Below are 52,315 nucleotides of genomic sequence, written 5' to 3'. Positions count from 1 at the left end.
TCCTGAATTGCGGCCTCAACCTCTGAATCGAGCGCGCTCGTGGCCTCGTCCAGCACCAGAACCGGGGCGTCCTTGAGGAAGGCGCGGGCAAGGGCGATGCGCTGGCGCTGGCCGCCCGACAGTTTCACGCCGCGTTCGCCAAGATAGGCGTCATAGCCGGTACGGCCCATATGGTCCTGAAGCCCCAGAATGAACTCATGCGCTTCGGCCCGTTTGGCGGCGTTCACCATCTCCTCCTCGGTCGCGCCGGGGCGGCCATAGAGGATGTTGTCGCGCGCAGATCGGTTGAACATCGCGGTTTCCTGCGTGACCATCGCAATCTGGCGGCGCAGGCTTTCCTGCGTCAGGTCGCGCACATCGCAGCCGTCGAGCAGCACCCGACCCTCTTCGGCGTCGTAGAGCCGCAGAAGCAGGGCGACCAGCGTGGATTTGCCCGCGCCCGAGGCCCCGACGATCCCCAGTTTCTCACCCGGATGCACGTCGAGGGACAGGCCGGTCACGCCACCCTCTTCGCGGCCATAGGCGAAGCTGACATCGCTGAATTGCAGATGGCCGTCGGCGCGTTCCACCTCCAGCGCGGTGTCGCGGTCGGTCAGCGTGTGCGGGGGCGAAAGCGTGTTCATCCCGTCCTCGACCTCGCCCAGATTGGAATAGATCGCCATCAGGACGAAGCTGACCCAGCCGGTCATTTGCGCGATGCGGATCGACACGGCGCCAGTGGCGGCAATGTCCCCGGTCGAGGCGACGCCCTGCGTCCATAGCCAGACCGTACCACCAATGAGGATCACCGGCAGCGCGCCCGCGACGGTCATCAGGGCCAGCCGGAACCCTGCGGAAATGCGCCCGAAGCCGATGGCCTTCTGGCGGAATTTCTCCATGGCGTTCAGGGCCGAGCGGTCCTCGAACGCATGATGGGCGAAGAGTTTGACGGTCTTGATATTGGTGATCGTGTCGACGACCTGCCCCGACACGGCAGCCCGCGCGCCCGCCCGCGCCTTCGACAGTTTGCGCACGCGCGGCAGGAAGAAGCTGATCGTCGCGAAATAGGCGATGAGCCAGACAAACAGCGCAAGAGCCATGCGCCCGTCGATGGTGACCAGCAACAGAAGCGAGCCGATGAGCGAGGCCAGCGCGAAGGCCACGACGTTCACGAATTCGGTCACCACATTGGTCACGGCGCTGGCGGTCTGCATCTGTTTCTGTGCGATGCGGCCCGCGAAATCATCGTCAAAGAAGGTGACGGACTGGCCGAGCGTGTGGCGGTTCAGCCGTTGCAGCACCAGCACGTTGACGGCGGGCCCGACGACAAGGGTGCTGGCGGCGGAGGACGCGGCGAAGGCCAGCGGGCGCAGGACAAGGAAAAAGGCGATCCCGGCCAGCAGCAGCGGCCAGTGGGTTTCGATCATGGTGGCGGGGGCGGTGGTGCTGGCCGCGTCGATGACAAGGCCAAGGACGAGGGCCGAGCCGACCTCGAACATGCCCGCGAGGCCGGATATCAGCGCGGCCCCGATCAGGACGGGCCACGCGCCGCGCAGGCACCAGTTGAAGAAGGCGAGCAAGCGGTTTGGCGGCGGGCCTTTCGCGGGGCGGAAGGCGTCAATGAGGTTGGCGAGGCGGTTCATCATTTGGCGGCGTCCTCTGTCCCGATGAACCCGCCCGACTGGCGCGCCCAGAAGCCGGCATATAGGCCGTTCAGCGCCAAAAGCTCCTCATGCGTTCCGTTTTCGACGATATGGCCATCGTCCAGCACAACGATCCGGTCCATATGGGCGATGGTGGACAGCCGGTGCGCAATGGCGATCACGGTCTTGCCCTCCATCACGCCGTAAAGCGTGTCCTGGATCGCGGCCTCGACCTCTGAATCGAGCGCGCTGGTGGCCTCGTCCAGCACCAGAATGGGCGCGTCCTTCAGGATCACGCGGGCGAGCGACACCCGCTGACGCTGGCCGCCTGACAGTTTCACGCCGCGTTCGCCCACATGGGCGTCATAGCCCTTGCGGCCCTGCGGGTCCTCCAGATCGAGGATGAACTCATGCGCCTCGGCCCGCTTGGCGGCTTGCAGCATGTCCGCTTCACTGGCATCGGGGCGACCATAGAGGATGTTGTCGCGCACCGACCGGTGCAGCAGCGAGCTGTCTTGCTGGACCATGCCGATATGACACCGCAGGCTGTCCTGCGTCACTTCGGTGATGTCCTGCCCGTCGATCAGAACCTGTCCGCCCTCGGGGTCGTAGAAGCGGAGCAGCAGCTTGACGAGCGTCGATTTCCCGGCGCCGGAGCGGCCTACCAGACCGACCTTTTCGCCGGGCTGAATGGTCAGGGTCACGTCCTGCAAACCGCCCGAGCCGCGCCCGTAATGGTGGCTGAGATGATCCAGCCGCACCTCTCCGCGTGTCAATTCCAGCGGTTTGGCGTTTGGCGCATCGGTCAGGGTGATGGGCTGCGCGATGGTTTCCATCCCTTCCGACACCACGCCGAGCGAGCGGAAGAAGGTGCTGAGCGCCCACATGATCCAGCCGGTCATGGCATTCAATCGCAGGGTCAGCGCCGTGGCCGCTGCGACGATCCCCACCGACGCGGTGCCCTGCATCCACAGCCAGACGGCCCAGCCCACGACCGCCACCACAAGGAAGCCATTCAGCGCCGTCAGCATCACGTCCATCATCGTGTAGATGCGCATTTCGGCGGCGAAGGTGCGGCGGGTGTGCTCGATTGCCTCTTTCGCATAGCTGATTTCGCTGTCGTGATGGGCGAAGAGCTTGACCGAGTGGATGTTGGTATAGCTGTCGACGACGCGGCCCGTGGTCATGCTGCGCGCATCGGAACTGGCCTTGGAAGCCGGGCCCACGCGCTTCATCGTCCAGCGCACGAGCAGCCCGTAAAGGACGAACCAGACCAAGAGCGGCAGGACGAGGCGGATATCGGCCTCGGCCAGCAGAACGGCGGCGCCGACAAGGTAGGCCAGCGAAAAGGTGATCGCGTCGAAGACCTGAAAAACGGCATCCCCGGCAGCGGGCGGGGCCTGCATGATGCGGTTGGCGATGCGGCCTGCGAAGTCGTTCTCGAACCAGCCGACGGATTGGCGCAGCACATGGCGATGCGCGCGCCAGCGGATGAGCGTGCCGAAATTGACGAGGATGCCGTTGTTCAGAAGCGCCACGTCCAGCCCGTGCAGAATGGGGCGCAGGAACAGGATGAAAAGCGCGACGGCCAGCAGTTCCCAGCCATAGGTGGCTATGAATTCGGCAGGTTCCGACCCGGTCAGCAGGTCGACCAGCCGACCCATGTAGGAGATCAGCCAGATCTCCATCACCGCGACCACGATGGACATGATGGCCGTGATCAGGAACAGGCGCTTGAAGGGTTGCGAATAGTCCCACAGGAAGGGCCACAGCCGGTTGGGCGGGCTGTCCCGTTCGGGATAGTCCGTGTAGGGGTCGACCAGGTTTTCGAAGAAACGAAACATCAAGCGTCTGAAATGGGTCCTGTCACGGGCAGATATAGCCCGCGCGCTACAGGAAGACCATGACGGCGGAGGCAGCGAGGGCTGCAGCCATGCACAGTCGGAACACCGTCCACGCACGGGGGGTGGTCAAGAGCAGGGCGAGGAGCGAGCCTGCGAAGCTCCAGAACAGGCAGACGAACAGGTTGATGCCCGAGAATGCGGTGGATAGGCGCTGTGCTTCGCCCGCGGGGTTGAGGCCGATACCGTAGCCCGCAGCAGCGGCAAGCGCGACGGCCCAGATCTTGGGGTTCACCCATTGGAAGAGGACCGCCTGCACGAACGTAAACGGCCGCTCCCCCGCCCTGCCACCAGACAGGTCGCCCGCGCGGATCAGGGCGTAGGCCATCCACAGAATCCAGCCCGCTGCGATCAGTTTCAACGAGAAGGCCAGCGCCGGTTGCGCCAGCAGCAACGTGCCGATCCCAAGACCCATCAGCGCCGCGATGACGCCGACACCGACCGCCACGCCAAACACATGCGGCAGGGTCGCACGAAAGCCGAATCGCGCGCCGGAGGCGGTCAGAAGGATGACGTTGGGGCCGGGGGAAAAGAGCCCAGCGAAAACGAAGGCGTAGAGCGGGTCCAAGGGATTGGTCCTGATTGCGGTCGGCAGACAGGACGTCAGCGCGCTCGGGCTGTCAAGGCAGGAGCTCGGCGCGAGTGAGGGTGAAGCCGGATGCAATCCAGCACGCCTCGATCTCTCGCATCCGGTCGCCAAGCGCGGGGCCTTGCAGTCCGATCGCCAATAGGTCAGCGGGTTTCACCGGCAATTGCAGCCCGTCGGCGAATTGCGCCGCATCCAGTTCCGACTGCGCGAGTGGTGTTTCCAGCAGCGCTACACGCAGAAGCAGCACATCGCGGGCGATGTCGACCCCTTCGCGGTAGCCTAGCTCGCCCGCACCCATCATTGAGCCGACCGCATCGCGCAGCAGCTGCACCCGGCGCGCATCTGCCTTCGACAGGCGCAGCGCGTCGCCGGGGTGATCACCGCCGATGGCCGCTAGGCGGCGGCAATGGTCGGGGGGAACGCCCAGATCGGCCTCTGCATGGATCAGGATCGGCAGCGGTTTCGCATCGGCCCCCGGCAGCGCGTGGCGCAGGATCCCCGCCTGCGCCATGGCGGCGACGGCCGGGGCGGGATCGGCGGCGCGCAGCAGTTTGCGCATTTCATGCCCGATCCGTTCGCGTGACAGGTGGTCGATGCCATCGGCCATCTCGGCGCAGGCAGCAAGGCCATCGGCATCGAATCCGTTGGTCTGGTCAGCATAAAGCGCGTGAAAGCGGAAGAAGCGCAGGATGCGCAGGTAATCCTCGCGAATGCGATCATGCGGGTCGCCGATGAACCTCAGCCGCCGCGCCTGCAGGTCGGCCACTCCGGTGCCCAGGGGGTCGATCACCCGGCCCTCCGCATCCGCATAAAGCGCGTTCATGGTGAAATCGCGCCGCATCGCGTCTTCCTCCACCCGGTCGGCAAAGGCGATCACCGCGCGGCGGCCATCGGTTTCCACGTCGCGGCGGAAGGTCGTCACCTCATGCGGCAGGCCATCGGCAATCACGGTCACGGTGCCGTGGTCGATGCCGGTGGGGACCGCCTTCAGCCCATTGGCCCCTGCGATCTGCATCACCCGTTCGGGGCGCGCGTCGGTGGAGATGTCTATGTCATCCGTGGGCAGGCCAAGCAGGCCGTTCCGGACACAGCCACCGACGAAGAGCGCGTGAAACCCCTCGGCCTCCAGCGCCTTGCACAGGGTTTGCGTGCCGGGATGGTGCAGCCAGTCGGTGTTCAGGATCATGACGCCACCCGATCCGCCAGCCCCTTCAGCATCCGCGCCGTCGCGCCCCAGATGTAATAGGGGCCGTAGGGGGCCACGTAGTATGATCGCCAGACTCCGCGCCAGCGGCGGCGTTCGGTGCGGTAACTGGCCGGGTTCAGGAGGAACGGAAGAGGGACCGAGAAGACCTCTGCCACCTCGCCCGCCTCTGGCACGGGTGTAAACGGCGCGCGGATGCGGCCCACGAAGGGGGTGACGGTGTAGCTGGTCACGGTCTCATGGGGGGACAGCTGCCCAAGGATCTCCACATTCGAAGGGTCGAGCCCGATCTCCTCCCGGCTTTCGCGCAGGGCGGCAGACACCGCGTCGGCGTCGGTGTCGTCGATCCGCCCGCCGGGAAAGGCGATCTGGCCGGGATGATGTTTGAGCCGCGCCGAGCGCATCGTCAGGATCACCCGCGCGCCCCGGTCGGTCTCGATGATCGGCATCAGCACGGCGGCGGGTTTCAGCTTGCGCCCCTCGGGCAATTCGATGCCGGGGTTCAGGTCATAATCCGACGAGGCCGGGGCAGCCCCGGCCAGTGCGCGGCTTATGCGGGCCAGATCAGATATCGGAGCCATCCGGGTTTTTCACCGCCTCGAACCCCAAGGACAGCGGGTCCAGGTCGTAATGCGCGCCGCAGAACTGGCAATCGGCGGTCACCCGGCCATCATCCTTGGTCATATGGGCGATGTCCTTGGCCGAATAGATCGACAGGCTTTCGCGCACGCGGGTTTCCGAACAGGTGCAGCCGAAGGAGACGGGCATCGCGTCGAAGACACGCGGGGCCTCTTCGTGGAACAGGCGCAACAGCAGATCGGTGGGAGAGACGGACGGTCCCACAAGCTCCAGCTCTTCGACGGTATCCAGCAAGATGTTCGCCCGGTTCCAGTTTTCGCTGTCGTCATCGTCGAGCAAATCGGTGGCCGCCAGAAGCCCCTCCTCGCCCGATCCACCCTCACCGGTCACATGGGGGCTGGCCTTGGGCATGTGCTGCAACATCACGCCACCCGCGCGCCAGCCGCTTTGGCCGCCGGGTTCCGTGCTGTGCCCGTAGGACAGGGCAAAACGGGTGGGCAGCTGTTCGGACTGGGCGAAATAGGCCTCGGCGCAGGCGGCAAGCGAGCCTCCGGCCACCGGTGTGATGCCCTGATAGGGGGTGTTGCCCTTGCCCTGGTCGATCAGGATCGCGAAATAGCCCTTGCCGATCTGTGCGAACGGGTCCGCACCTTCGACATATTTCTCCTGATCGTAAGAGGCATAGGCGCGGATCTGCGCCTTCTCACCCTCTTTCGCGGGGGCATAGATGTCGGTTGCCAGAATCCGCAGGGGACCGTCGCCGCGCACCTGCAGGGACAGTTTCCAGCGCAGCTTGATGGTCTGGCCGATCAGCGCCGTCAGCAGCGCCATTTCGGCCAGCATCGCCTCGATCCCGCGCGGGTAGTTATGCTGCGACAGGATCTGGTCCATCGTACCGTCCAGCCGGGCGACCCGCCCGCGAATGTCGGAACGGTCAAGCTGAAATGGCAGGACGGTGTCGTCCCAGGCGATCTTGGTGCTGAGGGTCATTGTCTTTCCTTCCGCCACGTGGGCTGGCATACCGCGCCCATATATGCGGAACAACCGCCTTGCCAACCCATAAGCCGCCATTGGCCCGACCGGAGAGCCCTGATGAACCGACGTTTCGGCCCGCAACCCGACCCGGCCCGCCGCTATATTCCCCGGCGCGGGGTTTATGCGGCGATCCTGACGGGGGACGGGATTCTGGCGACGTTTCAGGAGAAGCCGCTGGCAGAACTGCAACTGCCCGGTGGTGGCATCGACCCCGGCGAATCGCCCTTGGCGGCGCTGCATCGCGAGGTGTTCGAGGAAACCGGCTATCGCATTCATTCCCCCCGCCGGTTGGGGATGTTCCATCGGTTCACCTATATGCCGGATTACGACATCTGGGCGCAGAAGCTGTGTACGGTCTACGTTGCGCGGCTCGGGTCCCGGCTGGCCGATCCGACGGAGACGCATCATACGCCCGTGTTCCTGCCATGGGACGAGGCGGAAACGATGCTGGGCGTTGATGGGGACCGGTTTTTCGTGTCGCGTCTGCGCTCATCTCTCAGGGCGTAAAGCTCAGGCAGATCGCTGACACGTCGTCGTCGAAATCGGGGCGGCTTGAATAGGCCTCCAGCTCTTTCAAGATTTTCGGCAGGAAACCATCTGCGGGGGCGTTCGCGTGGCGGGTCACAAGCTCTGCCAGCCCGTCTTCTCCCAGATAGCCGCCAGCAGGGTTGGCGCATTCGGTAAAGCCGTCGGAATGCAGCAGCAATCGGTCACCGGGATTCAACTGGAACTCAACCGTTTCGAACCGCGCGCCGGGCAAAAGGCCAATGGGCATCCCACCTTCGCCGACCCAGTCAACCTGGCCACCCGAGCGCAGAATCGCAGGGTGCGGATGGCCTGCCTGCACCATGCGCGTGTTCCCGGTTTCAAGATCCACATCCGCCAGACAGAGGGTGAAATAGAGATCGGTTTCCACCTCTTCGAACATCATCTGGTTCAGCTTGCGGGCCACGTCATCGGGCGGCAGGGCGACCCAATGGCCACCCCTGGCCTGCACCAGAGCCACGTTCTGTTCCGGCGCGGCGGTGCCAAGCAGCCCGGCCATACGCGCGGCCAACAGCGCCGAGGTGACGCCATGGCCAGACACGTCGAGCGAAAAAACCCCGATCCGGTTGCCGGGGATCGGGAAGAACCCCACGAGATCGCCACCCACATGGCCGCTGGAGCGCAGCAACAGCGCGACGGATCCGTTCTGCACCGGGCGGAAGGTTTCGCGCACCAGCGATTCCTGCAACCTCTTGGCCTCGACCAGGTCACGGTCGAGCGCGTCATATAGCGTTTGAAGTTCCGCCAGCGTGCTACTGATCTTGCGGTTCTGGCTGACCAGTTCGCCCTGCATTGCAACGATCCGTTCCCCCGCCCTGATCCGGGCGCGCAATTCATGGGGATTGACGGGTTTGGTAACGAAATCATCCGCCCCCGCCTCCAGCCCCAGAACAATTTCAGACTTCTCGGATTTGGAGGTCAGCAGGATGACATAGCCATAGCTTTCCCGGTCCATCCGCCGGAAGGCGCGGCAGAAATCGGGGCCTGACATGCCGGGCATCATCCAATCGGTCAGGATGATCGGGATAGCTTCACGTGACAGGATGTCGAGCGCCTGTTCGGGGCTGTCGCAGACGGTGACCGGATGCCCCCATTTGCGCAGCAGAGTGGCCAGCAAGCGCCGCTGCGCCGGGCTGTTTTCCAGCACCAGTACGGGTGACAGGCCAGGAATTGCGGCCCCGGGCCTGTCCGTCATCAATGTTGCGTCATCGGGCACCTGCCACCTCTTGCCTGTGAATCCGGCCATTCGTGACAGCCCCGGGTTAAGGGCAGGTGAACGGTAAAATGCTGCTTATCTGGCCAGCTTTCCTAATCTCCCGTTAATGGATCTGGCCTAGGATTTCGGGAAATGAACAGCGGGAACGGAGGCCGCGGTGATTGATCGAGAGCGTCTGGAAGAGCTTCGACAGGAGATCGGGGAAGAGGATTTTTCCGAAGTGGCAGAGATGTTTCTGGATGAGATGGCAGACACGATGGCAACGCTCTGTACAGCGACCGGGCCTTCGGGGCCGAATGTGTTTCACGGGTTGCGCGGTAGTGCCCTCAATCTCGGGTTCACCGATTTCGCCGCTGCCTGCACCGACGCGGAAAAGCGGGCCATAGCAGGCCAGTCGGTGGACGTGGCATATCTGGACCGGCTCTACCGGGACTCGGTGAAGGCCTTTGAATCGGACCTGTCCGCCGACGCGGCCTAGATCAGGAATTCGGACAGCACTTCGTCTTCGGTAATGTCGCGATAGGCAAAGCCGCGATCTTCCATACGCGCGAACAGCCCGTCGAAATCGGCGGCATCGCGGGTTTCGATCCCGATCAGGACCGAGCCGAAATTCCGCGCGGATTTCTTGAGATACTCGAACCGGGCGATGTCATCACCAGGGCCGAGCAGCCCAAGAAAATCCTTCAGCGCGCCGGGGCGCTGCGGCATCCGCAGGATGAAATACTTCTTCACCCCCCGGAATCGCATGGCGCGTTCCTTGACCTCTGGCAGCCTCTCGAAATCGAAATTCCCACCAGAGGTGACGCAGACCACCGTCTGCCCGCGCAGGGCCGCGCCCAGATCCTTGAGCGCGTCGATGGCCAGCGCGCCCGCAGGTTCCAGAACGATCCCTTCGACATTCAGCATCTCGGAAATCGTCACGCAGATGCGATTTTCCGGGGCGGCCAGTACATCGCCCGGATCGGTCGAGCACAGAACCTCGAACGGGGCTTCGCCAATCCGCGCCACGGCGGCCCCGTCGACGAAAGTGTTGACCTGCGGCAGAGTCACCGGTTCACCCGCTTTCAGCGCGGCGGCCAGACTTGCCCCACCCTGCGGTTCCACCAGTTTCACCCGCGTCCCCGCCCGCACGGATTTCAGATAGGACAGCACGCCGGAGGACAGTCCGCCGCCACCGACAGGCAGGATCAGCCGATCGGGCGCGGCGCCTAGCTGTTCCAGCAGTTCCACCGCGACCGAGGCCTGCCCTTCCATCACGTCGGGGTCATCGAAGGGCGACAGGAAGGCGGCGCCGGTTTCGGCGCAGAACGTCTGCGCGGCGGCCAGCGTTTCGTCGAAATAGTCGCCCACCAGCTTGATCTCGACCGCATCGCCGCCAAAGGCACGGGTCTTGTCGATCTTCTGGCGCGGCGTGGTGACCGGCATGAAGATCTCGCCCCGCACCCCGAAATGGCGGCAGACGAAGGCCACCCCCTGCGCATGGTTTCCCGCGCTGGCGCAGACGAAAAGCCGCCGCTCGGGATCTTCGGCCAGCCGCTTGGTCATGGCGTTGAAGGCCCCGCGGATCTTGTAGCTGCGCACCGGGCTGAGGTCTTCGCGCTTCAGCCAGATATCGGCGCCATAGCGGTCCGACAGAAAGGCATTGCGCAAGAGCGGTGTCGGCGGAAACAGCTCTCTCATCGCAGCCGTGGCGGCGCGGGCCTTGTCGGCAAAATCACTCATGGCGCGGGCCTTTCGGGATCAGTTCAGGGGGCGGCCTTCGATCTGTGTGCCGAAAAGCGTGGTCAGCAGGGACAGGTTCAGCAGCACCTGTATCCAGTACAGGAACGCCATCGGGATGATCCCAAGGGCGCTTTCACCGAAGATCACCGCAACCAACTGGTTCGCGAGGGTCATGGCCAGCGCAATGAAGAACAGTGGCACCAGAAGATGGCTGGCAACGGGCTTCGTCGCTTCCCAGCTTTCGCGGAAGGTCATCTTCTGGCCAAGCGCGGCGGCAGGCAGGATCAGCCCGACGCGGGTGATCAGCCAGGTCAGGCCAAGCGTGAAGCCGGTCAGCAGGACGAAGGCGAAGGCCTGGGACGGGATGACGCTGAGGAAAATGCCAAGGACAATCATCGCGGCAATGCTGACCGCAACCGCAAACAGACCGATCAGAAACGCGCGGCCCAGATAGGACATGATGTAGGGCCCATGCCAGTTCGGCATCACACCGCGCCCGTATTCTTCCAGCAGCACGAAACGGTGCCAGCCGACAGCGGCCCAGCAATAGGTGATGACGCTGACCACGACACCGGCCAGGACGGTCAGGAAGATCACGCCAGGGTTGACGTCAGGCAGTTGCGCCGGATCAACCGTGGTATTGCCGAACGTGGTGTAGGAAACGCCCCAGCTCATGAACAGGGCCAGCAGAATGGCAGCGGGCAGGAAGGTCGGAACCAGCGTCAGACGCGCCGCTTGTCCCATATTTCCGAAAACCTGCGCCACGATGTGCCGCAACATCCGATAGCCATAGTCCATACGCTCACACTCCGCTTGTCTTGCTTCCCCCCTGAAAACCCGGTATCGCCGCCCCGGTCAATCGAATTCCCGGAGATACCCCATGTCTGCGCCCAAGAAAGTCGTTCTCGCCTATTCCGGCGGTCTCGATACCTCGATCATCCTCAAGTGGCTGCAGACCGAATATGGCTGCGAAGTGGTGACCTTCACCGCCGATCTGGGCCAGGGCGAGGAACTGGAACCGGCACGCGAAAAGGCGCTGATGCTGGGGATCAAGCCGGAAAACATCTATATCGAGGATGTGCGCGAAGAATTCGTGCGCGACTTCGTCAACCCGATGTTCCGCGCCAATGCGCAGTATGAGGGGCTGTATCTGCTTGGCACCTCCATCGCACGGCCGCTGATTTCCAAGCGCCTGATCGAGATTGCCGAGGAAACCGGCGCCGATGCCGTCGCCCATGGCGCGACCGGCAAGGGCAATGACCAGGTGCGGTTCGAGCTTTCCGCCTATGCGCTCAACCCCGATATCAAGGTGATCGCGCCATGGCGGGAATGGGACCTGACCAGCCGGACAAAGCTGCTGGATTTCGCCGAGAAGAACCAGATCCCGATCGCCAAGGACAAGCGCGGCGAAGCGCCGTTCTCGGTCGATGCGAACCTCCTGCACACGTCCTCCGAGGGCAAGGTTCTGGAAGATCCCGCCGTGGATGCGCCCGACTATGTCTACCAGCGGACCGTGCATCCAGAGGATGCCCCGAATGAACCGGAATACGTGGAAATCGGGTTCGAGAAGGGCGATGCCGTGTCCATCAACGGACAGGCCGTGACCCCTGCCGAGATGCTGACCAAGCTGAATGAACTGGGTGGCAAGCATGGCTGCGGGCGGCTCGATCTCGTCGAAGGCCGCTTCGTGGGCATGAAATCGCGCGGCATCTACGAAACCCCCGGCGGCACCCTGCTGCTGGAGGCCCATCGCGGCATCGAGTCGATCACCATGGACCGCGGCGCGATGCACCTGAAGGACCAATTGATGCCGCAATATGCAGAGCTGATCTATAATGGCTTCTGGTACAGCCCCGAACGCGAGATGCTGCAAGCCGCCATCGACAAATCGCAGGAACATGTCACCGGCACCGTGCGGCTGAAGCTTTACAAGGGTCTCGCGCGCTGCGTGGGCCGCTGGTCGGATCACTCGCTCTATTCCGAAGAGCATGTGACGTTCGAGGATGATGCGGGCGCCTATGACCAGAAGGACGCGCAAGGCTTCATCAAGCTCAACGCCCTGCGCCTGCGGCTGATCGCGATGCGGAACCGTCGGTTGAACGGCTGAACCTCCAGCCACGTCAGCATTGCCAGATTGAGAAGACCCGCCCATCAGATTGGGCGGGTTTTTCATTTGGGGGCCGACATGGCACTGGAAGAGATCGCAGGCCGGATCAACGCAGGGCTGACGGACAGGCCGTTCGAAGGGTCGCTCAAGTTCGATTGCGGTGAAGATGGCGTGATCGTGCTGGCGGATGGCGGGGCCACGACCGAGGACCGCGAAGCCGATTGCACCCTGACGCTCAGCCAGGACAATCTGGTAAAGCTGATCTCGGGCAAGCTGAACCCGATGACAGGGCTGATGATGGGCAAGCTCAAGGTCAGCGGCAACCCGGCAGTGGCGATGAAGCTGAGCCAGTTGCTGAAGGGCTAGAGACCCTCCAGGAACTCGCGGTCCGTCATCACATGCGACAGCTTCTCGCGGTCGAAATCTATGTGAACGATCCGCTGCGTCTGGTTGGCACCGGTCACGCGGCGAAACCGGAACTGTCTGTCCGTGAAATTGCCACGGCGCATGATCCAACGCACCATCGAGGCCGTCAGCCCGCGATAAGGTGCAATGAGGTCGATGATCCACAGGTTCTCGCCAGAGGTCCAATCCTCGGGGTCGAGCGGTTCGCCGGTGATCAGCTTTTCCTCGGCGGCACTGTTCAGGAAGGCCCAGGTAAACAGGCCGCGCGGCACATCGTCGAAACGGAAGATCCTGAATTGCCCGGTTTCAACGGCCGGTTCGAAATACCGGCGCAGCACGGACACAGGCATCTCGGCATGGCGCGGGCTGCGAAAGGCGAGGAACAGAAAATCACCATAGACACGCAGCTTGTCAGCCGATGGCATCTCGATCGGCGGAACCGCCTTGCCCTCCATATCCTGCGCGGTCATGGCCCGGCCCGTTCCGGCCCCATCAGAACCCGGGCCTCCCATGTGCGCAGCGAGGGGCGCGCGGGGTCTCCGTAGCTGGCGGGGTCACTCAACTGCGGGAAAAGCTGCACGATCTCGTCACGGACCGCGCGATCCAGTTCGTCCATGGCATGATCACCCGGAAAGAAGCTTTCGGTGGCAAGCCCTTCGGTCAGAATGATCTGGTGGCTATCGAAAAGCAGGTGGAAATACTCCACCTCTGTCACCTCATGATCGACGGTAATCGTGTGGTCGTTCACCAGCATCTTCGCGGGCACCAGCACCTGCGGTTCTGCAAGAAACAGCTCTGCCCGCCAGCCATCCAGAAGCACCCTGTGCTGCGGCGAAACAAGGAGATCGCGAGAAGGGACTCCGGGGCCAAGCGCATCTGCGGTGATGCGGATCGGGCGCAGGGTGGGGGTGCAGGCAAGATCCTGCTGCGACAGGTGGCGCGATCCGATCCAGCGCACCGGCTGCGGCGGTCCATCGAGCGTGACAACCCTGTCACCGACGGACAGCGTTTCTACCGGAAGCGGCCCATCGGGCGTTTCGATCAGCGTACCGCGTGCGACGCAGATCAGGATGGTGATGGTGACGGTGTCCTCATCGGAACTGCCGCCACTCGTGCCGGTCACGGTGAAGGTGATTACCTGATCGGTGCCCGAGGTGATCACCGCAGATCGGTCGACGATGAACGTGTATTCGCCCGTGGTCGCATTGGTGACGAGCGTGCCGTAACCGGGGTTGCTGACCGCTGAAAAGACATATCCGTCAGTGGCTTCACTTGGCGATCCGCCCCCGAACAGGGGCACCACGTCGAAGTCGCCGCTGACGCTGGTGGCACTTGGGTCGGACAGGTCGAGCGTCTGCGCCCAATCGCTTGGCCCGCCGGTCGTATTGCCGCTGGTTTCACTAATGTTGTAGCCCATGGGGCGCCTGCTTAATCCACTTTGGGAACACGAACTCTACTACTGCTGTCCCCAGTATAAACAGGGTTTCCGAAAATCCCAGTGGTCCGGCGTTCCATGTGCAGAAACCGGCCCACACAGGGTGGGCCGGCCAGACTGGCACCAAGGCGGAGTGACTGAACTTCAGACCGTTATTGCGCGGTGATCGTCGTCATGACGAGGTTGCCGTCGACGCGGATCGGGCCGTCCTCGGTGGCGCCAAGCGTGTATTCGAAGCCGCCGGTCATCATGCCGCCGTCTTCACCGTGGATCATGAGCATCAGCATGTCGCCAGCGACCACGGCTTCCTGGAGAATCGCCGTGACATCAACATTTTCGCCCTCGCGCAGCGGCGCATAGCCGACCACCGGACCGGGGGCCATGGAGGCATCGGTGCGGTGCACGACCATCCAGCCATTCGCGGGCGCGACGACGGCCTCGGCGGTCACGGTGCCGCCGGACACGTCCTGGTCAGAGGCGGTGACAGACGGCGCCATGGCATGACCCGCCGCAAAGACTGCATTGGCGGCAAAAAACAGGGCTGTGCTCAGAAGGATCGTTCTCATTGTCTCGTATCTCCCTAGGTTATCGGGCCACTCAGGATCGGGTGGCATGGGGGAGTCACGAGACGGGGCCGGAAAGAGTTTCAGCGGCAGGAAGAATTTTTATTTCAGCGCGTTCGGGGCCATTTGCAGGTAGTAGGGCATCGCCTCTTCACAGAGCTTTGCGGCGTCGCCTTCAAGCCTGGGCAATGGCCCTTCCGCGCCCGCGAATCCGGTGCTGTTCCAGACCGCGCCGTACCAATGCGGGGCCCAGACACCGTCATCCTTGTGGCCGCCTTCGGGCCAGGACAGCATCGCGGGATCGAAGTCTAACCCTATGGCATCACATAGTTTTTCCAGCATCACGCGGGGATTGTCGCGGATATCGTGGCTGTCGATCACGACCGGGTTGCCGCCGAAGGACTGGACCTCCTGATAAAGCTCCGCCTGTTGGCGGAAGCCGATATCGTCGAGGCTCGGGTTTTCACGCTTGGCGGCATAGCTGGCAATCACCCGCGCCGGGTGGCGGATCAGGAAGACATTGACCACATCGCGCATCCAAAGACGGGGCACGCCGGCAATCATGTGCTGGGTCATATGCTTTTGATACCAATGGGGTTTTCCGTCCGGATTGGGGCCGGACAGCGCATCGGCAACAACCTGCGGATCGTGCGGCTGCGCGGCGAGGATCTGGGTGGTCATCGGATGATCCAGCCCTGTTTTCGCCAGGTAGGCGGCGTAGAACGGCTCGTCCACCACGGCGCAATCGGCGCGGTTTCCGAAGGCGTACATCATCGCCGTCGACAGGTTGCGCGGACCCGACCACATCGCGATTTTCATGGCGTCACCCCCCGTACACCGGGCGTACACCCCCCGTGCACCCCCCGTACAGACGGAATCGCGATTTCGCAAGCGCGCGCCGGGGCCGTAACAGCGGCTCAAGCTGGCGTGAGCTCACGCGGTCTTGCGTTGTATTTCATCACCCCTGGCGCGATGCATGGACCAGAGAGGAGACCGAAGTCATGCCCCGCATTCGCATCGCACATCATCTGAAGATCCCCGCCCTCGCGCTGTTCATCGGTTTGGGCCTGATCGCCAGCCACAGCCGCGCAAACGCGGAAGAGATCCGCACCGCCGTGGTCGCGGGCGGCTGTTTCTGGTGCGTCGAGAGCGATTTTGAAAGCGTCGATGGCGTGATAGAGGCGGTGTCGGGCTTTGCCGGGGGTACAGTGGATAACCCCAGCTACCGCGACGTGACGCGCGGCGGGACCGGCCATTACGAGGTGGTGGAGATCACCTATGATGCCGACCTGCTGCCATATCGGGACTTGATCCACCTGTTTCTGCGGTCCATCGACGTGACCGACGACGGTGGTCAGTTCTGCGACCGGGGCGACAGCTATCGCACTGCGATCTTCGTGAATACGGGTGAGGAGCGCGCAATTGCAGAAGCCGAGATCGCCGCTGCAGCGGCGCAGCTTGGGCAGACGGTTGTCACGCCGGTGCTGGATGCCGCACCGTTCTGGCCGGCGGAGGAATACCACCAGAACTACTACCGCAGCGAAGACCTGATCCTGACCCGCTTTGGCCCGCGCCGGAAATCGGTGGCCTATGGGCTGTATCGGCAGGGGTGCGGGCGCGATGCACGAGTGTCCGAGCTATGGGGCGATGATGCGCCCTTCGTGGGGGATCACTAAACGGTCGCGCTTGGTCAGGCCCGCCGTCAGGGCGATTACAGGTATCCCTCCGAGCGGAAGCTGAGGGTTGCGGACTTGCCGATGATCAGATGATCGTGGATCACGATATTCAGCACTTCGGCGGCATCGCGGATGGCGTTGGTCATGTCCAGATCTGCCTGGCTCGGCGTCGGGTCGCCGGACGGATGGTTGTGGACGAGGATCAGCGCCGAGGCATTCAGTTCCAGCGCGCGTTTCACCACCTCTCTCGGGTAGACGGGAACATGGTCCACCGTACCGGTCTGTTGCGCCTCGTCGGCGATCAGCACGTTCTTTCGGTCGAGGAAGAGAATGCGAAACTGTTCCAGGTCCCGATGCGCCATTGCTGACTGGCAATAGTCCAGCAGCGCATCCCAGGAGGACAGCAGCGGTCTGTTGATCACCTTGGCGCGCGCCATGCGATGACCGATGGCCTCGATAAGCTTCAGCTCGAACACCACGGCATCGCCCACGCCATTGACCTCTTTCAACCGCGCGGGCGGGGCGGCCAGCACATGGTTGAGATCGCCGAAGGCGGCCAGCAGCCGTTTGGCCAGAGGTTTGGTATCCCCACGCCGGATGGCGCGATAGAGCAGCATCTCCAGCAGTTCGTAATCCGGTACAGCCGCCGCGCCGCCCTTCGTAAATCGCTGGCGCAGGCGTTGGCGGTGGAATTTGCGATGATCTTCGACAAGTCGATCGAGGCGCGGGACAACCGGGGTGGCCCCGGCCCCCGGATCGAATTCGAAACCGGGCAGGCGCTGTTCCTCGAATCGGGTTTTTCTACGGGTCATGCCCCGAGGATTCGCCCGGAATGGTTAACGGCGCGTTACTCCGGCAGGTAGGTCAGCCCGTTTGCCACCCGGCTGGACAGGCTGCGGCGCAGGGTGTCGCCATCGGTGACGGGCACCAGCGACAGGTTGATATTGGCCACGGTCAGATAGCTTTCGGGCCGGGTCGGGTTGGGATGGGCGGTCAGGCGCAACAGCATCGGGCCGATGTCCGGGTCGGTGTAGCGTCCGACCAGATGGACGCCCGTGTGCCCTTCGAACTCGAATACCTCGATGGCGAGGATCTCGGCCTCTTCAAAGCCATCCACGGCCACGGGAAAGACCTGCTCTTGCAGCAGGTTGGCCGACAATTGCAGGCGCAGGTCATGCGGGCTTTCGGCCTCTTCCGCCATGGGAATGGTGGCCGTCACCACCTGTATGTTCTCGACGAACTGGCGCGGCTCTCCGGTGGCGAAGGTCAATCTCACGAAGGCCCCGCCATCGGGCTGGCCCTCTGCGATCAGCTCTACCTGGTCCTGGTTCGGGACCGACAGCGAAAAGGGCGCGGGAACCTCGATACCGAATTGCTGCGCATAGCCGTCATCGAACAGGAACACCCGGTTCGTCGTAGCGCCCTGAAGGTTGAACAGGTTGAATTCTACGCTGCCGGAGACCTGAGCCGAGGCGCTGCCGGCCAGGCCAGAGAGTGCCAGAATGAATGCCAGGAAAATCCGCATGTCGCCCCCTTCGCGTTGATCCGGCGACCGTAGGAGCATTGTGGCCAGCGGTCAAACCGGTGTCGGTTTCCGGTTTTGAAACTGGTCGTCACGAAGCTGCCGCCACCAGCTGCAAGGACGCTTCCCCGCGCTTTGCCAAGCACAATGGGCGCTTTACCCTGATCAGTTCCGCCGCTTCATCACCATCAGGTGATACTCGTTCTGCTCTTCGAAGAAGCCCGGGCGTTTGGAGGGTGTCGCCAGGCGATTCAGCTTCTTTCCCGCGAATTTTTCCAACACCCAGGAGCGCCATGGTTTTTCGCGGGCGAATTCACCCCGGAAACGTTCCAGAAACGGCGCGAGCTTTTCGGTCTGAACGTAATTCATGATCTCGAAAGTAGGCGCGATCTCTGCTGTCACGTCCTCGTCCGAGACAACTTCGAAGGCGCCCTGCGCCTCCAGTGCTGCCAGAAATTCGGCATGGGTCGAGTGGGTCCGGTCGGTCTCTCGGTGGGCTTCGCGGCGGAAGTAGTCGAAGAGAACAAACCCCTCGCGCGCGTGGCGTTCGGTTTTGGCCAGCGCAGAGGTCATGTCGATGTAGTGAAAGCTTTCTGCGTAGAGGCATATGTCGAACATGTCGTCGCGCTCGAATTCCTCAAGGGTCGCGTCGATCACCTCGGTGCCGGCGGGCAACTTCTCGCGCGCCATCTGGTTCATCTGCACGGAGGGCGACAGCAGCGTCATGTCATAGCCCCGATCGATCAGCGCCAGCGCGTTTGCGCCCGTGCCAGAGCCGATCTCGAAGATCGTCTTCACGCCGTCGGGGATCGCGCCTGCAAGTTTGTCGAAATAGGCCTGTTGCGCGTTGCTGAGGGACTGACCTGTAAGATCCGGGGCTTTGCCGCCCTCGAAATAGCCATAATGGGCAAAGCCGTGCCCAAACATGACCTCTGACAATAGCGCCATGAACTCCAGGTCCAGCGTGCTTTGCTTCTTCATGACTATGTCCCCCCAAGACATCACACGCCTTTTGCGACGCACTACACTCTAATGGCCAAGTGAGCGGCGTTGGTTCAAGGGTTTTTGTTATCTCCGGGGGCTTTGGATCGGGCCATGATCTTGGTGCCTATGCCCAGGTGGGGTGGAACTTGCCGCCGGGGGACAGGGTGAAGATGTCGAACCCATCCGCCGTCACGCCGATGGAATGTTCGAACTGGGCGCTGAGGCTCTTGTCGCGGGTCACGGCGGTCCAGTCATCGGCCAGAACCTTGGTTTCGGGGCGGCCGAGGTTCACCATGGGCTCGATGGTGAAGAACATGCCCTCTTCCAGCGTGGGGCCGGTGCCGGGACGACCGTAATGCAGCACATTGGGCGGCGCGTGAAAGACCTGCCCCAGCCCGTGACCGCAGAAATCGCGCACAACGGACATGCGATGCGCCTCGACATAGGCTTGGATCGCGTGCCCGATATCACCGAACGTGTTGCCGGGCTTGACCGCCTCGATCCCCTTGAACAGGGCATCATGGGTGACCTGCACCAGCCGTTCCGCCTTGCGGCTGAGGCTGCCAGCCACATACATCCGGCTGGTGTCGCCAAACCAGCCATCGACGATCACGGTGACGTCGATATTCAGGATATCGCCGTTCTTGAGTGTCTTCGGCCCCGGAATGCCGTGGCAGACCACGTGATTGACCGAAATACAGCTGGCGTGCTGATAGCCCTTATAGCCGATGGTGGCGGATTTGGCGCCCGCGTCATTCACCATCCGCTCGATTTCGGCATCAATCGCCTCGGTCGTCTGGCCCGGTTCGACCATCCCGGCAATGTCATCGAGGATGCGCGCCGCCAATGCGCCGGCCTTGTGCATGCCGGCGAAATCAGATGGGTTGTGAATGCGGATGCCGTCCCGGGTCAGACGGCCTTCGAACTTATCCAACGTAGCGCTCCTTGGCCTTTTCGGGCTGCAACCTATGGCAGGACGCGCCCGGATGCCAGAGGGCGGGGTGAATTGCCGCCCGTGCCGCTTTGCGATAGCCATGGCGCAAGCGACAGGCACAAGGAGCATGGATGATGGAAGCGCTGAGCAATCTGATGACTTTGGATATCGGGGGGGGCCGCACCCTGGGCGATGTCCTGACTCTGGATTTCCTGGCCCAGATGGTGGGCAGCGTGATTGCCGCCATCCTGCTGCTTTTCGCGGCCTTCATCATCGGCGGATGGGCGCGGCGCAAGATCGTCAAGATCGCGCTGGAACGGGAAGAACTGGACGATACGCTCTTTACCTTCCTGGGCAACCTGCTGCGCTATGTGGTGCTGATCCTGGCTGTTGTGGTGGTGCTGAATACCTTCGGGGTGCAGACCACGTCTCTGGTCGCTGCCATCGGTGCCGCCGGTCTGGCGATCGGCCTGGCGCTGCAAGGCACCCTGTCAAATGTCGCGGCGGGTGTCATGATCATCCTCTTCCGGCCGATCAAACTGGGCGATTTCGTCTCTGTTGCAGGGGTTTCCGGCACGGTGAAGGACATCTCGCTGAACACGACAGAACTTGCCACGCTGGACAATGTGCAGGTGATCGTGCCGAACGCACAGGTCTGGGGCAGCGTGATCACCAATTATTCGGTCTACGACACCCGGCGGGCGGAATGGACCTTCGGTGTGTCCTACGGATCGAACCTTGCGACCGCCGAACAGGTCATCCGCGACACCATCCTGTCCGACCCGCGCGCCTTACCGGAGCCGGAGCCGTTCTGTCAGGTCAACAATCTTGGCGACAGTTCCGTGGATTTCCTGGTGAGGGTCTGGTGCGCCTCGTCGGACAAGTTTTCCTTCGAGGCCGATATGAAGCGGCAGGTGAAAGAGGCTCTGGATAAGGCCGGGATCGACATTCCGTTCCCGACACAGACTCTCATTCAGGTTTCGGAATAGTCACTAACCAAGGGATTTCGACCCGTTTTGGGCCGCCAAGCCATACGCCCTCGGGCGTAATCCGGCAGTCGAAGCACAGTGTTTCGACCCCCGCGTTGCGCGCGTCAGCATAGGCGGCGGCGTAGTTCGGGTCGATATCCGCCGCGAGGGTGAACCCCTCACAATCCGTGCGCTGGATCAGGTAGAGCATCACGGCGCGGTGGCCCTCTGCCACCATCGCGGACAGCTCTGCCAGGTGCTTCGCACCCCGCGCGGTCTTGCTGTCAGGGAACTCTGCCAGTCCGGGCTGGCGGGACAGCGTCACCGACTTCACCTCCACATAGGTATCCGGGCGGCCCGCGCCTTGCAGAAGGAAGTCGATGCGGCTCGCCTCTCCATACTTCACCTCCGGGCGGACCGTCTCATACCCCTCCAGCCCCGCAACCTCGCCCCCCTCCAACGCGGCGCGCAGCATCCGGTTGGGCAGGCTGGTATCGACCCCGGTGAAATGGCCGTTTTCGTGATCGACCAGCCGCCAGCCGAATTTCAGCTTCTTCTTCGGGTCGTCATTGGGTTCCAGCCACACAAGGCTGCCCGGTTCCGCCAGCCCCATCATCGAACCGGGATTGGCGCAATGGGCGGTGATTTCGCGCCCGTCCTCCAGCTTGCAATCGGCCAGAAAGCGTTTGTAGCGGCGGATCAGCCGGGCGGGGATGAGAGGGGTTTGAAAGCGCATGGACCGGGCCTATACCTGAGCCAAACAAGAGGCAAGGAACACGCTCATGCCCAACCCCACCGCCGCCATGCTGGTGATCGGAGACGAGATCCTCTCGGGCCGCACCCGCGATTCCAACATGCACCACCTGGCGCAGCAACTGACCAGCCACGGCATTGACCTGACCGAGGTGCGCGTCGTGGCCGATACGCATGACGGTATTGTTGCCGCCGTGCAGGCCCTGTCCGCCGCCTATGACCATGTCTTCACGTCTGGCGGTATCGGCCCCACCCATGATGACATCACCGCCGAGGCCGTGGCCGCCGCCTTCGACACGCCGATCAGCATCCGCGACGATGCCCGCGCGCTGTTGCAGGCCCATTACGACCGGTCCGGGCAGGAGCTGAACGAGGCCCGCCTGCGCATGGCGCGCATTCCCGATGGGGCCGCGCTGATTGAAAACCCTGTGTCCGTCGCGCCCGGTTTCACCCTGCGCAACGTGCATGTGATGGCCGGAGTTCCATCGGTCTTTGAGGCCATGGTGGCCTCTGTCCTGCCGACGCTGACCGGCGGCGCGCCGCTTCTGTCGCAGACCATTCGGATCGAGCGGGGCGAGGGCGAGATCGCCGGGCCGCTAACCAAGCTGGCCGAGGACAACCCGGAGGTCTCTATCGGGTCGTACCCCTACATTCAGAACGGCGTCTACGGCTCCAACATCGTTGTGCGCGGCACGGACGGGCCGCAGATCGACAAGGTCATCACGGCGCTGGCACGCCTCTTCCCGGATGTGTCATGACAGTCTCTAACACAGGGCTTTTCGAAATCTGCGAGGCCACATGGCCCGCGGCCTCGATCACTCGGATCGGCCCCTGGCTGGTGCGTGACGGGCAGGGCGCGGGCAAGCGGGTGTCGTCTGTCACTGTAGAGGGCGATTGGCGTCCCCAAGACATCCCACAAGCCGAGCAGGCCTGCCGCGATCTGGGGCAGGACCTGTTGTTCCAGATCAGACCCGAAGACGCCTTGTTAGACACTGTTTTGGCCGAAAGGGGCTATGACATTGTCGACCCGGTCGATTTCCTTGTTGCCCCGGTCGAGACGCTCACCGCCGATCTGCATCGGCTCGCCGCAATCCCCTGTTGGCCACCCCTTGCCGTGCAGACAGAGATCTGGGCCGAGGGCGGCATCGGCCCTGCGCGCCTTGGGGTCATGGACCGAGTCAAAGGCCCCAAAACCGCGCTTCTGGGTCGGCACAACGACCACCCGGTCGCCACCGCCTTCGTCGCTATCCACAATGGCACCGCCATGCTGCACGCGCTGGAAGTGTCACCCGAGGCCCGCCGTCAGGGCATTGGCCGCACCATGATGCAAGGCGCCGCCAACTGGGCCGCGCGGCACAATGCGCGGGATCTTGCCGTTTTGGTTGTCAAAGCCAACAAACCCGCCCAAACTCTCTATGCCGGGCTGGGAATGACCTCTGCCGGTGCTTATCATTACCGTATCAAGAAAGGCTGATCCGTGGCGAAACCGAACCCCAAGGCAACCGCGCTGAACCTGCCGCCGCTGGACCCGCTGCCAGAGGCGACGCAGAGGTATTTTGACATCTGCGATGAAAAGCTGGGGATGATCCCCAATGTGCTGGCGTCCTACGCGTTCGATGTGGACAAGCTGAATGCCTTCACCGCGATGTATAACGACCTGATGCTGGGTCAGAGCAACCTGACCAAGCTGGAACGCGAAATGATCGCGGTCGTGGTGTCCGCCGTGAACCGCTGTTTCTATTGCCTCACCGCCCATGGTCAGGCGGTGCGCGCCCTGTCGGGCGACCCGAAACTGGGCGAGATGCTGGTGATGAACTACCGCGTCGCCGATCTGGACCCGCGCCAGCGCGCGATGCTGGATTTCGCCGTGCAGATGACGGAAGCGAGCTACAAGATCGAAGAGGCTGACCGTCAGGCCTTGCGCGATGTGGGGTTCACCGACCGCGATATCTTCGACATTGCCTCGGTCGCCAGCTTCTTCAACATGACCAACCGCATGGCCTCTGCCATCGATATGCGGCCCAATGATGACTACCACGGCATGAACCGGTGATCAGGGGCGCTCTTATATCCCTTGTGGCACTCGCCGCCGCCCTTCCGCTTCACGCGTTGGAGTTGGAGCTGCCGGGCGTATCCGAGCTGTCGCATGAGGAAACCGAGAGCGCCACCTATTACAGCCTGCCAGTCAGCCCGTGGCTGGGAACCGGGGCAGAGATGATGACGGTAGAGGGCGCGCTGGCCCGTCAAGTCTGGCAGGTTCAGGACTATAGCGGCAACAGTGCGCAACTGATGGCCTCTCTGCGGGGACAGATCGAAGCGCAGGGCTATGCCCCGGTCTTCGCCTGCGATGCCACACTTTGCGGCGGGTTCGATTTCCGCTTTGCCATGGACGTGACGCCGGAACCGGCGATGCATGTGGATCTGGGGGACTATTCCTATTTCGTCGCTCAGTTGGAGGGCGAGGCCGGCACCGAATATGTGGGTGTGTTGACCTCTCGCGGCGGCCTGCGCGGCTATATCCACATGGTCCGCATCAGCCCCGCCGACATGATCCCGGTTTCGGTCGCAGTGTCCACCCGGTCGCCTGACGGGGATGAAATCGTTGATATCCGCGAAAGCCTGGCGGTCCAGGGCACCGCCACGCTGGCTGATCTCAGCTTCTCCACCGGGTCATCGACGCTTGCAGAGGGAGACTACCCTTCGCTGATGGATCTTGCCGCTTTCCTGAACGACAATCCCGAAACGCGCGTCGTGCTGGTGGGCCATACGGATGCGGAAGGCTCGCTTGAAGGGAATATCGCGCTCAGCCGGGCCCGGGCCGAGGCGGTGCGTGCCTTCCTGATCCAGTCGCTCGGGGTCAGCGCCGCGCAGCTCGGGGCCGAGGGCGTCGGCTATCTGGCCCCGCGCGCCAACAATGCCAGCGACGAAGGCCGCCAACAAAATAGGCGGGTCGAAGTCGTCGTGACTTCAACCCGCTGAGTTGCCCCGCCGGGGTTGGCGGGGTCGGCATGAACCGTAAATTCTCAGATAATCACCAGTCGCCGGGGCCCTTGTCGCGGAACTGGTCGACAAGGAAGTCGATGAAGGCGCGCACCTTGGGCTGCGTGTAGCGGCCCGGCGGGTAGATCGCGTAGATGCCTTGGGTTTCCTCGGGCAACTCCGGGATCGCATCGACCAGCAGGCCCTGCCGCATCGGTTCGGCATAGAGGAAACTGGGCAGATAGGCGATGCCAAGCCCGCCGATGGCGGCATTCAGCAGCGACTGGCCATCGTTCACTGTCAGCGAGCCAGCGGTCCGCACCTGACGCACCTCGCCAGAGGGCGCGGTGATTTTCCACACATTGCCCGCCGCCTGATTGGAATAATGCAGCAGCTTATGGTCGTTCAGATCGTCGATCCGCTCGGGTCGGCCGAATTTCTTGAAATAGTCGGGGCTCGCGATCATCCGCTTGGTGGTTTCCGTCAGCTTCCGGGCGCGCAGGGAACTGTCCTCCAGCTCACCCACCCGAATGGCCATGTCGAACCCTTCGGAAATCAGCTCCACATAGCGGTTGTTCAGCACCATGTTGACGGTGATATCCGGGAAGGCATGCAGGAAGTCGCCAAGGATGGGCGACAGGTGATTGACCCCGAAATCCGTCGCCACCGACACACGCAGCATGCCCGAGGGTGCCGATTGCATCGCGGTCACCAGCGCATCGGCCTCGCCTGCATCGTTCAACACGCGCCGGGCGCGGTCGTAATAGGCCAGGCCGATCTCGGTCGGGCTGACGCGCCGGGTAGTCCGGTTCAGCAGCCGTGCGCCGAGGCGGGTTTCCAGACTCGAAACATGCTTGGATACAGCAGATTTCGAGATCCCCATTTTCTTGGCCGCATCCGTGAACCCCCCCTGGTCCACGACTGTGGCGAAGGCTTCCATTTCCGTAAGACGGTCCATTGGGTCACCTGTGTGCTCTTTTCGTTTCGCATATTGGTATCGTTTCCAAATGCGGCGCGATTGCGGAGCACTACAGGCCAAAGCCGGGTATTACCGGGGATCGTTAAGGGCGGGGAAACAAAAAATGACACAGTCCGGCCCTCACTGCGACGTGGAAACCATGCCTCATCCCCTTTCATCTTGGTAAAAATACCTCAGGGGGGTGCGGGGGGAGGATCCCCCCGCGGGTCGACGCCGACAGGCGGCGAAACACCCAAGGTCAGAGCTTTGCCGCCAACCGCGCACCCTGATTGATGGCCCGCTTGGCATCCAGTTCGGCGGCCACATCCGCCCCACCGATCACATGTACGCTCTTGCCCGCCGCTTCCAACCGATCCGCCAGCGACCGTTCCGACAGCTGTCCGGCGCAAAGCACGATGGTATCCGCCGCAATCAGCGTCGGGTTCTCGCGCGCCTCGCCATAACTCACATGCAGCCCCTCCGCGTCGATGCGTTCGTAGTTCACGCCGCCCATCATCTCGACCGCCTTCATCTTCAGCGCCGCACGGTGAATCCAGCCGGTGGTCTTGCCAAGCCGCTTGCCAAGCCGTTCGTTCTTGCGCTGCAACAAGGTCACCTGACGCGCGGGGGCCTCGGGCCGGGGGCCAGCGGGCGACAACCCGCCGCGATCCGTCGACGGGTCGCCCACGCCCCATTCCCGCTTCCACAGGTCAATGTCCTCGGTCGGGCTCTCGCCCTCGTGCACCAGGTACTCCGCCACGTCGAAGCCGATGCCGCCCGCGCCGATGATAGCGACCTTCTCACCAACGGGGGCTCTCTTCGACAGCACGTCGATATAGGACAGCACGTTCGGCCCGTCCTGCCCGGGGATCTGCGGATCGCGCGGCACGATGCCGGTGGCGATCACCACCTCGTCGAACCCTTCCAACTGCTCCGGCCCGGCCTCGGTGCCAAGCCGCAGGTCCACGCCCGACCGCGCCAGCATGGTTTCGAACCAATCGACCAGCCCAAAAAACTCCTCCTTGCCGGGGATCTGCTTGGCCATATTGAGCTGCCCGCCCACCTTGTCGGCCTTCTCGAACAGCGTCACGGAATGCCCGCGCTCGGCGGCAATCACCGCCGTCATCACGCCAGCGGCACCCGCGCCGACAATGGCCACCCGCTTGGGCGCGTCGGTCGGGTCATAGCGCAGCTCGGTCTCATGGCAGGCGCGCGGGTTCACAAGGCAGGAGGTCAGCTTGCCGCTGAAGGTGTGGTCCAGACAGGCCTGGTTGCAGGCGATGCAGGGCGCGATCTCATCGGCCCGGCCCTCTGCTGCCTTGGCCACGAAATGCGAATCCGCCAGGAAGGGCCGCGCCATGGACACCATGTCGGCGCAGCCTTCCGCCAGAACCTCTTCGCCCACATCCGGCATGTTGATCCGGTTCGAGGTGATCACCGGAATACCCACCTTGCCCATCAACTTTTTCGTGACCCAGGCAAAGGCCTTGCGCGGCACGCTGGTGGCAATCGTGGGAATGCGTGCCTCGTGCCAGCCGATCCCGGTATTGATGATCGTGGCACCTGCTTTCTCGATCTCCTGCGCCAGCTGCACGACCTCGTCGAAGGTGGACCCCTCGGGCACAAGGTCGATCATCGAGAGACGATAGATGACGATGAAATCAGGGCCCACGGCCTCGCGCACCCGGCGCACCACCTCGATGGGCAGGCGAATGCGGTTTTCATAGCTGCCGCCCCACCGGTCGGTGCGCTTGTTGGTGTGTTTGACGATGAACTGGTTGAGGAAATACCCCTCGGACCCCATCACCTCGACGCCATCATAGCCCGCCTCGCGCGCCCGCACGGCTGCCGTCACGATATCGCTGATCTGTTTCTCGATCCCCTCTTCATTCAGCTCTTTCGGCGGGAAGGGAGAGATGGGCGATTTGATCGGAGAGGCAGACACACAATCGGGAGAATAGGCATAGCGCCCCGCGTGCAGGATCTGCATGGCGATCTTGCCGTCGGCCGCGTGAACTGCATCGGTGATCACCCGGTGATTGGCGATGTCCTGATCGGTAAACAGCCCCGCCGCGCCGGGGAAGACCCCGCCTTCCTTGTTGGGCGCCATGCCCCCCGTCACGATAAGGGCAGCCCCCCCGCGCGCGCGTTCCGCATAGAACTCCGCCACCCGGGGCCAATCCTTGGTTTCCTCCAGCCCCGTGTGCATGGAGCCCATGAGCACCCGGTTCTTCAGCGTGGTGAAGCCAAGGTCCAGCGGGGCCAGAAGATGGGGGTAAAGCGCGTGCGTCATATCAGGGTCCTCCGATGCGCAAAGATGGCGCAAGGCGGGCGGACTGTCACCCTCTACGCCGCGTCACCTGGGGTGGTGCGGGCTGCGGGCTTGGGGGAAGGGGCGTTGCGGCGAGCATGGCGAATAATCCGCGTACCGGGGCGGGTGCGTCGGGATGGGGTATGCTGGCAGGTCATAGCCGAAGGCGTTGGTCGCACATGCGCGAACTTGACCCTTCAAAGTGAACAAGGCATGTGATCTACCAATGATCGGTCGTGGCTTTTTGTCCGCGGCAATAGATTTCACTACCAAGTTGGAAACCTATTTATGCAGCCGTCGTTTGAAATTCATCCATTGGTATTGTGTGGCGGTTCGGGCACCCGTCTTTGGCCCTTGTCGCGCAAGAGCTATCCCAAACAGTTCGTTCAGTTGATTGGCGACCGGTCGCTCTATCAACGATGCGCAGAACGCATGACCGGCACGCGCGGCGCGGTGACCTTTGCCGCGCCTACGATCCTGACCGGATCCGACTTTCGCTTTGTCGTGACCGAACAATTGCAGGACATCGGCATTGATCCGGGCGCCATCCTGATCGAGCCCGAGGGGCGAAATACGGCCCCGGCGGTTCTGGCCGCCGCGTTGCACATTGCCAAGACCTCGCCCGAGGCTCTGCTGCTTGTCGCGCCATCCGACCATATCCTGCCGGATGCCGATGCATTTGCCGCGGCACTGGAACTGGCGGCAGGCGCGGCCCTGAACGGCGATCTCGTGACGTTCGGCATTGCCCCCAGTTACCCGGAAACCGGGTACGGATACCTCAAACTGGCTGGAACGCATGACAAGGACGCGGCCTACAAGCTGGAACGCTTTGTCGAGAAGCCCGACCAGGCCACGGCTGAACAGATGGTTGCCGATGGCGGGTTCCTTTGGAACGCGGGTATTTTCCTGTTCGCCGCCAAGGACATCATCTCTGCCTTCGAACGCCATGCGCCTGATCTCGTGACACCCGTTCGCGCCGCGGTGGAGCAGGGTGAACCGGATCTCGGGTTCTTCCGCCTTGCCCCAGATCCCTGGGCAGAGGTGCAGAACATCTCGATCGACTATGCGGTCATGGAAAAGGCCGACAATCTCAGCGTGGTTCCCTTCCGGGGCAGTTGGAGCGATCTGGGAAGCTGGAGCGCTGTCCGCGATCAAAGCGCAATCGATTCAGATGGTGTTGCCTGCGCGGGGCCGGTAACGGCCATCGACTGCAAGAATTCCCTGCTTCGGTCAGAGCACCCGGATCAGGAACTTGTCGGGCTTGGCCTGGACGGCATCGTTGCCATTGCCATGCCGGACGCGGTGTTGATTGCCGATATCAACAGAACGCAGGACGTGAAACTCGCCGTTCAGAGCCTTGCCGCAAAAGGTGCCCGTCAGGCAGAAGCCCTGCCCATTGACTACCGCCCATGGGGACATTTCGAAACGCTCGTGCTTGGCGAGCGGTTTCAGGTCAAACGAATCGTGGTCAAGCCCGGTGCAAGCCTCAGTCTTCAGAGCCATCACCACAGATCGGAACACTGGATCGTCGTGCAGGGTACCGCGAAGGTTACGGTTGACGACACGGTCAAGCTGATTTCCGAAAACGAGTCCGTCTACATTCCTCTCGGAGCCGTGCACAGGATGGAAAACCCGGGTAAGGTCGACATGGTGCTGATCGAGGTTCAGACGGGTAGCTACCTGGGTGAGGATGACATCATTCGGTACGAGGATGTCTATTCCCGCGGGCAAGGCGCGAAAGGGTGACACGGTGAAGAGGCCGTGCAATGCGTAGAGGCAATGAGTACCCGTACCTGTCACCAATCGGATGACTTATGATTGAAACGGACAGAAACCAACCCGATGCGGACATGCAGGCGATGCTGCGGGCTGAAATTCTGTCACTTCGGGCTGAACTGGCGCAGCGGGATGCGGAAATTCTTGCGTTGCTGCGACAGTCGGACGAGACCGTCATCGCCGAGGCCACTCGCCAGACGCCAACTGGACTCAGCCGTGGATGGCTGAGAACACGACTGGCCAGGCTGCGCCACCGCCTGATGCTGCGTCATCAGGCGAACGCATTGGCAAGAAGCCGCTATTTCGACGCGAACTGGTACGCGGCGCGCTACCCCGAATGCGATGGCCCGGACAAGGCCGCGATCCACTACTTGCTGCGTGGCGCGTTTGCCGGGCATGATCCGGGGCCGGATTTCCAGACCAAGGCCTATTACAGCGCCAATCCGGATGTCGCCGAGGCTGGCTGGCCTGCTCTGGCTCATTACGTTTTACACGGACAAGCGGAAGGTCGGCGGCTTGGTCCAACCGCCGGAGGCTAGGCGCAATGTCCGGCGAAACCACCATCGACACGTCTCGCGCAAGATTGTTGGAGGACTCCGCCCTTTTCGACGCGGAATGGTACGCGACGCGGAACGGGGACGTGGCCTTGTCCGGGCTGGACCCGTTGGATCATTTCCTGAAGATCGGTTGGGGCCTTGGGCGCAGCCCCGGGCCCGAGTTCGACACCCGTGCTTATATGGCCTGCTTCCGAGAAGTTGCGGATAGCGGCATGGATGCGCTGACGCACTACCTGCAATACGGCGCGTCAGAAGGCCGTGCAGCCAATCCCCTTCAACAAGACCCAATCTTGCGGGCGCGTGCAAAAAGCGATGTGCTTCGCAATCGGCTGAACGTGCTCGGTCAGGCATCCGCCCTAGAGCGGCTCCAGCGCCTCTTGGATGAGGAAACGGGCGATGCTGCGGGGTTCGCTGGCCGTGACCTGGCGCTTTGGCACCTTCGGCAATGGCGGATGACCCAATCCCCTGACAGTGCGACAACGGCAGGTCGGCTCGCCCACAAAGCCCTTGTCTCGGCGACGGACCCCGCTCTGCGCCGTCGTTTGCTGACCGTTGCCCTTGTTGCAGATGCATTGGCGGGTCAGCCAGCCCCGTCGGACGAAGTCATCCGCGACTGGCAGATGAAGGATCTGCTGTGCAACGAAACCTGGTTTGTGCTGGCAGGCTTTGAAGCCTCGGAAAACAGTCGGCTGAGGCTGATCAACCGGGCGCTAACGGCATACGGCCTTGGCGAACTGGCCTTGGGCGATGACCCAAGCAGCCTGGCCTATGACCGCCTGACCCCCAAGCGCGCGCCCCAACCCATAGACGGACCGCTGGTGTCCGTCCTGATCGCGGCCCATCAGGCGGAAGACACCCTTCCAACCGCATTGCGCGCCGTTTCAGACCAAAGCTGGCGCAACCTGGAGATCATTGTCATCGACGACGCCAGCAGCGATGGAACCGCTCAGGTCGCCCTAGATGCGGCAAGAGCCGATCCCCGCATCCGGCTGAAACGGCTTTCGCAAAACGGCGGTGCCTATGCAGCACGCAATGCCGGGCTTGCCGAGGCGCGTGGTGAATACGTTACGCTTCATGACGCGGACGATTGGTGCCACCCCGACCGGATTGCCGCGCAGATGGAGCTGATGCTTGAAAGCGGAACGGCTATCGCCTGCACGTCCGAGCATGTGCGCATGCATTCTGACCTGACACTGACGCGTCTGAGCCCGGAGGCGAGTTTTCTGACGGAAAACACGGCGTCCCTGCTGTTCAGACGACAACCCGTGATCGACTCCCTGGGATGTTGGGACACTGTGCGCGTCGCGGCGGACAATGAACTGATACGGCGACTACGCCGGGTGTTCGGGCCTGCCTCCGTCATTTCCGGAAAAACCGGCCCGCTGGCGATGTTGCGCGACAGGGAAGGGTCCGCGGTTCGCAGTGGCCCCCTGTCCATCGACGGCTATGTTACTGGCGCTCGTCTTGCCTATCTCGATGCGCAGGAACACCACCACCGCACCGCCTCTGTGGCCGATCTGCATTACACGGCAGACAGTCGCCCGTTTCCCGCACCCGGCATCATGAAAGGGCGTGATCAATCCAACTACAAACTGTCCTTGGTACTGGCCGCGGATTTGAGACACAGAGATTGGGTGGTGGAAACCTGCCTGAAACTGGCATCCCTTTCCGAAGGCCCGGTCGGGCTGGTGCCGCTTGCCAGACCTCTGGCGCCGGACATGCTCGACACCTCCTTCCGCCTGTGCACGAAGGTGCGCGAAGCTCTCGACGGTCAGCGCCTTCTTCACCTATGCCCGGGAGAAACGGCCTCGGCCCCGTTGCTGATCGCGCCTGACCCTGAGGCGTTGCTGGAGCTTCCCGGTTCCCTTCCCGAGTTGCGGGCCGAGAGGGTGCGTCTTCTGGCAAGTTATTCTCCGGTCGCCACGCTTCCCGGCACGGGGCGCCGCCTGGGGCGCTATGATCCGTCCACCTGCGAATCCTCTGCGCAGCGGTTCACAACGGGCCCGTTGGAATGGTGGGCCGGAAATCGTGCCATCAAACAGGAGCTGATCAAGGCGGGCGCCAGTCGGGTCGCGCGTGCCAAGATCCCGTTCGACGCGTTGCACGGGCTTTTCAAATGATCGGGCCAGCCTTCACGAAAGAGGAATTCGATCCGGTCTGGTATCTCTCGACCTATTCCGACGTGCGCGCGGCAGGGCTGGATCCATGGGAGCACTACGCAGCCCATGGCCACGCAGAGGGGCGCTTGGGCGGCCCGGTGCGAGCATTGGAACTCGATCATGACCTGTGGCGGGGATTCGAGGCACAGGCGTTACCGGAACTGCGGCTGCTGCTGAAAAACGGGTCGGCTCGTGAACGGGCGATCGCAGGATGGGTCTTTGCGCGTCATGCTGCCAGCAAATCACGCTGGAAATCCGCGCATTCTGCCATCAGATCGTTTTTCGATGGTGGCGATCTGGGCACCGCGATCATTCCGCACAAAGGCCCCTGGGTTCTTGGGGTAAAGGCCGCAACCATGTGCCGAGAGCTGTCGGTTGCGAAAGAGCTTTTGCGGAAAGCCAGGGACCGGTTCGGCGATCACGCCGATCTTTCACTGTCAGAGATCGAGATTGCAGTTGCCGAAAACGCCCCGGATCACGTTGTTTCCAACCATCTCGCCGAGATCTACGCGGCAACCGGTCTGGCAGGCATTGGCTTGCGGCCGGGGACGCTGCCGCGCCTGGACAGGCTGACGGCCCCGATCCCACCTGCACCGGTAGAAGATGGGCCACTTGTCAGTGTCATTGTCCCCGCCCATCAGTCTGAGGCGACCCTGGGCACATGTCTGCGAGGGTTGACCGACCAGAGCTGGCGCAATCTTGAGATCATCGTGGTGGATGATGCCAGCACCGACAACACCGCGGGCGTTGCGGAAGAGGCGGCGCAGGCAGATCCCCGCATCAGGGTCATTCGTCTGCCAGAGAATAGCGGCGCCTATGTTGCCCGCAATACCGGCCTGGCAGACATCCGTGGTGCATTCTTCACCGTTCATGATTCCGATGACTGGTCCCATCCGCAAAAGATCGAGGCACAGGTTGGGCCGCTTCTGGCCGACAGTGGCCCGGTCGCCTGTGCATCACACTGGGTTCGGACCGGGTCTGACCTTGCAATGTCGCTTTGGCGGGTCGAGCAAGGCTGGGTCTATCGCAATGTCTCGTCCCTGATGGTTCGCACGGAGATGCGCGAGAAGGTGGGCTATTGGGACCGCGTGCGCGTCAATGCCGATACCGAATACTATCATCGCCTGCTTGCCGCCTTCGGTTCTGACTCAGTGATCGAACAGCACCCCGGCGTGCCCCTTGCCTTCGGGCGCAACGCGCCGCAATCCTTGACGCTGTCGTCCGCCACGCACCTTTCGACCCAGTTCCGGGGTCCGCGCCGATGCTACCTGGATGCCGCGCTGCACTGGCACGATAGCAGGCTGTCTTCGATTGACAGCACCGCAGACACGGAGGCGCGGGCGGCCTCGCTTTTCCTTCCGAGATATCCGACGGAACGGCCATTTCCAGCGCCGCCAGAGCTTCGACCTGCCGATGATGTGACCGCGGTCAGTGACTACGCCTTCATTTCCGGGTCTTCGCATTTCGATACGCTTTGGTATCTGACGCGGAACAAGGACGTGCTGGCTGCGGATGTCGACCCTGTGCGCCACTATCTGGAAACCGGCGGACAGGAAGACCGCGATCCCGGCCCGCTGTTTTCGGATTCTGCATGGCGGGCAAAGCGAAAACTGGGCACGCAGGCCGTACCGCTGCTGGATTACGAGCAGCACCCCGACAAGCCCCCGGCTGAACCGTTCCGGTTTGAAGGGGCGCTGGCAGGCAGCGACGCCGAAACCGCGCTTGTCTTTGCGCATTCCGCCGATCGGCAGATTTTCGGGGCCGAGCGCAGCCTGTTGCGTGCGTTGGAGCGTCTCGGCAGCGGCCTCGACGGTCCCCGGATCGCTCCTGTGACGGTGCTGCCATCCGCCGTGAATAAGCAGTACCTGGACGACGTGCGGAAAAGGTCGGCAGCGGTTGTGATCCTGCCGCAACTCTGGCGGCATCGCTTTCGCCCCGTGTCAGACCACACGGTTTCCGCGATCCGAGCCATGATCCGAGCCTATCGCCCGACCGCAATACATGTGAATACGATTGTCCTGAATGCACCATTGGTGGCGGCGCGGGCTGAAGGATGCCCGTCGATCGTGCAGGTCCGCGAGTTGCCCGCCGAAGACCCGCAACTGTGCCGCATTCTTGGCGACAGCGCCCGCGGTCTAAGACGCCGCATCCTCAGCGAGGCCGATCGTTTCATCGCGAATTCCGCTGCTGTTGCAAACTGGCTGGATTGCCCCGATCGCGTCGACGTGCAACCCAATGAAATTGATCCTGCCCTGTTCGATCTGCCCTTTGCCCCCGGGCCGTCCCTGCGCGTTGGCCTGATCAGCAGCAACATCGCCAAGAAGGGGGTAGCGGATTTCGTCTCGGTTGCGCGCATGGTTGCCAAAGCAGAGGCCTCGGAAAACGTCCCGCCTGACGCGCGTTGCAAGTTCCTGCTGATCGGCCCGGACTCTGCCGATCTGAAAGCACTGGGCCCGCTTCCCGATAACACGGTTCACACAGGCTATGTCGATGGGTCAGTGGCCGCGGTGGAACAGACGGACCTTGTGCTGGTCCTTTCGCATTTCGCGGAGTCTTTCGGGCGAACGACGTTGGAGGCAATGGCAGGCGGTCGCCCGGTGATCTGCTATCGTCGCGGAACGCCGCCGACATTGATCGAACATGGTCGAACCGGTTTTTCCACGCCTGCGGATGATCCAGCCGCAGTGGCCAATGCCGTGATGTCCATATCCGTGGCGCGGTTCGGTCTGCTGGAACTCAGTCGCGCCGCCAGAAAGCGGGCCTCGCTGTTGAGCCAGATGGCGGCGGGGGAACGCTCTCACGATCCTTCTGCGGACCTGAGAACCGCTACCTAGGCAGTGCGCTTTACATCGCTATGGGCAGGCTTTCGGCCTCATTGGCCTGAATTCTACGTCAACGGTCCGAACCGTGGCTCGGCGGATCGTCATAGATCGACCAACCGTAATCTCCGGTGGTCTCCGGAACATCCTTATCGCCAAGGTTGCGTGCCATATACGCCTTGGCGATGAAATTCGCCGTGATCGGCGCCGTCAGGAACAGGAACAGGGTGATGAGAAGCTCGTGAAACGAGACCTGTCCGTATTTGGCGTAGAAGTAGAGCATCGAGGCGATCAGCACGCCGCCGACACCTAGGCTGGTGGCCTTGGTCGGGGCATGAAGGCGCTGCAGCGTGTTCTTGAGTTTGACCAAACCGAAGGACCCCACCAGCCCGAAGATACCACTCACGACGAGGGCGAAAGAGACGAGGATTTCTGCGACGATGCTCATATCTGTCGTCCTATTCGATGATGTCGCCGCGCAGCAGGAAGCGGCAATAGGCAACGGTTGAGACGAAGCCGACCATCGCGATCAGCATCGCGGCCTCGAAATAGATCGCAGTGCTGTGCCATACGCCATAAAGCACCACGAGGGCGATCAGGTTGATCACCATGGTATCAAGGGCCAGGATCCTGTCGGCCGCGTCCGGGCCGATGGCAATACGCCAGAGATTCAGCAACAGGGCCAAGGCGTAGCAACCGAGCGCGAAGGTAAGGGCATATTCGATCATGGGAATATCTCCATCAGGCGGCGTTCGTATCTGGTCTTGATCTCGTCACGGACAGCATCGGGGTCATCGGTGTGCAGGCAATGCACAAGGATCGCACTGCCATCTGCGGCAAGCGTCGCGGATACCGTGCCCGGAGTCATGGTGATCGTGCCCGCCAGCACGGTGATTGCCTCGGCCGATGTAAGGTCGAGCGGAACGGGAATCCACTGCGAGCGAATCTTCGACTCTGGCTTGAACAGGATGATCAAGGCCACCTGCACATTGGCCACGACAATATCCCAGAGCACGACAAGGATGTATTCCGCGACCTTGAATGGCCGGGCGATCCTGGGACGGTCGGGCCAGTAGGCTGCGGTGAACATCGGGATGAACAGTCCGAAGACCGACCCGAGGATAAGGTTGCCAAGGGTGAAGGTGTTCACCAGCCCTAGCCAGACGAAGATGAGTGTCAGGCTCAGAAGCGGATGCGGGATGAGACGGGTCAGCATGGCTCAGCGCTCCTCCACAGGGCTCAGGACAGCTTCGACATACCCCGCGCGATCAAAGAGTTGGGCTGACGTATTGTCGAGATAGGCCGAGACAGGACCAGCGAAGATGGCAAGCCCCCCCAATACGGCCAATGCAAGCATGACGGGGGCAACCTGCCCCACCGTGGCAAGAGGCGGCTGGATCGACGCGGCGCTGTCTTCGGTTTCACCATCTTCGGCGTCGGGGACGGTGATCGCCGTGGATTTCCAGAACAGGACGCTGCCCGCACGCGCGAACCCGATTATGGTCAAGAGCGACCCGATCAGGATCGCGGACCAGGCCCATCCAATCAGACCGGGCTCTCTGATCGCGTCAAGAACGAGCAGTTTTCCCAGAAACCCGCTCAGCGGTGGCATACCGGCCATAGCGATGGCCGCTGCGAAAAACAGGGCCGCGAACAAGCCGTTCTGCCGTGTCGGCAGCTCTGGTTGCAGCGCATCCCCTGACCGGCGCGTGACGACGAGGTCGGCAATCAGGAACAGGCAGGCCGCCGCGAAGGTCGAATGAACCATGTAATACAGCGCCGCTGTCGTGGCGGTGGTCGAGAACACGGCAACCGCCACCAGCAAGGTGCCCATGGACCCCACGACAGAGAAGGCGATCAGCGGCATCAGGCGCCGCGCGCCAAGAACGCCGAACGCCCCGAGGGCGATGGTCACGATGGCTGCCGGGAAAAGCCACGTACCAGCCAGATCCTCGGTTCCGGGGCTGCCGGGGCCAAACACCGTGGTGTGGACCCGCAAGATAGCGTAGGCGCCCACCTTGGTCATGATGGCAAAGAGCGCGGCAACCGGCGCGGGCGCGTTGGAATAGGATGCGGGAAGCCAGAATTGCACCGGGAACAGCGCCGCCTTCACCGCGAAGACGATCATCAGCAGGATCGCGGCAACGCGCACCAGTGCGGCCTCTTCGGCCGGGATCTCGGGAACGCGAAGGGCGAGATCGGCAATGTTCAGCGTCCCGGTAGAGGCGTAGAGCGTGCCAAGGGCAAACAGGAACAGCGTCGAGCCAGCCAGGTTCATGACCACGTATTGAAGCCCCGCACGCATCCGGTCCTTGCCGCCGGAATGGATCATCAACCCGTAAGACGCGATCAGCAGGACCTCGAAGAACACGAACAGGTTGAAGATGTCCCCGGTCAGGAAAGCGCCGCAAATACCCATGAGCTGGAACTGGAACAGCGCATGGAAATGTCGGCCGCGCGCGTCCCAGCCCGTGGAAATGGCGTGGATCAGCACGATCAGCGCAAGCGCCGAGGTCAGAAGGACCATCAGGGCGGACAGCCGGTCGAGGACCAGAACAATGCCGAACGGCGCAGGCCAGTTGCCAAGCCGGTAAACATGGGTCGTGCCATCGGCGGCCATGTAGGCAAGGCCCAGGGCAATGGCCAGCAACAGCACCGTGCCCGCAACCGAAGCGATGCGCGCCAGCGTGATGTCGTGGCGCATCACGAAGCCGATGACCGGGGCAAGCAGGGCCGGCAGGACGACCGGCAGAATGATCCAGTGCATCACGCGGACCCCTCGTTTGCGGCGTCTGCGCCGTTCTCTTCCGGCTCCATGTCGATCCGGTCGCTATCCGCTTCCAGAAACGCGCCAAGCCCGATCATCACCAGCACCGCCGTCATCCCGAAGGAGATAACAATCGCGGTCAGCACCAGCGCCTGGGGCAGCGGGTCGGTGTAGCTGGCGTCGCCATAGGGCGACAGGACGGGCGGCAGGTTGGTGGCGAGCCGACCGCTGGCGAACAGGAAGACGTTCACCGCGTAGGACAGCAGGGCGAGCCCGAGGATGACAGGGAAGGTCCGGAGGCGCAGCAGAAGATACACGCCTCCCGCTGTCAGAACGCCGATACTGCTTGCAACGATGATCTCCATCTCAGCGCTCCTCCTCGTCCGGGACCCGATCCGCCGGGTCGTAGTCCATCGGATCGACATTCACTGTCTCACCGGCGAAGCGGGCAATCCTGCTCAGGCTGTAGAGCATCAGCATGACCCCGCCCAGAACGGTCAGGAACACCCCGAGATCGAACAGCATGGCTGTGGCAACCTCGAATTCCTCGATCGGTGGCAGATGAATATAAGTGAAGTCGCTGGTCAGGAACGGTCGCCCGAAGAGCCACGATCCGACACCGGTCAAGCCCGCAATCACGACGCCAAGCCCGATCATCGTATGGTATTCCATCCGCTGACGTTCTTGCGTCCAGGCAAAGCCGGAAGCCATGTATTGCATCAGAAGCGCGATTGCGATCACCAGGCCAGCGACGAAGCCGCCTCCGGGCTGATTATGGCCGCGCAGGAAGATGTAGGCGCCCACGACGATGGCAATGGGCATCATGACGCGGGTGGCGACGACCATCATCATCGGGTGGCGGTCACGAGACCGGTCATGCGAATAGTCGGTGTTCTTCAGCCGCCGCGCCGCCGGTCCGTCCAGCAGCGCGTGCATGACTGCATAAATCACCAGCCCCGCGATTCCCAATACGATGATTTCGCCGAACGTATCGTATCCACGGAAATCAACGAGGATAACGTTGACCACGTTGGTGCCGCCGCCGCCCTCGTAGCTGTTGGCAAGGTGATAGTCGGAAATCGTCTCGATATCGCGCATCAGGAATGCATAGGCCAGCGCGGCCACGCCGCCCCCCGCCCCAAGCGCGATCACACCGTCGCGCAGCTTGAGTCCGGCAGAGCTTTCCTTCGGGGTGATCTTCGGCATGAAATGCAGCGCCAGAAGCAGCAGCATGATGGTGACCGTCTCGACCGAGATCTGCGTCAGCGCCAGATCGGGCGCCGAGAGATAAGCGAACCCGGCAGAGATCGACAGGCCGATGATCCCGATCAGAACCAGCGCCCGGAAGCGGTGATGATGCATCGTCACGACAGACAGCGTTGCGACGATCAGCATGACCCAGCCCACGAAAATCACCGGTGACACGGGCAGCAGCTCTCGCGTCGGGGCCGACAGACCGCTGGAGGAATAGGCAACCCATCCCAGGGCCACGGAACTTGCCGTGAATATCGCAAGGTAGCGGCTGATTGCGCCATTGTGGCCGATCTCGGTGATCGCGCGGGATGCCGAGACAAGACCCGCGATCAACCGGTCGAAAATGGCCTTTGCCTCGGGCCGTGGCGCGGCGATCCATAGCTTGTCGAGCGGCTTGTGCAGCAGCAGAAGGACAATGCCGCCCGCCACAGCGATGACAGACATCCACAGCGCGGGTGTGAACCCATGCCAGATCTTCAGATGCGGATGCAGGTCCGCGCCGGTGACTGCATTGGCTGCGGCGGTCACGATCCCTTCGGCAAGGAAGGGCGCAACCCCGATAATAACGACCATCGCCACCAACAGCGCCGGTGCGGCCCACATGCCGAAGGGCGGATCATGGGGCTTGTGCGGATAGTCATCACGCACCGGACCGAGGAAGACATGAGAGATGAAGCGCAGCGAATAGGCGACCGACAGAAGCGCCCCGATCGTGGCCATGACCGGCACCGCATAGGCGCTGCCGAACCAGTCGGTATGAGAGGCCTCTTCCAGCATCAACTCCTTCGACAGGAACCCGTTGAACAGCGGAATGCCTGCCATCGACAGAGCCGCAGCAGTTCCGATGAGGAAGGTTATCGGCATCAGGTGCCTCAGCCCGCCAAGCCGCTTGATATCGCGGGTATGGGCCTCGTGATCCACGATCCCCGCGGTCATGAAGAGCGCGGCCTTGAAGGTCAGGTGGTTGATGATGTGGAACACGGCAGCCACGGCTGCGGCCTGAGTGCCGAAGCCAAGCAGCATGGTCAGAAGACCGAGATGGCTGACCGTCGAGAAGGCCAGAAGCGCCTTGAGGTCATCCTTGAACAGCGCAATGAGCGCGCCCAGAACCATTGTCACAAGCCCGGTCGTGGAAACGATGTAGAACCACGCGTCAGTCCCCGCGAGCGCCGGCCACATCCGGGCGAGCAGGAACACGCCGGCCTTCACCATCGTGGCAGAGTGCAGGTAAGCCGAAACGGGCGTGGGTGCCGCCATGGCGTGAGGCAACCAGAAATGGAAGGGGAACTGCGCGGATTTGGTAAATGCGCCCAGAAGGATCAGGATAAGCGCCGGCAGATACCATTCGGAGGCGCGGATCTGATCGCCAGCGGCCAGGATATCCGTCAGGTTGTAGCTGCCCACGATATTGCCGAGGATCAGCATCCCACCGATCATCGCAAGCCCGCCCGCGCCGGTAACCGCCAGCGCCATGCGCGCGCCCTGACGCCCCTCTGGCAGGTGCTTCCAGAACCCGATCAGCAGGAAGGACGACAGCGAGGTCAGTTCCCAGAAAATCAACAGAAGCAGGATGTTGTCCGACAGCACGATCCCCAGCATCGCGCCCTGAAACAGCAGAAGATAGGTATAGAACTGTCCCATCGGATCTTCGCCCGACAGGTAGAACCGTGCGTAGAGCGTGATCAGCAGGCCAACCCCAAGGATCATCCCCGCGAAGAGAAGCCCAAGACCGTCCAGAAAGAACGAGGCGGACAGCCCGAGCTGCGGCAGCCACTCGATCTGGGCCTGAACCACGTCACCCTGCATCACTGAGGGCGCCAGAACGACGAGCATCGTCAGCGCCAGAAATGTCGGTACTGCCGTCGAGATCGCGCAGACATTGCGCCCAGCCCGGATCATCAAACCCGGCAACAGCGCCCCGGCGAAGGGCATTACTGCGATGAGAAGAAGGAGAGTCCCCCCAAGACCCATGGTATGTCCTTGTCCCTTTAATTTATCTGGCCAACACGTACCGGGCGCGGCAACTCATTGCAACGGAGAGTTATCGTCGCGCCTCTGACGGTCGGCCTTATCCAATTGGTTCGGTTAAGATATGTCCGCGATATAGGCTTTCAAGGGGTTTTCACTTCGGACAGCCGCGGCGGGAAGGCCTTCACGACAGTTTGCGGGCATGGAAAGTGTTTGAAGCTTCTCATCAACGGCTTGAAACACCTAAGAACGTCGGCACTGACTAAAAGACGGTTTTCAACTCTTGGACCAGTGACGAGCACAAACGCTCATACTCACGCTCGACATTCCCCTTCTCGGCAAAAAGCTGGGCTAGCTGCGATTGGATGGCCGCGTAATCGCCACATGTCTGTAGCGAAACAGGTTCCAACGCGTCCATTGATGGCACAGGGGTCATCTGATCGTAGTAGTTGACCCACCCACGAGAACCGACAAGCCGGTGCACTGCATGCGCAGGCGATGCGGAATATAGCGGCATCGCCCCCACTGCAAACGCATCAAATATCTTCTCCGAGACATAGTCTGGTTGATGGGTGTTTTCGAATGCGGACAGATATCGGCACTGCAGGTCAAACCGGCTGAGCTTGTCGGCATGCCAGTCGCTCAGATCCTGCCTTTTGGGGCCGTTTGTCCAGCCCTGGCCTTCCCTGACAATTCGATCGCCGCGGCAGCCCGCAGCAAATTCGCTGCGAAAAACCGACAAGGCAAATAGATCCGCTTGAGGAAATGCAGGTGAAAGCAGGCGTCCCGTTCTGCGAATGCCGATAAAGGCAGCATCGATCTGCGCGTGTTGGAAATGACTATGCCATTGTGCCGCCGTCATGCCTGCGTTGCGGTCTAGACGAGGTTGATAGCCTGCAATGTAACGCGGATCTGTAAGTAGGAAGTAGGGAATCTTTGTTGCCGAGAACACCGGCGAGGTATGATGGTTGATGACGGTGAAAGGAAATTCGCCGGAACTGGCCTTGAATGATTGGGTACGCGCCAAGGGGTTGGGCATCCATACACTATCCCAAAAGGGCTCTTCCGAGAGCAGAACAACCTTAAGCGTGGGATACTGTTTTACAAACTCGAATATTCTGTCTCCGAACAGCTCGAAATCCTTATGGTGACTGACGGTCAGGATCTGTGCGTCTTGCAGATTGTCCACAAGTTCGACCCGATTCCCTAATCTTTCGCGGATCGGAGCATATGCAAGCGGTTGCCGGTTTCGATAGCCCCCATAAACAAAGATTCGAACCATTAGACACCGCTCTCTATTTCGGTCGAGACGTTGGCAAACGACCTAGCGATCATCATCTGATTGCCCGGGCCGTTCAACATGACGGAAGCCGCGGACCAGAGTCCGGGCAAACCGCAAGGGCCGCGTGATGCGCCATGATAGCGAAGCACGAAGTGACCCTAGCTCTGCAATAGCTGCATTGCGTTCCTGTATCACGGCTTCTAATCGCGTCTCTGCCGCATCACGTGCATCGCTTTCCGATTTTCGCGCCCCTGCCTCTGTTCGCAGGTCGCTCAGTGCACGAGCAAAGGCCCGCTCCATATCTCGAGCCGCCTGCTCTTTCTGCCTGAGACTAATTGCATTCTCTTCCTTCGATTTTGCAATCTCAGATGCGGCTTCGGTAAGAAGCTCACCCGTGCTGCGCCGTTTCGCAACGGGTGTCAGGCTATGCTTCTCCATTTGAGATATCGTCGAGCCAAGAACATCCTCTTTTGATGCCGCCAAAGCTGCGACAAGTCGGGCAAGCACCGAACCCGTTTCTCCACTATCCGTTTCCGAGATGTGGAAGCCTGGAACCTGAAGAATGCTGGCCAAAGAGGCTAGCTCGTCCTTTGTTGCAATGGGTGACAGCGTTGCCGCATCGACGAGCCTGATCCGATCCAGATGCAGCAAGAACAGCTCGATAATGGCATCATGGCGCCTGCACCAATCCTCAATGACGGCTGACGGATCCCGCCCGTCTGCCAGAAATGAAGAAATCTCCCGATCCGGCTGATCCCATATAACGCAAATCGTTTCATCTGATGTCGTCAGAAGCCTCTCCAGCGAGGCAGGATCAATTTCTGCTGTTCCGGTGCCGGCACGGGCAAGAGTCGAAGCCACCGAACCATGAACGTCCTTGGTGATGTACACTTGGCTGAACCCAGAATGATCACCGGATGGCATCTTAGAATGCACCTGTCGCTTTCGACTGCTGATGCATACGAGATAGCCCTTTCTTGACAAAATGTCGACGCGTCGACCCGTAATCAAGCCTATGGTTCATAGCCCAAGCGCGCGCATAGGGCCTGGTAGGGCCCGACTGTTCTTTCATCTTCTATAACTTGAGGAACAGGACGCCGAGGACGTTCCTTTATCAATGACCCGCTGCGACCGCTGTCACCGCTAATTCGGATGGCATCGAACATGTCGAGCACAAGAGGCTCAAAAGGCAGATCGAGAACACTGCACATCTTCGCCAGCGCTTTCTCAGGATCAGCAACAAAATCCTCATACCGAATGATCTCGCATTCCCTATGGTAATCGAGAAATTCGATGGTTCGCTTGCTGTACTCTTCTAGGCAGAAGGGTTGGAAATGCTCCCATTCATTCGCTCGCAAGGCTAGGAAGCTGTCCAATGGATGCCTGACGCTTACAAGTGGCCTCAGCGGAAAAGAAGACTTCAGCATGTCATGTACAGAGGGCCGAGAGCTTGCTTCAATCGAGGTGCAAAACTGCGAATGCGCATGAACGCGCAGTACCAGCTTGATGCCTTTCTTCGACAGGTCTGATAGAATACTATCAATCGCAGCCCGAAAAACGCCAAGTTTCACGTTGTCGTCTACGGCTCTGGTCGAATGATTAAGGGCGTTCAGAAGGTCGGTTGGCATGAATTTGGGCTTCTTGCCCGGACGCGCCCTGCCCAAGCTGCTCAGCGGATCAATCTCGCTCAGAAGTATTGTGTTGGGAAGTGCCGCAAGGCACTTGGACATCAATGTGCCACCCGTGCAGGCAAGATGATAAAAACCACGAACAGGTTCCTGTGGCTGGATCTCGGCGCACAATTCTTCGCAAAGGCCCAACAAACTGGGAAACGGTTCCGCAACATTGGTAGGCGTGGTCTCGTTCCTGTAGTCGCCTAGAAGCGACAGTGCCTCATCCAACTCTTCGGCCAAAACGCCATGCAAGTCATTCGCAGGCATGTTCAACTTCCCCGCTTTGTTCGAGTAGCTGGTCTGCTCCTCTTCGTTGCGGTCTTCCTTGTCGGGCTCTTCTTGGGTGCTGTTTCTACCTCTACTGGCTGCTCTTCAGGTGCCGTCAACTGTAGCTGCTGAAGATGCTCCGCTGCCTGTGCCAGTTTTGGCGTCAGCTTTAGCAGAAGCTCTTCCTGTGCTCGGCGTTGGTTTTCGCTGCGTTCAAACTGCTTGCGAAGATTATCCAGATCAATCTGCAACATGGCATTCATGCGAACCTGCAACGCCCGTTCCGCGTTTGCCTGATCCATTCGGGTTTCTGCTGCCTCTAACGCTGCCGCGTCCCGAGACTGTTCCCTTTTGGACTCTCTTAGCTCAACTTCAAGCTGTGCCAGTGAATCTCGTACTCTCTTGAGAGAGCTTTCGCTGACAGACAGGGCTGATGTGGTGTCCTTGAGAGCGTTCGACGCTGCATTCAACTCGGATTCCCGTTCAGCAAGGGCAGCCTTGCTGGATTCAAGCTCTGATCTAGCCTGCTGCAAAGCTTGCTCGCGATCCCGGATCGCGGTGTCATGTGCGGATAGCCACTTCCTTGCTTCGTCTCTTTCATTCGTTCGATGCTGCAACGTTTCGAGTGCTTCTCGCAGCTCAGAAACCTTATCAGTTTGCGCTTTCTTGGCCTCAGCCAAGGAAGCTTCCCGCTCGGAAAGCTTCGAACGAGTCGCCTCCAGCTCTGCGCCGATGCGAGCGAGCTCTTCGCCGCGCTGCGACAACTTCGCATCCCGGTCCTTCACCTCCGCGTCCAGTTTCGAACGCATCGAGGACAGTTCCGATTTGTGATCCTTGATCGCCTTCTCCAGCTTTTCGGAAACAGCGGCCAGGCTGGCCTCACGCGCCTCAGACTCCTTCTGCGCATCGGCCAATCTCGAAGTGGCCTCAGCCAAGGAAGCTTCCCGCTCGGAAAGCTTCGAACGAGTCGCCTCCAGCTCTGCGCCGATGCGAGCGAGCTCTTCGCCCCGCTGCGACAACTTCTTATCCCGGTCCTTCACCTCCGCGTCCAGTTTCGAACGCATCGAGGACAGTTCCGATTTGTGATCCTTGATCGCCTTCTCCAGCTTTTCGGAAACAGCGGCCAGGCTGGCCTCACGCGCCTCAGACTCCTTCTGCGCATCGGCCAATCTCGAAGTGGCCTCAGCCAAGGAAGCTTCCCGTTCGGAAAGCTTCGAACGAGTCGCCTCCAGCTCTGCGCCGATGCGAGCGAGCTCTTCGCCGCGCTGCGACAACTTCGCATCCCGGTCCTTCACCTCCGCGTCCAGTTTCGAACGCATCGAGGACAGTTCCGATTTGTGATCCTTGATCGCCTTCTCCAGCTTTTCGGAAACAGCGGCCAGGCTGGCCTCACGCGCCTCAGACTCCTTCTGCGCATCGGCCAATCTCGAAGTGGCCTCAGCCAAGGAAGCTTCCCGTTCGGAAAGCTTCGAACGAGTCGCCTCCAGCTCTGCGCCGATGCGAGCGAGCTCTTCGCCGCGCTGCGACAACTTCGCATCCCGGTCCTTCACCTCCGCGTCCAGTTTCGAACGCATCGAGGACAGTTCCGATTCGAGTTGTGCCATACGCGCAACCCGTGGGCCGCCGAAGAAGCTGAGTACGGGCCAGTCTGGATCTTCCGTATTCACTGAAATCAGAGCGTAGCCACGGTCCGACAGGCGCGACTCTACAGCATCGCTTGCAAGAGCACCTTCAAAAAACTCTTGGACTCCGCAGCGGATTACGAGCTTCGAGAGCCTTGCAAGCAGGCCTGTAGATTGCAGAACTTCAAGAATTCCAGCTTCGGCGCCGGGCAAATCAATAAAACAGTCGATGGGCTCAGGTAGATCCGTCAACTCCTCAACAATGGTATCAGATTTAATCAGATCGATTGCACTGCGATTGCTGATGCGGAGGCCCGGAAAAATGGCGTTCAGAGCTTCCGTTCGCTCTGACACGGACACAAGGCCCGGAAGCGAATAATAAATGGCTTCCGATCGGCCCTTATCACTGGCTGGAACTCCTTGCAGGTGAGTTACCCCACTTGCGAGCAGCACCTCTGGCACCGCACCGCGTGCCTCTTCTTCGGGATCAATCAAGACGAAACGCTCTGGGGTCTTTGCATGATCGGCCAGTGACACCAGCAGATTAGACACACCACCACAGCCGATAAAGATAATGCTGCCCGACGCTTCGGTAGTGGTTTGATCGGTCATGATCAGGCCTCCTTGCCAATTAGCCTTCTGCAGTAGCAATGATGACCCGTTTTCATATCATCCTACCGACGGGTTGTACTACGATCTGGGTTGACCAGCTATACAACTCATCCATCCCCCTCAGTCCGAGCCAAACAAGTCCCGGGTAAAAACCTTGTCGTGCACATCAGCGAGCGTGTCTGACTTGCGGTTTGCAATGATGACGTCAGCCCTTCTCTTGAAGTCTTCGAGATCACGACAAACCTCGGAATTGAAAAAATCAGCTCCCTCAAGCGCTGGTTCATAGACAATGATCTCGATCCCCTTCGCCTTCAGCCTTTTCATTACGCCTTGGATGGAGCTTTGACGGAAATTGTCTGAACCCTGCTTCATGACCAGACGATAAATGCCAACGCACTCTGGTGATCTCCGGATGATCTGCTCCGCTATGAAGTCCTTGCGCGTACGGTTTGCCTCTACGACGGCCTTGATCAGATTCTGAGGAATATCGGAATAGTTAGCCAGAAGCTGCTTGGTATCCTTTGGCAGACAATACCCACCGTAGCCGAAAGACGGATTATTGTAATGCGTCCCGATCCGCGGATCGAGACATACTCCTTCAATGATTTGGCGCGTATCCAATCCGTGACTGAGAGCGTAACTGTCCAATTCATTGAAGAAAGCTACGCGCATGGCGAGGTAGGTGTTGGCAAACAGCTTGATTGCTTCTGCCTCAGAAGACTCTGTCAGAAGGATGGCAATGTTCTCGGCGATAGCGCCTTCAACAAGAAGATCAGCGAACTGACGAGCCCGGTCGGATTGCTCACCTATGATGATGCGACTGGGATACAGGTTGTCGTGGAGGGCGTGCCCTTCGCGAAGAAACTCGGGACTGAAGGTAATCCGATCAGACCCCATCCGTTTGCTCAATGCTTCCGTAAACCCAACAGGAACCGTCGATTTGATCACGATAGTCGCTGAGTCATTCAAAGAGATAGCCTGTGAGATCACGGCCTCGACTGAAGACGTATCGAAGTAATTCGTCGCAGGATCATAGTTCGTGGGCGTCGCAACGATGATGAAATCCGCGTCCGTGAAGGCTGCCACGGGGTCAGTCGTAGGGAAGAGATCCAACTCTTCGTTGCCTAGGTACTTCTCAAGCTCTGAATCAACAATAGGACACTTCCGTTCGGCCAACATCTCAATTCGCCCGGGATCCACATCGAATGCTCGCACAGTGTTGTGCTGAGCAAGCAAAACGGCGTTTGACAGGCCTACATAACCAACACCGGCAACTGCAATGATCTTACCTGACATTACACAATTCCTTCGTTCCGCATTGCTGGCATAGTGTTATATCCAGAGACTCAGATGGGTATCTGAAGCGGGCAAATCTTCATTGCACCGGCCCAGGAACCTGACAAGGTCTCTGCCCTGTTTTGAGAAAACGATCGCGTGTCGAGGGACGCTTCAGGATCATTTTCTCAGGTCCTTCGTGGAATACTCTTCCTTGAACCAGTCATAGGTTTGCTCTATCCCACGTCTCAGGCTGATACTTGCGGACCATCCCAGGTCGCTCAGTCGACCAACATCCATCAGCTTTCGCATCGTGCCATCTGGTTTGGATGGATCGTTTGTGATCTTTCCTTCGAACCCTGTGATTTCTGCGACCATCTCGGCAAGTTCGAGGATGCTGATATCGGTTCCACAGCCAACATTGATGTGGCTGAGCATCGGCTCGGTATTGGCCTGGTACGTGCTCTTGTCCAGGTCGAGAACAAAAAGGCTGGCCTCTGCCATGTCATCAACATGCAGGAACTCTCGCCGCGGCTTGCCACTTCCCCAGATCACAACTTCCTCGATGCCATCGCGTGCTGCTTCATGGAAACGGCGGATGAGGGCAGGAAGCACGTGGCTGTTCTCTGGGTGAAAGTTGTCTCCTGGTCCATAGAGGTTAGTAGGCATGACAGAGCGGTAATCAACGCCATACTGGCGATTATAGCTTTCGCACAACTTGATCCCTGCGATCTTTGCAATTGCGTAGGGTTCGTTGGTCGGTTCCAGCGTACCCGTCAGAAGCGCATCTTCTTTCATCGGCTGCGCGACAGCCTTCGGATAGATGCAGGAACTTCCCAGCTGCAACAGGGTTCGCACACCGGCTGCGTAGGCCTGATGGATCACGTTGCATTCGATCATCAGGTTTTCATAAATGAACTCGGCAGGATAGGTGTTATTGGCATGAATACCCCCCACCTTCGCAGCAGCCAAAATCACTTTGTCAGGCTGCTCTTCCTGCATGAAAGCACGAACTTGATCCTGGTCCGTTAGATCCAGCTCCGAATGCGTGCGGGTGAGTATGCATATATCCTCACCAGCCGTTTTCCGGGCTTCCAGGCGCTTCAGAATTGCACCTCCAACCATGCCTCTGTGACCGGCGATGTAGTACTTCGTCATTGGGTGGATCCTACTTTGATGGCTGCCCGTATTCTCGGTGGATTCAATCACATTTCCAACGAAACCGGCAGATCCAAGCCGTGGTCCTTCAACAACGCGTGTCGTTTGGCGGTTCTGAGATCATTTTCGACCATCTCAGCGCACATTTGCTGAGCGGTGATTTCAGGCTCCCAGCCGAGAACCTGTTTTGCCTTGGTTGGATCCCCGAGCAAGGTCTCGACTTCAGCGGGTCGGAAATACTTGGGATCAATGCGAAGAACGACATCTCCCGCCTTCAGAGCGGGCGCCTTGTCCCCTTCAATCGAGGCGACAACTGCAATCTCGTCAACGCCGCTGCCCTTGAACTCGAGCGTGATACCCAGCGCTCGGGCAGTCCAGATGATGAATTCGCGCACTGAATACTGGACACCAGTCGCAATGACGAAATCTTCTGGAACTTCTTGCTGCAGCATCAACCACTGCATTCGCACATAGTCCTTTGCGTGCCCCCAATCACGAAGCGCATCGATGTTGCCCATGAAGAGACATTCCTCAAGACCCTGAGAGATGTTGCACAGGCCGCGCGTGATCTTTCGGGTAACGAAAGTTTCACCACGGCGGGGGCTTTCATGGTTGAACAAGATGCCGTTGCACGCATACATGCCGTAGGCTTCCCGATAGTTCACGGCAATCCAGTAGGCGTACATCTTTGCAACCGCGTAAGGCGAACGCGGGTGGAATGGCGTGGTTTCACGTTGAGGAACCTCCTGCACCAGACCGTACAGTTCGGATGTTGATGCCTGATAGAAACGTGTCTTCTTTTCCAAACCCAGGAAGCGGATCGCCTCCAGCATTCGCAAGGTCCCGATTGCATCCACATCCGCAGTGTACTCGGGAGCCTCGAAACTCACGGCCACGTGGGACTGCGCCCCAAGATTGTATACTTCGTCGGGTTGAACTTCTGATAGAATTCTCGTCAGGTTCGAGCTGTCAGTAAGGTCACCGTAGTGCAGCTTCAGATGCGCACTGTTGTTGTGAGGGTCTTCATATATGTGGTCGATCCGCTGAGTATTGAACAGAGATGCCCGGCGCTTGATTCCGTGAACCTCGTATCCTTTTTCAAGTAGAAATTCGGCTAGGTACGATCCATCCTGTCCGGTGATACCGGTGATCAAAGCTCTTTTCGACATCAAAAACCTGCCTGTTTCTTGAAAGGGACCTGGTCACAAGCCAAGCTTGCAGGGCAAATGCGGTGTTCTGCAAAAATGGCCTTCGCTGCGATTGCGAAGGAGGTAGCAAAGTGGTGTTGGGTCCACAACCATTTTGTTCCCGGGGTAAGCGGCCGACAGCCAACCTGATCTCGCAGGCCTAATACAGGCGCATCTTGCCTAATGCGGGCGCATCTTGGGGTGATCAAGGAACCACGAAAAGAGATGGCCGATCAGCCAGGACGGCAGCTATTCAGCTCCGTCGGTTGCTGGTCAGGGCTGTCTTGATCGCGCGGAGGGGACGGGTCACAGCCCAGGATGTTGAGGTTTCAAATGCCCTGATGGCAGCCCGTAGTTCTTCGATCTCATCTTCGCGTCGCAAGGACTCGTTACCTACATCAAGCTGGTTCGCCTCGTTCATGCCCACTTGATTCAGCTTCAGGACTGTATCTCGCAACTCTGTTTGCACGTTCGTGAGCTGATTCAAGAGAAGGGTCCGATGAGCATCTTGTTCCTCCGCACACTCCGCAGCATGTTTACGTTCGCGCTGAATAGTCTCAGCTGCCCTGCTCTCCGCATCGAGCACAGCCAAATTGGCTTTCTCCAGATCGGCACCAATTGTGGCAATACGGTCTTTCAGTGAACTGACGTCATTCGACAGTTCTTTAATCTGAGCTTCGGACTCAGCCTGCATAGCCTGCAGCTTTCGTGCTGCCGCCTGTTTTGATTTCTGAAGCGCAACATGCCCTTCACCAAGCTCTTCCTGAACAGACGTTAGAGTTGATTTGAGCAAGCTGATTTCCGTGCAACGAGAAAGGAGATCAGCCTCCAACCTCGTTCGTTCGGACGAAAGCAGGTTCTCGAGCTCTTCATTTGCCGCAACCATCTGCACATTCCGCTCAGCCAAAGCTCGTTCGGATTCAAGGATTGCCGATATCTCCGAGAACGCTGCATCGGGCGTGGAAGAGGGGCGCTGGACTGGAAGCGCCGCCGCCTGAAACTCTTGCTCGAAACGCTGTGCACCAGGGCTGGATACCAGCGTCTGGCTTGCCAGAACACTATGCCAGGCATCCCAGGCAGCAAGAGCCGGAGAGGCAGTGTCACTGACCATATCGACGTCTGGCTTTTCCGTGAAAAAGCGCTGACAGATTTCGGCCCGGCACCCAACGGGATTCATCGCGAATGCTGATGCCGCAACAAGGGCGATAGATCTTCGGTTGCGCCTCTGAACAGCTAGAACATCCGAAACGACCCGGATCCAATCTTCCATCCCCTGCGCAGGTGGCGTACCTGAGGCAATAGCGCGTGCAACAGCATCCTCAGCCGAATCTGTAACCAGCACGATTGCCTCTGCCGGCAGGTCGCAAACGACACGCTCTAGCCGATCCGAGTCTGACAAGTGAATCATCTCGAAACACACGTCTTCACCCGAGGACAAACTGGCCCGAGCATTCTGGGTTGGGGCAAGGCCTTGGCAGACACTTTCATTACCAACCACGATGATTGAAACAGTCTTCATCGGTTACCTGCGGTCCCAGTAGTTTTTCATCGAGTTCCAGAGTTGCGGGAGTTATGCCTGACGCAGTCTGCCTTCTCAACTCGAAAGACCATGTGTGGCAACCCGTACTTGCAAGTGGTTTCTGACAACCCTCGAAGCTGTCCGGTGCCGACTGCAGAGGACTTGGTGTTCATTCAAGCTACTCGTTGCGGCATCTGATCTAGCGAGTCGAAAAAACTGACGCTATTGATCAGGTGACAATTCCAAGCCGTTTGCATTGCTGATCAATGATCAAGTCGGCATAGGCGTCGGACTGGTGAAGGTAGTCGCTGTCCCGCATCATCGCCCGTGGGCTGAAGCCCCGCGGATGATCGAAGTCAGGGTAATCCAACAATCGTGCACCGGTGTCATTGGCGATTTCTTCCATGGCAT

49 protein-coding genes are annotated in these 52,315 nt (G+C 60.8%); 14 read left to right on the top strand and 35 right to left on the bottom strand.

The window, feature by feature from the left end:
- From BKY26_RS19245 to hslO, 6 genes are all read right to left on the bottom strand, one after another.
- Positions 1-1,625: ABC transporter ATP-binding protein (locus BKY26_RS19245; protein WP_071691994.1), on the bottom strand; the 1,625-nt coding region annotated here is incomplete at its 3' end.
- Positions 1,622-3,466 (bottom strand): ABC transporter ATP-binding protein, encoded by a 1,845-nt coding sequence (locus tag BKY26_RS19240; protein WP_071691993.1) that lies wholly within the window; start codon positions 3,464-3,466, stop codon positions 1,622-1,624. The genes BKY26_RS19245 and BKY26_RS19240, both read right to left, overlap by 4 nt.
- A gap of 46 nt (positions 3,467-3,512) precedes the next feature.
- Positions 3,513-4,091, bottom strand: a complete 579-nt coding sequence (locus tag BKY26_RS19235) for a LysE family translocator (protein WP_083431526.1) — start codon at positions 4,089-4,091, stop codon at positions 3,513-3,515.
- A 52-nt stretch (positions 4,092-4,143) separates the two neighbouring features.
- On the bottom strand, positions 4,144-5,298 hold the full coding sequence (locus tag BKY26_RS19230) for a CCA tRNA nucleotidyltransferase (RefSeq protein WP_071691992.1): 1,155 nt from the start codon (positions 5,296-5,298) through the stop codon (positions 4,144-4,146).
- Positions 5,295-5,897: a CoA pyrophosphatase gene (locus BKY26_RS19225; RefSeq protein ID WP_071691991.1), complete on the bottom strand. Its 603-nt coding sequence runs from the start codon at positions 5,895-5,897 to the stop codon at positions 5,295-5,297. The genes BKY26_RS19230 and BKY26_RS19225 overlap by 4 nt, the downstream gene beginning before the upstream one ends.
- Positions 5,881-6,885 (bottom strand): Hsp33 family molecular chaperone HslO, encoded by a 1,005-nt coding sequence (gene hslO, locus BKY26_RS19220; RefSeq protein ID WP_071691990.1) that lies wholly within the window; start codon positions 6,883-6,885, stop codon positions 5,881-5,883. The genes BKY26_RS19225 and hslO overlap by 17 nt, the downstream gene beginning before the upstream one ends.
- 102 nt (positions 6,886-6,987) lie before the next feature.
- Between hslO and BKY26_RS19215 the strand changes: the two genes are divergently transcribed.
- The gene (locus tag BKY26_RS19215) at positions 6,988-7,437 is read left to right on the top strand and encodes an NUDIX domain-containing protein (protein WP_071691989.1); all 450 of its coding nucleotides are present in this window, start codon (positions 6,988-6,990) and stop codon (positions 7,435-7,437) included.
- On the opposite strand, the gene BKY26_RS19210 is transcribed toward BKY26_RS19215, so the two are convergent.
- Entirely contained in the window at positions 7,427-8,671 is a 1,245-nt protein-coding gene (locus tag BKY26_RS19210) for a PP2C family protein-serine/threonine phosphatase (protein ID WP_071691988.1), read from the bottom strand. The genes BKY26_RS19215 and BKY26_RS19210 overlap by 11 nt on opposite strands.
- A 178-nt stretch (positions 8,672-8,849) precedes the next feature.
- Here BKY26_RS19210 and BKY26_RS19205 point away from each other — a divergent pair, with 178 nt between their 5' ends.
- Positions 8,850-9,170, top strand: a complete 321-nt coding sequence (locus tag BKY26_RS19205; RefSeq protein ID WP_071691987.1) for an Hpt domain-containing protein — start codon at positions 8,850-8,852, stop codon at positions 9,168-9,170.
- On the opposite strand, the gene ilvA is transcribed toward BKY26_RS19205, so the two are convergent.
- Together ilvA and BKY26_RS19195 are read right to left on the bottom strand one after the other, a co-directional pair.
- Positions 9,167-10,414, bottom strand: a complete 1,248-nt coding sequence (gene ilvA / locus BKY26_RS19200; protein ID WP_071691986.1) for a threonine ammonia-lyase IlvA — start codon at positions 10,412-10,414, stop codon at positions 9,167-9,169. The genes BKY26_RS19205 and ilvA overlap by 4 nt on opposite strands.
- Before the next feature lie 18 nt (positions 10,415-10,432).
- Complete coding sequence (locus tag BKY26_RS19195; protein ID WP_071691985.1) at positions 10,433-11,212, bottom strand: hypothetical protein; 780 nt, start codon at positions 11,210-11,212, stop codon at positions 10,433-10,435.
- 82 nt (positions 11,213-11,294) lie between these two features.
- Here BKY26_RS19195 and BKY26_RS19190 point away from each other — a divergent pair, with 82 nt between their 5' ends.
- Positions 11,295-12,521 carry an argininosuccinate synthase gene (locus BKY26_RS19190; protein ID WP_071691984.1) on the top strand — a complete coding sequence of 409 codons (1,227 nt, stop codon included), beginning with the start codon at positions 11,295-11,297 and terminating at the stop codon, positions 12,519-12,521.
- Positions 12,522-12,599: 78 nt separating this feature from the next.
- Positions 12,600-12,887: an SCP2 sterol-binding domain-containing protein gene (locus BKY26_RS19185; RefSeq protein WP_071691996.1), complete on the top strand. Its 288-nt coding sequence runs from the start codon at positions 12,600-12,602 to the stop codon at positions 12,885-12,887.
- Here the strand turns inward: BKY26_RS19185 and BKY26_RS19180 are convergent.
- The 4 genes from BKY26_RS19180 to BKY26_RS19165 all read right to left on the bottom strand — a co-directional run bounded on the left by BKY26_RS19180 (position 12,884) and on the right by BKY26_RS19165 (position 15,743).
- Positions 12,884-13,396, bottom strand: coding sequence for a toxin-activating lysine-acyltransferase (locus BKY26_RS19180; protein WP_071691983.1), 513 nt, complete (start codon positions 13,394-13,396; stop codon positions 12,884-12,886). The genes BKY26_RS19185 and BKY26_RS19180 overlap by 4 nt on opposite strands.
- Positions 13,393-14,343 carry a Hint domain-containing protein gene (locus tag BKY26_RS19175; RefSeq protein ID WP_071691982.1) on the bottom strand — a complete coding sequence of 317 codons (951 nt, stop codon included), beginning with the start codon at positions 14,341-14,343 and terminating at the stop codon, positions 13,393-13,395. Before BKY26_RS19175 ends, BKY26_RS19180 begins: the two co-directional genes overlap by 4 nt.
- A gap of 170 nt (positions 14,344-14,513) precedes the next feature.
- Entirely contained in the window at positions 14,514-14,927 is a 414-nt protein-coding gene (locus BKY26_RS19170; protein WP_071691981.1) for a DUF7282 domain-containing protein, read from the bottom strand.
- Between the two features lie 99 nt (positions 14,928-15,026).
- Positions 15,027-15,743: a sulfotransferase-like domain-containing protein gene (locus BKY26_RS19165; protein WP_071691980.1), complete on the bottom strand. Its 717-nt coding sequence runs from the start codon at positions 15,741-15,743 to the stop codon at positions 15,027-15,029.
- Positions 15,744-15,925: 182 nt separating this feature from the next.
- Between BKY26_RS19165 and msrA the strand changes: the two genes are divergently transcribed.
- A complete protein-coding gene (gene msrA, locus BKY26_RS19160) occupies positions 15,926-16,600 on the top strand; it encodes a peptide-methionine (S)-S-oxide reductase MsrA (RefSeq protein ID WP_071691979.1) in 675 nt (224 codons plus the stop codon).
- A gap of 35 nt (positions 16,601-16,635) precedes the next feature.
- Here the strand turns inward: msrA and radC are convergent, their stop codons facing one another.
- The 4 genes from radC to map form a co-directional block, all read right to left on the bottom strand.
- Complete coding sequence (radC, locus tag BKY26_RS19155) at positions 16,636-17,412, bottom strand: RadC family protein (RefSeq protein ID WP_071691978.1); 777 nt, start codon at positions 17,410-17,412, stop codon at positions 16,636-16,638.
- 35 nt (positions 17,413-17,447) lie between these two features.
- Entirely contained in the window at positions 17,448-18,125 is a 678-nt protein-coding gene (locus BKY26_RS19150; RefSeq protein WP_071691977.1) for a hypothetical protein, read from the bottom strand.
- A gap of 162 nt (positions 18,126-18,287) precedes the next feature.
- Positions 18,288-19,103 (bottom strand): class I SAM-dependent methyltransferase, encoded by an 816-nt coding sequence (locus tag BKY26_RS19145; RefSeq protein ID WP_071691976.1) that lies wholly within the window; start codon positions 19,101-19,103, stop codon positions 18,288-18,290.
- Between the two features lie 127 nt (positions 19,104-19,230).
- Positions 19,231-20,040, bottom strand: a complete 810-nt coding sequence (map, locus tag BKY26_RS19140; protein WP_071691975.1) for a type I methionyl aminopeptidase — start codon at positions 20,038-20,040, stop codon at positions 19,231-19,233.
- A 134-nt stretch (positions 20,041-20,174) separates the two neighbouring features.
- On the opposite strand from map, the gene BKY26_RS19135 reads away from it, so the two are divergent.
- Positions 20,175-21,029, top strand: a complete 855-nt coding sequence (locus tag BKY26_RS19135) for a mechanosensitive ion channel family protein (protein ID WP_071691995.1) — start codon at positions 20,175-20,177, stop codon at positions 21,027-21,029.
- Here BKY26_RS19135 and sfsA read toward each other — a convergent pair.
- Positions 21,010-21,744, bottom strand: a complete 735-nt coding sequence (gene sfsA, locus BKY26_RS19130) for a DNA/RNA nuclease SfsA (protein WP_071691974.1) — start codon at positions 21,742-21,744, stop codon at positions 21,010-21,012. The genes BKY26_RS19135 and sfsA overlap by 20 nt on opposite strands.
- A 46-nt stretch (positions 21,745-21,790) precedes the next feature.
- Here sfsA and BKY26_RS19125 point away from each other — a divergent pair, with 46 nt between their 5' ends.
- From BKY26_RS19125 to BKY26_RS19110, 4 genes are read left to right on the top strand one after another with little or no spacing between them, the layout of a single operon-like run.
- On the top strand, positions 21,791-22,519 hold the full coding sequence (locus BKY26_RS19125; RefSeq protein WP_071691973.1) for a competence/damage-inducible protein A: 729 nt from the start codon (positions 21,791-21,793) through the stop codon (positions 22,517-22,519).
- Positions 22,516-23,235 (top strand): GNAT family N-acetyltransferase, encoded by a 720-nt coding sequence (locus tag BKY26_RS19120; RefSeq protein WP_071691972.1) that lies wholly within the window; start codon positions 22,516-22,518, stop codon positions 23,233-23,235. The genes BKY26_RS19125 and BKY26_RS19120 overlap by 4 nt, the downstream gene beginning before the upstream one ends.
- A gap of 3 nt (positions 23,236-23,238) precedes the next feature.
- On the top strand, positions 23,239-23,814 hold the full coding sequence (locus BKY26_RS19115) for a peroxidase-related enzyme (RefSeq protein WP_071691971.1): 576 nt from the start codon (positions 23,239-23,241) through the stop codon (positions 23,812-23,814).
- A gap of 23 nt (positions 23,815-23,837) precedes the next feature.
- Positions 23,838-24,740 carry an OmpA family protein gene (locus tag BKY26_RS19110; RefSeq protein WP_083431522.1) on the top strand — a complete coding sequence of 301 codons (903 nt, stop codon included), beginning with the start codon at positions 23,838-23,840 and terminating at the stop codon, positions 24,738-24,740.
- Positions 24,741-24,792: 52 nt separating this feature from the next.
- On the opposite strand, the gene BKY26_RS19105 is transcribed toward BKY26_RS19110, so the two are convergent.
- A complete protein-coding gene (locus BKY26_RS19105) occupies positions 24,793-25,698 on the bottom strand; it encodes a LysR family transcriptional regulator (RefSeq protein WP_071691969.1) in 906 nt (301 codons plus the stop codon).
- 259 nt (positions 25,699-25,957) lie between these two features.
- Positions 25,958-27,991, bottom strand: a complete 2,034-nt coding sequence (locus BKY26_RS19100; RefSeq protein ID WP_071691968.1) for an NADPH-dependent 2,4-dienoyl-CoA reductase — start codon at positions 27,989-27,991, stop codon at positions 25,958-25,960.
- Between the two features lie 306 nt (positions 27,992-28,297).
- Between BKY26_RS19100 and BKY26_RS19095 the strand changes: the two genes are divergently transcribed.
- The 4 genes from BKY26_RS19095 (at position 28,298) to BKY26_RS19080 (ending at position 35,335) form a co-directional block, all read left to right on the top strand.
- Positions 28,298-29,755 carry a mannose-1-phosphate guanylyltransferase/mannose-6-phosphate isomerase gene (locus tag BKY26_RS19095; RefSeq protein WP_071691967.1) on the top strand — a complete coding sequence of 486 codons (1,458 nt, stop codon included), beginning with the start codon at positions 28,298-28,300 and terminating at the stop codon, positions 29,753-29,755.
- Positions 29,756-29,823: 68 nt separating this feature from the next.
- On the top strand, positions 29,824-30,324 hold the full coding sequence (locus tag BKY26_RS19090) for a hypothetical protein (protein WP_071691966.1): 501 nt from the start codon (positions 29,824-29,826) through the stop codon (positions 30,322-30,324).
- A 5-nt stretch (positions 30,325-30,329) separates the two neighbouring features.
- Positions 30,330-32,462, top strand: a complete 2,133-nt coding sequence (locus BKY26_RS19085) for a glycosyltransferase family 2 protein (RefSeq protein ID WP_071691965.1) — start codon at positions 30,330-30,332, stop codon at positions 32,460-32,462.
- Positions 32,459-35,335: a glycosyltransferase gene (locus tag BKY26_RS19080; RefSeq protein WP_071691964.1), complete on the top strand. Its 2,877-nt coding sequence runs from the start codon at positions 32,459-32,461 to the stop codon at positions 35,333-35,335. Before BKY26_RS19085 ends, BKY26_RS19080 begins: the two co-directional genes overlap by 4 nt.
- A gap of 58 nt (positions 35,336-35,393) precedes the next feature.
- Here the strand turns inward: BKY26_RS19080 and BKY26_RS19075 are convergent, their stop codons facing one another.
- The 15 genes from BKY26_RS19075 to BKY26_RS20360 all read right to left on the bottom strand — a co-directional run.
- On the bottom strand, positions 35,394-35,768 hold the full coding sequence (locus BKY26_RS19075; protein WP_071691963.1) for a Na+/H+ antiporter subunit G: 375 nt from the start codon (positions 35,766-35,768) through the stop codon (positions 35,394-35,396).
- Between the two features lie 10 nt (positions 35,769-35,778).
- A complete protein-coding gene (locus BKY26_RS19070) occupies positions 35,779-36,048 on the bottom strand; it encodes a K+/H+ antiporter subunit F (protein WP_071691962.1) in 270 nt (89 codons plus the stop codon).
- Positions 36,045-36,536 (bottom strand): Na+/H+ antiporter subunit E, encoded by a 492-nt coding sequence (locus BKY26_RS19065; protein ID WP_071691961.1) that lies wholly within the window; start codon positions 36,534-36,536, stop codon positions 36,045-36,047. The genes BKY26_RS19070 and BKY26_RS19065 overlap by 4 nt, the downstream gene beginning before the upstream one ends.
- 3 nt (positions 36,537-36,539) lie before the next feature.
- Positions 36,540-38,090, bottom strand: a complete 1,551-nt coding sequence (locus BKY26_RS19060; RefSeq protein WP_071691960.1) for a monovalent cation/H+ antiporter subunit D — start codon at positions 38,088-38,090, stop codon at positions 36,540-36,542.
- The gene (locus BKY26_RS19055) at positions 38,087-38,452 is read right to left on the bottom strand and encodes a Na+/H+ antiporter subunit C (RefSeq protein ID WP_071691959.1); all 366 of its coding nucleotides are present in this window, start codon (positions 38,450-38,452) and stop codon (positions 38,087-38,089) included. Before BKY26_RS19055 ends, BKY26_RS19060 begins: the two co-directional genes overlap by 4 nt.
- Position 38,453: 1 nt before the next feature.
- A complete protein-coding gene (locus BKY26_RS19050) occupies positions 38,454-41,312 on the bottom strand; it encodes a monovalent cation/H+ antiporter subunit A (protein ID WP_071691958.1) in 2,859 nt (952 codons plus the stop codon).
- A gap of 259 nt (positions 41,313-41,571) precedes the next feature.
- Positions 41,572-42,498, bottom strand: a complete 927-nt coding sequence (locus BKY26_RS19045) for a glycosyltransferase family 10 domain-containing protein (RefSeq protein ID WP_071691957.1) — start codon at positions 42,496-42,498, stop codon at positions 41,572-41,574.
- Positions 42,499-42,633: 135 nt separating this feature from the next.
- Positions 42,634-43,515 (bottom strand): hypothetical protein, encoded by an 882-nt coding sequence (locus BKY26_RS19040; RefSeq protein WP_071691956.1) that lies wholly within the window; start codon positions 43,513-43,515, stop codon positions 42,634-42,636.
- Positions 43,516-43,604: 89 nt separating this feature from the next.
- A complete protein-coding gene (locus tag BKY26_RS19035) occupies positions 43,605-44,531 on the bottom strand; it encodes a sulfotransferase family protein (RefSeq protein ID WP_071691955.1) in 927 nt (308 codons plus the stop codon).
- Positions 44,532-44,533: 2 nt separating this feature from the next.
- On the bottom strand, positions 44,534-46,765 hold the full coding sequence (locus BKY26_RS19030) for a coiled-coil domain-containing protein (protein WP_071691954.1): 2,232 nt from the start codon (positions 46,763-46,765) through the stop codon (positions 44,534-44,536).
- 120 nt (positions 46,766-46,885) lie between these two features.
- On the bottom strand, positions 46,886-48,061 hold the full coding sequence (locus BKY26_RS19025) for a nucleotide sugar dehydrogenase (RefSeq protein ID WP_071691953.1): 1,176 nt from the start codon (positions 48,059-48,061) through the stop codon (positions 46,886-46,888).
- Positions 48,062-48,220: 159 nt separating this feature from the next.
- Complete coding sequence (fcl, locus tag BKY26_RS19020; RefSeq protein WP_071691952.1) at positions 48,221-49,198, bottom strand: GDP-L-fucose synthase; 978 nt, start codon at positions 49,196-49,198, stop codon at positions 48,221-48,223.
- Positions 49,199-49,245: 47 nt separating this feature from the next.
- The gene (gene gmd / locus BKY26_RS19015; RefSeq protein ID WP_071691951.1) at positions 49,246-50,367 is read right to left on the bottom strand and encodes a GDP-mannose 4,6-dehydratase; all 1,122 of its coding nucleotides are present in this window, start codon (positions 50,365-50,367) and stop codon (positions 49,246-49,248) included.
- A 271-nt stretch (positions 50,368-50,638) separates the two neighbouring features.
- Entirely contained in the window at positions 50,639-51,904 is a 1,266-nt protein-coding gene (locus BKY26_RS19010) for a hypothetical protein (protein WP_131541948.1), read from the bottom strand.
- Positions 51,905-52,133: 229 nt separating this feature from the next.
- The coding region (locus BKY26_RS20360; protein WP_158514371.1) for a hypothetical protein at positions 52,134-52,315 on the bottom strand (182 nt) is incomplete at its 5' end.

Origin of the sequence: Nioella sediminis, assembly GCF_001879695.1 — a bacterium.
GTDB lineage: Bacteria > Pseudomonadota > Alphaproteobacteria > Rhodobacterales > Rhodobacteraceae > Nioella > Nioella sediminis.
This window is presented reverse-complemented; position numbering and strand designations above follow the sequence as displayed.

Excerpts from the sequence above, each read along its gene's own strand:
- BKY26_RS19240 (WP_071691993.1), bottom strand. The coding sequence starts at position 3,466 with ATGTTTCGTTTCTTCGAAAACCTGGTCGACCCCTACACGGACTATCCC.
- BKY26_RS19230 (WP_071691992.1), bottom strand. The coding sequence starts at position 5,298 with ATGATCCTGAACACCGACTGGCTGCACCATCCCGGCACGCAAACCCTG.
- BKY26_RS19225 (WP_071691991.1), bottom strand. The coding sequence starts at position 5,897 with ATGGCTCCGATATCTGATCTGGCCCGCATAAGCCGCGCACTGGCCGGG.
- hslO (WP_071691990.1), bottom strand. The coding sequence starts at position 6,885 with ATGACCCTCAGCACCAAGATCGCCTGGGACGACACCGTCCTGCCATTT.
- BKY26_RS19215 (WP_071691989.1), top strand. The coding sequence starts at position 6,988 with ATGAACCGACGTTTCGGCCCGCAACCCGACCCGGCCCGCCGCTATATT.
- BKY26_RS19210 (WP_071691988.1), bottom strand. The coding sequence starts at position 8,671 with ATGACGGACAGGCCCGGGGCCGCAATTCCTGGCCTGTCACCCGTACTG.
- ilvA (WP_071691986.1), bottom strand. The coding sequence starts at position 10,414 with ATGAGTGATTTTGCCGACAAGGCCCGCGCCGCCACGGCTGCGATGAGA.
- BKY26_RS19195 (WP_071691985.1), bottom strand. The coding sequence starts at position 11,212 with ATGGACTATGGCTATCGGATGTTGCGGCACATCGTGGCGCAGGTTTTC.
- BKY26_RS19190 (WP_071691984.1), top strand. The coding sequence starts at position 11,295 with ATGTCTGCGCCCAAGAAAGTCGTTCTCGCCTATTCCGGCGGTCTCGAT.
- BKY26_RS19185 (WP_071691996.1), top strand. The coding sequence starts at position 12,600 with ATGGCACTGGAAGAGATCGCAGGCCGGATCAACGCAGGGCTGACGGAC.
- BKY26_RS19180 (WP_071691983.1), bottom strand. The coding sequence starts at position 13,396 with ATGACCGCGCAGGATATGGAGGGCAAGGCGGTTCCGCCGATCGAGATG.
- BKY26_RS19175 (WP_071691982.1), bottom strand. The coding sequence starts at position 14,343 with ATGGGCTACAACATTAGTGAAACCAGCGGCAATACGACCGGCGGGCCA.
- BKY26_RS19170 (WP_071691981.1), bottom strand. The coding sequence starts at position 14,927 with ATGAGAACGATCCTTCTGAGCACAGCCCTGTTTTTTGCCGCCAATGCA.
- BKY26_RS19165 (WP_071691980.1), bottom strand. The coding sequence starts at position 15,743 with ATGAAAATCGCGATGTGGTCGGGTCCGCGCAACCTGTCGACGGCGATG.
- msrA (WP_071691979.1), top strand. The coding sequence starts at position 15,926 with ATGCCCCGCATTCGCATCGCACATCATCTGAAGATCCCCGCCCTCGCG.
- radC (WP_071691978.1), bottom strand. The coding sequence starts at position 17,412 with ATGACCCGTAGAAAAACCCGATTCGAGGAACAGCGCCTGCCCGGTTTC.
- BKY26_RS19150 (WP_071691977.1), bottom strand. The coding sequence starts at position 18,125 with ATGCGGATTTTCCTGGCATTCATTCTGGCACTCTCTGGCCTGGCCGGC.
- BKY26_RS19145 (WP_071691976.1), bottom strand. The coding sequence starts at position 19,103 with ATGAAGAAGCAAAGCACGCTGGACCTGGAGTTCATGGCGCTATTGTCA.
- BKY26_RS19135 (WP_071691995.1), top strand. The coding sequence starts at position 20,175 with ATGGAAGCGCTGAGCAATCTGATGACTTTGGATATCGGGGGGGGCCGC.
- sfsA (WP_071691974.1), bottom strand. The coding sequence starts at position 21,744 with ATGCGCTTTCAAACCCCTCTCATCCCCGCCCGGCTGATCCGCCGCTAC.
- BKY26_RS19125 (WP_071691973.1), top strand. The coding sequence starts at position 21,791 with ATGCCCAACCCCACCGCCGCCATGCTGGTGATCGGAGACGAGATCCTC.
- BKY26_RS19120 (WP_071691972.1), top strand. The coding sequence starts at position 22,516 with ATGACAGTCTCTAACACAGGGCTTTTCGAAATCTGCGAGGCCACATGG.
- BKY26_RS19105 (WP_071691969.1), bottom strand. The coding sequence starts at position 25,698 with ATGGACCGTCTTACGGAAATGGAAGCCTTCGCCACAGTCGTGGACCAG.
- BKY26_RS19100 (WP_071691968.1), bottom strand. The coding sequence starts at position 27,991 with ATGACGCACGCGCTTTACCCCCATCTTCTGGCCCCGCTGGACCTTGGC.
- BKY26_RS19095 (WP_071691967.1), top strand. The coding sequence starts at position 28,298 with ATGCAGCCGTCGTTTGAAATTCATCCATTGGTATTGTGTGGCGGTTCG.
- BKY26_RS19090 (WP_071691966.1), top strand. The coding sequence starts at position 29,824 with ATGATTGAAACGGACAGAAACCAACCCGATGCGGACATGCAGGCGATG.
- BKY26_RS19085 (WP_071691965.1), top strand. The coding sequence starts at position 30,330 with ATGTCCGGCGAAACCACCATCGACACGTCTCGCGCAAGATTGTTGGAG.
- BKY26_RS19080 (WP_071691964.1), top strand. The coding sequence starts at position 32,459 with ATGATCGGGCCAGCCTTCACGAAAGAGGAATTCGATCCGGTCTGGTAT.
- BKY26_RS19075 (WP_071691963.1), bottom strand. The coding sequence starts at position 35,768 with ATGAGCATCGTCGCAGAAATCCTCGTCTCTTTCGCCCTCGTCGTGAGT.
- BKY26_RS19070 (WP_071691962.1), bottom strand. The coding sequence starts at position 36,048 with ATGATCGAATATGCCCTTACCTTCGCGCTCGGTTGCTACGCCTTGGCC.
- BKY26_RS19065 (WP_071691961.1), bottom strand. The coding sequence starts at position 36,536 with ATGCTGACCCGTCTCATCCCGCATCCGCTTCTGAGCCTGACACTCATC.
- BKY26_RS19055 (WP_071691959.1), bottom strand. The coding sequence starts at position 38,452 with ATGGAGATCATCGTTGCAAGCAGTATCGGCGTTCTGACAGCGGGAGGC.
- BKY26_RS19050 (WP_071691958.1), bottom strand. The coding sequence starts at position 41,312 with ATGGGTCTTGGGGGGACTCTCCTTCTTCTCATCGCAGTAATGCCCTTC.
- BKY26_RS19040 (WP_071691956.1), bottom strand. The coding sequence starts at position 43,515 with ATGCCATCCGGTGATCATTCTGGGTTCAGCCAAGTGTACATCACCAAG.
- BKY26_RS19035 (WP_071691955.1), bottom strand. The coding sequence starts at position 44,531 with ATGCCTGCGAATGACTTGCATGGCGTTTTGGCCGAAGAGTTGGATGAG.
- BKY26_RS19030 (WP_071691954.1), bottom strand. The coding sequence starts at position 46,765 with ATGACCGATCAAACCACTACCGAAGCGTCGGGCAGCATTATCTTTATC.
- BKY26_RS19025 (WP_071691953.1), bottom strand. The coding sequence starts at position 48,061 with ATGTCAGGTAAGATCATTGCAGTTGCCGGTGTTGGTTATGTAGGCCTG.
- fcl (WP_071691952.1), bottom strand. The coding sequence starts at position 49,198 with ATGACGAAGTACTACATCGCCGGTCACAGAGGCATGGTTGGAGGTGCA.
- gmd (WP_071691951.1), bottom strand. The coding sequence starts at position 50,367 with ATGTCGAAAAGAGCTTTGATCACCGGTATCACCGGACAGGATGGATCG.
- BKY26_RS19010 (WP_131541948.1), bottom strand. The coding sequence starts at position 51,904 with ATGAAGACTGTTTCAATCATCGTGGTTGGTAATGAAAGTGTCTGCCAA.